Consider the following 56,763-nt stretch of genomic DNA (forward strand, 5'->3'; position numbering starts at 1 on the left):
ATTATCTAGCAATAGTTTATATATTTGTAATTTCCATATGACATGATCAATTTTAACAATGTTAAGAAACTGTAGGTTGGTAATGAATGCAATAATTGATTGCATATGAGAAGAACGGGTAATAACGATATTGATTGAATCTACGATATTAGAAATATCTTTCTTAATATGCTCAATTAATGGTTTTTGTTCTGATACTATGCTACAAACTTTGACTGTATTATCTTCAATAGATTTTGTTAACTGAAATATATCATCGGTACTTTCTTTGACTTCGCCAGACAATGATTTTATTTCCTTTGCTATCACGCTAAATCCGCGACCTTTGTTCCCTACATGAGCAGCTTCAATTGCTGAGTTTATTGCGATAAGATTAGTCTGGTTTGATAGTTTGTTTATTTCGGATACGCAACCTTTAATTTGGTCGATTGATTTTCTAAACTCAGTTAATGAATCGGTACTATGGTTAGCATTCGTCTCAATATGAACAATAAAGTTGACCAGTTTTTCCAGCGCTTGCTTTGCCTCGTCGTTTCTTTGATTGAGTTCGTCTATTGCATTTTGTTCGCGTTTGAGGTCGTTGCTGGAATTGAGCAGCGAGTCACGAACCATCTCTAGAGTTGAAACCCCGGTTAAAAGTTGCTGGCAAATAATCCTTTCGTAGGGCGTGCGTTGAGAGATACTCTCCGTGTTCGACTCCGTTGAATTTAAGGGGGTAATATCATGCTGTAAATTTGACTTAGTAGAGAATAACATCTGATTTATTTTTTTTAGCATAGTGAACATTCATATTGTTATATTGACGGAATATTTTATACTTTAGGTGTTCTTAAAATGGTGATCCAAGTCATATCAGTTAATATTTAATTTTTATTATAAAAATATGAGCGATTTTATAAAGAAAATGAAGGTTTATTATTGATGTTGATTCTCGGATACATATATGGAGAAAGGTAGGGGGCTGACGGCGATTAACTGTGTTGTTGAAAGGCTTAATGAGGGTGACCAACAAAAGCTATTTAAATTTATTATTGAAGTTATCTATACGGAACGTTAATTTTAAACTTTACATGTAAAAACGATGTTCACCGATTTTTTTATCAGTAAAATTTTCCGTTTGTTACACGGAAAAGAGCAACGGTGGACATGAATAGATTATTATGAGCGCTATTGATAGTAGCGGATTATAATTTCTAAGAATACAGCAGAAGTTAATTCATAATATGTTCGGTATATAATCAATTTAAACTGCGGTTATACTCTTTTTGCCTACTTCTTTATACACACTTTTTGGAATAAACGGCAGCCAGTCAGGTTGGGAGTCGAAGCCGCCGATCAGTTGCCATTGGGTGTTTACGGAAGCAGAGATTTCAATTAAGCGCATGACTATATGCTTACCGCAACGGATAAAGCAGGGAACTCCGCCACAGCTCAGGGTTCAGTCACGATTGATGCAATCGGTCCACACTTGACGTTGCAGATTTATTCGTCCAACGACATTTTTGTAGGAAATATTATCGGTAACGTTCGGCCGACTTTCTCTGGTCAGATGGATCCGGGTATTCGTATTACCGTTTCTATTGCGGGGGGAACATATGATGTCATAGCGGATGAAGGAGGCGACTGGAGCCGCACAGTACCTGTTTCGCCAAGGATGACTCTTGGGATTACGAGAATATCGCCGCGGATGTTGCCGGTATTACCCGTCTGAACCGCCAATATTTAGAGCCGCTGGAATGAACCAAGAGGTATGGACTTTGTGCGTCGCTAAGTTTGTAGGGTTTGTCTTTTGATTTAGCGCCTCGGATAGCCGTATTGGTTAACGGCATGAGTGTTCCTTACAATAAAGGGGTACATTATTGTTCGAACCGATTATACCCTGTTTAGTACCCCGATAACGTTAGGCTGTAGCGGGTTTGAAAGGTCTGTTATGGGATGTGGTTTTAATTTAACTTGTTGTTTTAAATTGAATAAATTTTTTTTGGGATGTATTGGGAAGGTGTCGTGGTGTCCCCGACTGGAATCGAACTTTTATCTTAATTACATGTTTTTAATGCTTATTTTTAATTTTAAGTTAATTGTTTATACATATCGCTATACGTTTATTTTCGGGCTTATAGCGATATGACTGATAATCAGTTTTCACATGACTAATTCTAATCGATAGAAACTTCACGAATTTCTTGATTTTTACTTACTGTCCTTCCCTGTCCTTTATTAGTGTTCATTGCCCTTCAAAATCAGTCCCAAAAAATCAGTCACACAAGATAAACTCATTGCCTGCTTTTTATACTAAAATCACTTGTTTTATTCCCGCAAAAAACTAGTAATCTAAGGGCGTCCGATAGACTCTTAAGCAAACCAATGGAGTATTCAGTAAATAGTTGTTAATTTTACAAAGTGTTACATTTATTTTTTTTCAATAAATTTCAGCTTAATTAACTGAAATTTATATTAACTCATATTAACTCGATACGAATAAATACTAACTGATACTAAGTAATACCAACTCAATGATGAAAAACATTGGATATTTTTATTAAAAGGTAAAAACACAAGAAATAGTTTTGTTGGGAGTGCCAAGTCATGAACTTTACAGAAAGCATATTGCGTGTAAGTCTATAGGCATCCGAGGGGATTTAGTTGTATTGCTCTCAGATTATAGTTATTTACGTTTCTTTACGAATGAGGCTGCTTATCCATATTTATCTATATTTATCAATATTCACTCTTGGCAGTACAAAAAATAACTACAAACCAGAGTGTGATTTGGCATAGTTCTCTAACCCTATATTTACATCGGCTAGGGGAAATGTAAGTCTAATAGTGTCTTCACACATTTATACAAGTCTATTAAAGGATAACTTTATGGAGCGGGATTCTATTGCCATAAATAATATGGCAAAAAGGTTAATACGGTTACCCGATGTGATGTCTATTACCGGGTTAAAACGTTCTACTATTTATTTCAAGATGAAAGAAGGGAACTTCCCTAACAATATCCCTATCGGAGAACGATCCGTTGCATGGGTAGAGGGGGAAGTAATTAATTGGATTGATGGAAATATTTCAAAGAGAGAAATGAGATGCTAAAAGAATTACCGTTAACTCCGCATGATGCCGAAATTAATGTGATATCAACGTATCAACCTATGTTGTTCACCCCTGAGCAGGGGGATGGTGGTTATGCGATTCGAGTAATAGAAATCTATCGGTTACATAACATGTTCCCATTGTTGGATAAATTCGAAGAATTAACGGGATATGCCGCACCTAGGCTTGTTTGCACGCCAGATGAAATAAATATGTTAGTCGAGCGAGGACGTAAGATTAACCAACAGGAAGAAGTTAATGTAAGAACTATTGAAAATGAATTAAACCTAGTCGGCCGTGAGCTGGGTAATGCTCAACGAGGAATAAGTAGTTTATCAAGTTACAATGGCAGTGTCCGTAGTTTAGTTGCTTCTGTTCAGGCAAAGTCTGAACTTACACAACGACGTTTAGCTGATGCCCAAGATAAACTAGCGGCTCGTAGAGGACTATTAGGGCTGTTACGTAGTCATGTTGAATTGATGCTGAGCCATAGTGTTAAAGGATTCAAAAATAAGATTATGGAGTTCTTACCATTAGATTCTTTTTCATCCAATACATACAAAGATGGTTGGAGTAGTACTGGATTAAAATCACATGTATATGCATGGAATGAGCTAAATAAATTAGAGTTAGCACTGAAAGAGATCATATCTAGGTGCACCGTACCTACGGATAAGTATTTAATTGCTCATGGCGGAGTTGAATTATCAAAATTAAAGAAAAAATATTATCAGCCTGAGTCAGAGGGAATGCGAGATTTTATGTCGGCTGATGATTTTTCTAAGTTAATGCTGAGTAAGGAATCATGGGCTAACAACAAGGTTAAAATTGCAAAGCAACATTTATAATAATTTATTAGAACTAACCCCTATATTAAATAAAGGTTAAAAATAATGGTCAGAGTTAATCCTCCTGCTATGGCGGGACAGTTTCATGCAAATTTTGTTGGTGGAATAAAATCACGATTTGATAGTGAGAAAAGTTTTTCAATATCGGAGTCAGCGGAGAATCAGTTGCGTATATCTATGCTGGAATCCGGTTGGATGATGAATAATATTACTTTATGGGATGTAGATGAAGAAGAAGGACAAAATATTGAAATTGGTGAATCTGCTTTACATACAGGACGAACTATTGAAGGACGTTTTAGCCGAGGATTAAAAATAGAGGGTTCTAACTATTCACTCGCAGATACGGATTCTTGTGCTTCGCTTTCGTATCAACGAATGAGTGCCATTGCTAATGTTGGGGGTATTGAACATTTTACCCAAACTGTTTCTGATTTCTTCGGCATGGCTATTTCATTGGATATGCTGAGAATTGGTTTTAATGGTCAACGTATTTCTTATCCGACAGATCCAATTGCTAATCCTAAAGGTGAAGATGTCAATATAGGTTGGCACGCAATAGCCAAAGGATTTAATAACGGTTCTCAAGTTATAACTGACGCCATGACATTGGGGGAGGGCGGGGATTTCCCCCATTTGGATGCGTTGGCTAATCATATTATTACTGAAAAGATACCCGAAAGTTTTAGGGAAGATCCCCGTTTAGTGGTGATGGTAGGTGCAGAGTTAGCCGCAGCGGAACGGATGCGCTTATTTAACTCCGCAGATCGTCCGGCTGATATTGCAGCAGCGCAGATGTTAACGAGTTCGGTGGCTGGTCGTTTTGCTTTTGTTCCGCCATTTATGCCGGGTAAACGCTTGGTGGTGACCACATTGAGTAATCTACATATTTATACCCAAAAGATGAGTAGACGCTTTAGGGCTGAATTTATTGATGAGCGCTGCGTGTATGAACACAGTTATTGGCGTAATGAAGGCTACGCGTTAGGTAATAATTCTCTGTATGCAGCAGTAGATGAAAATGCAATTAGCTTAGTGCAAAGGTCAGGTAGCTAATGACAAATTCACAATTAACTACCGGCTGGATATGTGTGGCCACGGAAGGTGAGACAATAGACGGGCGTCAGATTGAATCCCAATGGTTGGCGGATATGGCCAAAATCTACGATGTGCGCACCTACACGGCGCTGATTTGGGAAGAGCATTTACGTGATAGGGATAATTTAGGGGAAGTGCTGGCGCTGCGTAGCGACGTACAGAACGGTATTACCCATCTTTATGCCCGAATCCGCCCTACGGCCAAGCTGGTGAGTTTCAATGAGCAGGGGCAAAAGCTGTTTTGCTCCATCGAAGTGGAAGAAGATTTTCAGGACAAAGGTCATTTTTATTTAAGTGGTTTGGCGGTTACTGATAGCCCTGCCAGCATTGGCACTGACCGGTTACGTTTTAGTGCTAACCGTTCTTATTTTTCTAAGCGTGGTGTTAAAGCAAAAATAAGTAAGCCAAGGGAATTTAGTTTATCAGACGCCACTATTATGGCTGGTAAAGGCTGGGTTTCCGCAATAGCGCTGAGTTAATTCTTATATTACAGATAAGAAATACCCGGCTGCTGGGCCGGGTATGGTTCTCTACTATCGGAAAATAACAATGATAAATAATTCAATTAATGCTGATTTGACTATCTCACTCACCGTTATTTCCGTCAATAAAATAGGTTCGGATATATACGGTTATATTACTGACAAAAGTATTTATGCTTTAGGTTCTATGCCACGGCGTTTTAATTCCTGCCGGGCTAGCTCTTTAAACCAATTACCAAGGCTTACGCCATCTTTAGCCGCTTCCGCATTAAGTTGTTCACGCAGTTCTGGCGCGATACGAATTTGGAATGTTGGCGATAGACCTTCACCTTTCGGGCTTTTATCTCGTTTTATAGTTGACACGTACGTACATAACCTCATAAGCTGTCTTTCGTTAGGTACGTACGTTAACACGGCGTACCGACAAAATACAGCGGCCCGTCAAGGTGCTACCAACACCAAGCCGGGCCTGACCATCATGTTAGAGGAACTAACGCAATGGCTACGTCAAAGTGTACCTACATCTTTGCGGCGATCAACCGCACCCAACAGAAAATTAGCCCTGTCATGCTGCATATCACCGCAGAGAATGAGAAGACGGCCCGCCGCCGTTATGCCGCAGATTACATACTGCTTTTTGCCGGGCGTTTGCCTGTGCAGGAGGCATAGCATGACGACTAAATATAATTTAGCGCAGGGAAGTGTAGATAAAGTTCTACGGGCCATGCTGGTTTCAGAATTAATGAGAGAGTTATTGTACTCAAAAAATGAAACCCCACAGCCTCATGTTAATTCAGTCAATATAGCGGCTGTCTTTGATTGTATTTATGAAGATTTAGATTCTGTATTGGATAACGAATTTGACAGGGGAAAGAATGAAAGCCGTTAATTTATTCCCGTCACTGTTATTTCTTTTCATATTTACAATGGAGACGCCGCGATGAGCAGTCAATTTGTCTCTGAAACGCTGCAAGCGGCCCGTGGGCGTTGGCCGCATATTTTGCCAGCGTTGGGTATTACCGTGCCGGATAATGGTAAACACGGCGCTTGCCCGAAGTGTGGCGGTAGTGATCGTTTCCGCTTTGATGATCAAGGGGGCCGTGGCACATGGATTTGTAGCCAGTGCAGTCATGGTGATGGGCTGGATCTCATTCGTTTGGTTTCTGGCAACGGGGCATTTCAGGCGGCAACTGAGGTGGCCAAGGCGCTAGCCTTACCGAATGCACCGCAGGAAGCGATTAAGCCTGCCAGAAATGAAATCCCCGAAGAGCGAAAAAAGGCGATGGTGGCCAAGGCTTACCACGCTTTGCTAGCCCATTGCAGCAGCGGAGAAAACAGTTATCTGGCTGATAAGGGGCTGTCTGGCCATAGCCAATCCATTACGCAGGATGTTCATAAAACGGGAGGGATGGACTTCCCGGCAGGTTCTTTGCTGTTACCGCTAACTGATATCGACGGCAAGTTAACCGGTGGCCAGCTTATCAGCCCGTTAGGTGACAAGCGGTTATTGCCCAATACCGTACTTAAAGGGGCGTTTATTGCGGTTCACCCATTAGAGGCAGGGGATAACCCGGAGCTGGTTGTTATCACTGAGGGTTATGCCACAGCTTTAACGCTGGATATGTTAACTGATGGGCTGGTTGTGGCGGCAGTCGCGGCTAACAACCTGCCGAACGTGGCGCAACACCTGCGCCATAAATGGCCCGATGCGCGGTTGATTATCGCCGGGGATAATGATTTTGATGATGGTAAAGAGAACACCGGCAAGCAGTGGGCCGAGAAAGCCGCTAAAGCAGTAGATGGTTGGGTATCACTACCACCAACCCGTCATAAAGCAGATTGGGATGATTACCGCCGTGATAACGGGCTGGAACGGGCTAAAGAAGCCTTTCGGGAAGAAATGATCCTGTTTGGTAAAGGCAAAACCAAACTGCCGCAGGGGTTCCGCTTAACGCAGGAATATCTTTGGTATGACAAGTTGGTGAATAAGTCTGATGGTGATACCGAAATCCGCAATATCAAACTGTGCAGCCCGGTAAGAGTCACGGCGATTACCTGCGATTCTGACGGCGGCAACTATGGCCGCTTGCTGGAATGGGAAGACACCAACGGTATCAGCCGTAAGTGGGCCATGCCGATGGAGATGCTCAGTAGCAGCGGGGAAGAGCTGCGGCGCATTCTGTTGAGTAATGGCCTGTCTTATATCAGTACCACCGGGCAGGCGCGGGCGCATTTGATGGAATACCTTTCCCTGTGCAAGCCAGAGCGCAAGGTAACTTGTGTTAATAAAACCGGCTGGCATGGTTCGGTTTATGTGCTGCAAGACGAAGTGATCGGCGTTGGGGCTGAGTCGGTAATCTTACAAACCGCCAGCGTACAGGGGCGGGATTTCAGGACTGCCGGAACACTGGACGAATGGCGCGATCAGGTTTCCCGTTATTGCGTCGGTAATGGCCGGGTGGCGTTTTCGGTCAGTCTCTCTTTTGCCTCACCACTGTTAAAATTGGTCGGTGTGGGCGGCGGTGGTTATCACCTGAAAGGGGAATCAACGGACGGTAAAACCACCACGATGAAAGTGGCAGCTTCAGTTTGTGGTGGCACTGACTTCTGGCATACGTGGCGCTCCACCGGTAACGCGCTGGAGGGCACCGCCAGCCGCCGCAATGATGCCACCCTAATGTTAGACGAAATACGGGAAGTGGATGGCAGAGAGGCCGGGAATATCGCCTATATGCTGGCGAATGGCCAAGGGAAAGCGCGGGCGCGTACTGACGGCAGTTTGCGCGAGGCTAATCGCTGGTGTCTGTTGTTTCTGTCTACTGGTGAATTGTCGTTAGTCGAACATGCGGCCAACGCCGGAGAGCGTACTTATGCCGGGGTGGAAGTACGGATGGTACAGATCCCCAGTGATTCCGGTAAGCATGGTGTATTTGAAGAGCTGCACGGTTTTACCGGAGGTAAAGCCCTGTCGGAGCACTTGGAACAGGCGGTTGCTTCCTGCTATGGCGAGCCGTTCCGTGCTTGGTTGCGGCTGTTAACCGCAGACCTGACCGGCATGACCAGCAAGGCCAAGATACTGCTAAAAGAATACACCCGGCTGCTTACCCCGGAGAACGCCGGTAATCAGGTGGGCCGCGCAGTTACCCGTTTTGCACTGGTGGCAATGGCCGGAGAGTTAGCCACACAAGTGGGGATCACCGGCTGGCCAGAGGGCGAGGCGTTCCGGGCAGCACAAACCTGCCTTAATGCGTGGATGGGGGATCGTGGCCACACCGCCAATCAGGAAGACGCCGCCGCACTGGAACAGGTGAAAGAGTTCATTACCCGTAATCAGTTCAGCCGCTTTGCTGACTGGCATGACGAGCGCAGCCGCCCGGCTAACATGGTGGGCTTCCGGCGAGTGGATAAAGGCAATAACAAAGAAGATGCGGTGACAACTTTCTTTATTTTGGCCACCGGTTGGAAAGAAATCTGCAAGGGATTTGATGCCAAGAAAGTGGCTCAACTCTGCGTCAAGGCCGGTTATCTCGATGTGCCAGAGGATGCCCGGACACAGAAAAACATTCGCCTGCCAGAAATGGGGCTGAAACGGGTCTATCAGTTTAATAGCACGGTTTTAGGTTAATACACTTACGTGAGTCTTATTTAGAACTGGTAACACTGGTAACAGAGGTAACAACCATAAGCCGCAAGGGGTAGAGCTGTTACCAGTAGTAGAGGGCTATTGGTAACACTGGTAACAGAAATCAGCCTGTTACCACTGGTTACCAGTTGATAATGCCTAGTGGTAACTAATTTTATCTATATAAATCAATGGTGTTACCAGCGTTACCACTGATACCAGTTACAGACGTAAGAGACAATATAAAAACGAGTCAGTTCGAGGCTTATTTTCTGGCCGGCGGTTCTGGCTTTAAATAGAGGGGCCATATCAATATGCGAGTTTTTAAAGTTATTTGTCCAGATTGCGGTACACCCGCTCATATTCGTAAAACTAACCGCAAGCATAGCCATATAGCGGATCTCTATTGTGCCTGTACCAATGTTGAATGTGGCCATACCTTTGTGATGAATGCGACCTTTTCCCATACCCTTAGCCCCAGTGCGTTAACGCATAGCCGGTTAATTAAGGACTTGGTAGACCATATATCACCGCAGGAACGGCAAGAGGCTATCCGGCTATTGCAAGTGGCCCATAAAGATGAGGAACAACAGCAGGCAATCAGTGACGCAAAACCGCAAATTACGCGCAGGGTGAGCAAGGATTACGTGACCAACCGTTAGCCCGGTGTTACCACTCTGGCGCTCGATTTTCTTCCCGGCCCTGTACTGTGTTTTTCAGTTAGCCCAAAATGACCTTGCCCCGCGAAGCCACGCCCGGCAAGGGTTTCAACATTTCCCCCACGCTATTATCTCACCCAACTTTTCCCATCCTCGCCACGTAAAATAAAATACTTGTTTTAAATCATATGATTAAAACTTTAAGCGGTAAGGTTAGAAAAAGCGAAACTGAAATTTAGTGAAATTCTTTTCAATCTTTTCAGTTGGGATTATCAGCCAGAGCCCCAGCCACGGCGCGGGCTGGCGCTAGGGTTTGTAGGAATATAAAACTGAAATAAGTTTATAAAGCAAAGTGTGCAGGCGGGTGCGGTGTAGTGCCATTTCCGTCATATTTATATTTTTCCATGAAACGATAGAGAAATTCAGTCAATTAGTTTTATCAACTTGAATTGATTATTTGATCCGTGTCACAGCAGAAAATTTACTTGCAATGTGCATGATTTTTATACTTGAAATTGCTTTCAATAAGAATTCTTAATGAGTAATGTAACTTACTATTACTGAAAATAAATCGAGGTGATTATGTCGTTACAGCTCTTAAGACAAGCCATTCAGGCTCGTAAACCAATTTCATTTGAATATAATAAGCCTGGAAAGATTCCGGGTGAACGAATTGGTAATCCTCATGCTATTTTTATTATGAGAAAAAAAGACCAATCTGAGTCTACAAAAGTACATATAGTTCAAGTGGGCGGTGTCACAGATAGCGCACCTAATTTCCCAGAGTTTAGACTGTTTGATATTGCTGAAATTTCAAACATTAAAATTATTGATGCAGGTGCTCCATTTGCAATTGATGGTGGCTATAATCCTCATTGGGATGGATATAAGAATGTGATTGCGAAGGTATAATATGAGCATTGACCATTCATATTTGATTGGAAGAGATGATGTTAATGATTTGGTATTAAATATATCAGGTCTTGATGCAGACTCTAGGGATGTATCTACGTTAAGTGCAAATATTTTTGCTCATTGCACTAGCACTGGATCTCCAAAATTTACTTGCCAATTAAATATTGGTCATTTGCAAAGTCTTTATCAACACCTTTCACAATATAGTGTTATTCGTGATACTGAGTCTGTAAGTACTGGTCGTTTTATAGAGATCCAAAGCAATCATGAGGAAATAATGAGAGTTTTGGAGCATTCGGATAACACTTCTTTAGTATTAGCATTACAGCACATCGTAAGTAATAGACTTACAAATACTGATATTAATACGATTTTAGGGCGAAAAGATGCTCTTGATGAGTATGAGCGAATGTATGAAAATGCTAATTATTATAATGAAATAGAATGGCAGCGTTTTTTTGAAAGGAATGAGTGGATATTTGGGTATGGTTTAAATTATAAATATTTAAAAATCCTACAGAGAGAAGCACACATCTCTCATACAGATCTCAATGGGTCTAATGATGTTATAACGGATTTTTTATTATCAGACTCTAGATTTACTAAAATTGTTGAACTGAAAACACCTACAACAAACTTATTTGTCAATCGCCAGAATAGAGCTGATTCTTGGCGCTTATCAAGTGAGCTTACTGATGCTGTTAGTCAAATATTGGCACAAAAGGCAAATTGGGAAATAGAAAGCCAAAGAAGTAACTACACCTCTGATGGGGATTTGATAAGAGAAGAAACACATGATGCCGAATGTATATTAGTAATCGGATCTATATCTTCTATTAGTGGGGGTGACCGCGAAAAGTTAATAAAAAGAAAAACACTAGAGCTTTATCGGCGTAATTTAAAAAGTATTAACATTCTGTTTTATGATGAACTATTAGAACGCGCTCGATTTATTGTAAGAAGCGCCGAAATTATTGAAAATGCCATTGGTGAAATTTTAGAATAAACATCAGGCGGCATTCTTATTTCTGTACCATCAATATACAAATATGGTGCTAGTATAAATTATCACTATACCACTGCAACATATCCCTACGTCCTTCAAGATATTGTGCATGGTTATAAGTTCCACGGATGGAATTTTTATCAACATGGGCAAGCTGGGTTTCAATCCATGCACTGTTATAGCCTTTCTCATGCAAGATAGTGCTCATGGTGTGCCGGAAACCGTGACCGGTGGCCCTGCCGTGATAACCCAGCATCTTGATCACCTTATTGATACTCGCCTCACTCATCGGCTTACCGGCATCATTGCGGCCGGGGAACACTAACTTATAATTCCCTGTCAGCATCTTTAGCTTTTCAAGGATCGCCAAGGCTTGTGCAGAAAGTGGCACAAGGTGAGGGCGGCGCTTCTTCATCCGTTCTTTAGGAACCTCCCACAAGGCATTATCCAGATCAAATTCAGACCATTCAGCGGCCCGCAGTTCTATAGTTCTTACGCCCGTGAGCATTAACAACTGGGTGGCGTATTTGGTCAGTTTGCTGCCTTTATAGTTATCCAATGCCTGAATAAATTCGGGTAACTCACTTTCAGTCAGGAAAGGGTAATGGCCATTCTTGGGGCGGTTTAGTGCGCTGGCCAGATCCGGGGCTGGGTTATAAGTGGCCCGCCCGGTCACTACGGCATAGCGGAAGACTTCACCACAGCGCCGCCTGATTTTCCCGGTGAGTTCCAGTGCGCCACGTTTTTCGATACGTTGCAGAACGGCCAGCAGTTCCAACGGCGCGATCTGGTCAATTGGGCGCTTGCCGATATAAGGAAATACGTTGTTATCGAAGCCACGCATAACCGTATCCGCATATTCTGGTGTCCAAGTGGGTAATTTGGAGGTGTGCCATTCTTTGGCGATAGCCTCGAACGTGTTGGCGTGGGAATGCTGTAGGGCTATCTTTTCAGCTTTGCGGGCATCACTGGGGTTAATGCTGTTGGCCACTTGTGCTCTGGCCTCATCGCGTTTCTTACGAGCATCGGCTAATGAAATATCACCATACAGGCCAAAAGATATCATTTTAGGCTTCCCGGCAAAGCGGTAACGGAAGCGCCAACCCTTGGAGCCATTGGGTTCAATCAATAGGGATAGGCCATTGCCATCATTCAAGGTATAGGCTTTATCTTTGGCTTTAGCCCGGCGAATTTGAATATCTGTGAGTAGCATGTGTATAGCCCTAAAGATCGAACCTAGTGTTATACGCAATCCTATACACATATGTGTTTAGATTCCACTAAACATTATGGGGTCTCTTTAGACGCCAAATGTCTATTTATCGTTGTTTTAACAGGATTTTATGGACTTAGTGGGATGTGCTGAGAAGTGCTAATGGTGTCCCCGACTGGAATCGAACCAGTAACTAGCCCTTAGGAGGGGCTTGTTATATCCGTTTAACTACGGGGACATGCCATGATTTTTGCTGTTGATAAAAGCAGCTGGGCGTCATTATACCTATTTTCACTCTGAAAATAAGCAGTTAGCGGTTTGTTTGTTTAAATTGTCGCCAGTTATCGCTTAAAAATGCTTATCTCCCAATGCGCCAGAGAATGCTGGCTCCGATCGGCGGTTAGATTTACTTTTTGTACAAATCCGTTTTTTTCTGGGTATTTCCTTTAGATTTTTTGGGTTTTCTCGTCATATCGCTGCGTATTTGGGCATGGCTTATCAGAGCAAATATAAAGGAACCACCGATGATATTGCCGGCAAGCGTCGGGATAGCGAAGGGGTAAATAAATTCCTGCCATGAAAGATTGCCGCTAAATACCAGATAGAAGATCTCTGCTGAGCCGACGACGATATGAGTGAGATCGCATAAAGCCACCAGATAGGTCATTAAGAAAATCACCCAGATTTTAGCCGCGCCAGCAGAGGGTAGCATCCACACCATGGTGGCGATAATCCAACCGGAGAGAATGCCTTTAGTCAACATTTCTGCTGGCGTATTTTCCATAATATCCTGAGCAATGCTGATAAAAGCGGCGTGCGTCGCGTCATCAAACAAGGGAATATGGATAAATGATCCCGCGGCCAAGGCGGTTCCAATTAAGTTTCCCAGCAACACTAATCCCCAAAGGCGAAATAAAATACTGAAATTCTTAATGCTGGGTTTTTGCATAATTGGCAGTACCGCAGTGACGGTGTTTTCAGTAAACAACTGCTGGCGAGCCATAATGACAATAATAAAGCCGAAGGTATAACCGATATTCTCGATAAAAAAGCTAGCGGGCGCATCGGATAATCTGGCGTGAAAAATGCCTTTCGCCATTAAAGATGCTCCCATAGATAAGCCCGCAGCAATGGCCGATAGCAATAGAGCCAAGCCGTCGCGCTCCAGTTCTTTTTCGCCTTCGACGCGAATTTGCTCGTGTATTGCGGCCGCGCGTGAAGGGAGATTTTTCTCATTAACATCAATCTCTTTTCCCTGCTTTTTCTCATTGCTTTCTACCTGAATATCGCCATCGTTGTTTTTATGGTCATTCATGTTTTTCTCCTGAGGAAACCGGATTAAATTTTCAAAGTTGATAGACGGGAGGTCCTCGATTCCATTATTAAGGATAGTGGCTTTTTTACGGCGAATATTGAGATGGGAAAGAAGCGATTATTGAGAAAGGAACCGAAACAGTCAGCAAAAGTCAGCTTTGGCTGTTTTTTCTACAGAATATTGATCTTATGCCGAATATTAACTCTATAAGGTTAGGTTTCGGGATAGGCCCATGCTACGTAAGGGTTAGGCCTTATGCTATTATTCCGGTTCCCGGTTGTTGAAAATCTTGCGGTTAAAAGACGAATCCCATGTTGGAAGCGAAAAATCTGAGTTGCATACGCGACGAACGAACCTTATTTAAGGGACTGAGTTTCTGTATCAAAGCGGGGGATATCGTGCAGGTGGAAGGCCCCAACGGAGCAGGAAAAACCAGTCTGCTGCGGATTTTGGCCGGTCTGGCGCAGGCCGATGCTGGTGAAGTTCACTGGCAGGGAGCGAATATCCTGCGGGATCGCGCGGGTTATCATCAGGATTTATTATTTCTGGGCCATCAGCCCGGAATAAAATCGGTGCTCACGCCTTTCGAAAACCTGGCTTTTTATCAATCGGCTCAGGGTGATTTTGACGAAAATGCCATCTGGCAGGCGTTAGAAAATGTGGGGTTGGTCGGCTATGAAGATTTGCCGGTTGCCCAGCTTTCTGCCGGTCAGCAGCGCCGCGTAGCGCTGGCTCGCTTATGGTTGAGTCAAGCCCCGCTCTGGATTTTGGACGAGCCGCTGACGGCGATTGATAAACAGGGCGTAAGTGAGTTGATCGCTTTATTTGAGCAACAGGCTGCGGCAGGGGGAATGGTGTTGTTGACAACCCATCAGGAGCTTGGCGGCGTGCGTCAGGGGGTAAGAAAAATCAGCCTGATTGACTCGGGGAAAAACTGATGTTTGTCAGCGTATTACGTCGAGAATTAAAGATTGCGTTCAGAAAAGGTGCGGAGATTGTTAACCCACTGTGGTTTTTTCTTATCGTCATTACCCTGTTTCCATTGGGCGTTGGTCCAGAGCCGCAGTTGCTGGCGCGTATTGCGCCAGGCATAGTCTGGGTCGCTGCTTTGTTGGCTTCATTATTATCGCTGGAACGGCTGTTTCGGGATGATTTTCTCGATGGGTCGTTGGAGCAACTGCTTTTATTACCTTCGCCGCTGCCGCTCACGATGTTAGGCAAAGTGTGTGCTCACTGGGTCGTGACCGGATTGCCGTTGCTAATTCTCTCGCCGCTGGTGGGCATGCTGCTTTCGCTGGATGTGAATACCGGCATCGCCGTAGCGCTGACTTTGCTGCTGGGGACGCCGACGCTGAGTTTTATCGGGGCTATCGGCGTCGCGCTTACGGTGGGATTGCGCAGAGGCGGAGTATTATTAAGTTTGCTGGTTTTACCTTTATATATACCGGTTCTTATCTTCGCCACCGCAGCTATTGATGCCGCCTCAATGGGGATGGCGATTGATGGATATCTGGCGATTCTTGGCGCGATGCTGGCCGGTAGCGCTACGCTGGCTCCTTTTGCCACGGCGGCTGCGTTGAGAGTAAGCATTCATTAATCCTATTTAAATTTACAGATTTTGTCTGATGAATTGGGGCGATATCTGGCGACCATGCAGTGACGCATCAGCTTGAAATAACATATTTTTTATTGAATGTGGTAGCCAACGCCATTTAGAGCAGATTGCGCACCGCAACCCGTATCGGCTTAGTTAGCAGGATAATTACCAAGACGATTACTGTCATTTTTATAGTGAGCAATGACCAACATGTGGAAATGGTTTCATCAATTTGCCCAGCCTGAAAGGCTGTACAGAGTCTGCGGTCGCTTTATTCCGTGGTTCGGCGCAGCGGCCATCATTTGTCTGGCTATCGGTTGGGGGGGAGGCTTTGGCTTCGCACCGGCTGATTATCAGCAAGGTAACAGTTTTAGGATAATGTACCTGCATGTGCCCGCGGCGATTTGGTCGATGGGCATTTATATGTCTATGGCGATAGCCGCCTTTATCGGGCTGGTCTGGCAGATGAAAATGGCGGATTTGGCCGTGGCGGCGATGGCTCCTGTGGGGGCGGTATTTACCTTTATTGCGCTGGCTACCGGTTCTGCCTGGGGAAAACCTATGTGGGGAACCTGGTGGTTGTGGGACGCGCGCCTGACATCCGAGTTGGTACTGCTGTTTCTGTATATCGGCGTGATTGCGCTGTATCACGCATTTGACGATCGAAAACTGGCCGGTCGAGCCGCCGGTATTTTAGTATTGGTTGGCGTGGTGAATATACCTATCATCCATTTTTCCGTGGTGTGGTGGAATACCTTGCATCAAGGCTCTACCGATATGCAGCAAACCATTTATCCGACCATGCGTACTCCGCTGCGTTGGGCAATCTTCGGCTATCTCTTCTTTTTTGCCACTCTTACGTTAATGCGTTTACGTAATCTTATTTTACATCAGGAGCGTCATCGCCCTTGGGTGGCGGAATTGTTAGGTAAGGAGCGCTCGCTATGACACCGGCATTCAACTCTTGGGCGGATTTTTTCGCGATGGGTGGTTACGCCTTTTATGTCTGGCTGGCGGTGGCCGTGACCTTGCTGTCGTTGCTTGGTTTATGGGCGCATACCCTGTGGATGAAACAAGGGTTATTGAAGAGTATTCGCCGCCAACGTAGACGCGATCAGCGAATTCGTCAGGCGCAGCAGCGGGAGAGAAAATAATGAACCCACGTCGAAAAAGCCGTCTGTATCTGGCCTTAGTGGTATTAATCGGCATAGGTTTGACCACCACGCTGGTGCTTTATGCCTTGCGAGCCAATATTGACTTGTTTTATACCCCAGGCGAGATTTTACAGGGGAAGGGGCCTAAGCACGAAAAACCTGAGGTTGGGCAGCGTCTGCGTATTGGTGGAATGGTGATGCCCGGTTCAGTAAAACGCGACCCGCAGAGCCTACAGGTTACTTTTAAGGTGTATGACGCGCGCGGTGCGATCGACGTGACTTACACCGGTATTTTGCCGGATCTGTTCCGCGAGGGGCAGGGTGTGGTAGCTCAGGGCGTTTTTGCTGAAGGGAATCGGGTGGATGCTAAAGAAGTGCTGGCTAAGCATGATGAAAAATATACGCCACCGGAAGTTGCTGAAGCGATGAAAGAAAATCACGTTCGTCCGGCGGCGGCTTATACCAACGGTCAGAACGAGGGGAACGCTTCATGATGCCTGAAATCGGCAATTTCCTGTTATGTCTGGCGCTGGCGATATCGCTGCTGCTGAGCATTTACCCCCAGTGGGGAGCGGCGCGGCAGGACGCGCGAATGATGGCTGTAGCACGACCATTGACCTACGGCATGTTTGTGACCGTCGCGCTATCGTTTATGTGTCTGGTCTATGCCTTTGTAGTGAATGATTTTACCGTTTCCTATGTTGCGGCTAACTCCAATAGCCAGTTGCCGGTGTATTACCGAATCGCTGCTACCTGGGGGGCGCATGAAGGCTCGCTATTACTTTGGGTGTTGTTGTTAAGTTGTTGGTCGCTGGCGGTGGCATTATTCAGCCGTCAAATGCCGCAGGACGCCGTGGCGCGAGTTTTATCCGTATTAGGCATGATTACCGGCGGTTTCCTGCTGTTTATCATCATGACTTCTAACCCTTTCACCCGAACTTTGCCTAATTTCCCGATAGATGGCCAGGATTTGAATCCGTTGCTACAGGATGTCGGGCTGATTTTCCATCCGCCGTTGTTATATATGGGATACGTCGGATTTTCCGTGGCGTTCGCTTTTGCCATCGCATCGTTGATGGCGGGGCGTTTGGATACCGCATGGGCGCGATGGTCACGGCCCTGGACCCAGGCGGCCTGGGTATTCCTCACTCTGGGGATCGTGCTGGGTTCTGCGTGGGCTTATTACGAATTGGGCTGGGGCGGTTGGTGGTTCTGGGATCCGGTAGAAAATGCGTCATTTATGCCGTGGCTGGCCGGAACCGCGCTGATTCACTCTCTGGCGGTGACGGAAAAACGCGGTACTTTCAAAGCGTGGACGGTGCTGCTGGCGATCACGGCTTTCTCCCTGTGCTTAATGGGAACCTTCTTGGTGCGTTCCGGCGTATTGGTTTCGGTGCATTCTTTTGCCTCCGATCCGGCGCGAGGTATGTTTATTCTGGCCTATCTGGTGATTGTGATCGGCGGTTCCTTACTGTTGTACGCGGTGAAAGGGGCGCAGGTACGCAGCCGTACTCAGCATGAAGTGTTCTCTAGAGAGACATTTTTGTTAGGAAACAACGTATTGCTGATCGCAGCCATGCTAGTTGTACTACTGGGGACTTTGCTGCCGCTGGTACATAAACAACTGGGGTTGGGGAGTATTTCCATCGGCGAACCCTTCTTTAATACCATGTTTACTTGGCTGATGGCACCGTTGGCACTGTTGCTGGGGATAGGGCCGTTGGTACGCTGGCGTCGGGATGAACCGAGCAAATTGTGGCGTCGTTTGGGCGTTGCCTTGGTGGCAACCACGTTACTGTCAATTTTAGTGCCTTGGTTAATGCAGGACAGTATCGCCGGAATGACGGTAGTGGGTTTGATGATGGCTTTCTGGGTCATTATTCTGACGCTAATGGAATTGCATGAGCGAGCAACCCATCGCCACGGTTTCTGGCGCGGCCTGACTCACCTTTCCCGCAGTCATTGGGGCATGGTATTAGGGCATCTGGGCGTGGCGGTTACGGTAATTGGCATTGCCTTTAGTCAGAATTATAGTGTTGAGCGCGATGTCCGAATGAAATCGGGAGATGGTATTGATATCCACGATTATCACTTTGTTTTCCGCGATGTTCACGACATTAAAGGACCAAACTACACCGGCGGCGTAGGTATCATCGACGTCACCCGCAACGGCAAACCCGAAGCGACGCTGCACGCAGAGAAACGTTATTACAGCACAGCTCGCTCCATGATGACCGAAGCGGCTATCGACGGTGGCCTGACTCGTGATTTGTATGCGGCGTTGGGGGAAGAGCTAGAGGATGGTTCCTGGGCGGTGAGGTTATATTACAAGCCTTTCGTCCGCTGGATTTGGTACGGCGGAGTATTTATGGCGGTGGGCGGTATTTTGTGTATGTTGGACCCGCGCTATCGGATGAGTAAGAAATTAACGCGCGGTATCGCACCGGAGGTACAGTAATGAAGTCTAAGTTATTGTTTATTCCGCTGGTGTTGTTCCTGCTGCTGGTGGTGGCATTTTTAGTGCAACTGAGCCGCAATGCCGGAGGGGAAGATCCTACGATGCTAGAATCGGCGCTGATTGGTAAACCCGTTCCGACCTTTAAGCTGGAATCTCTGGGTCAGGCAGGAAAAACCTACGATCAGGCGGTACTGCACGATGGTAAACCTATGTTACTTAACGTGTGGGCTACCTGGTGCCCGACCTGCCGCGCCGAGCATGAATATCTGAATAAACTGGCGGCGCAGGGAATTCGCGTGGTCGGGCTGAATTATAAGGATGACCGTGCCAAAGCGGTGAACTGGTTGAATACACTAGGGAATCCTTACGCGCTGAGCTTATATGACGGTGATGGAATGCTGGGATTGGATTTAGGCGTTTACGGCGCTCCGGAAACCTTTCTGATCGACGGACAAGGTATCATTCGTTACCGCCATGCGGGGGATCTTAACGATCGCGTCTGGCAGCAGGAAATTCTACCGTTATATAAAAAGTATCAGGAGGGCGCATGAGGCTAATCAGTCTGGCCCTCGGTATGTTACTGAGCTGGGGCGCGTTCGCAGCCATTGATACTTATCAGTTCAGTTCGGTTCAACAGGAGCAGCAGTATCGGGAATTAACCGAGCAGCTGCGTTGCCCCAAATGCCAGAACAACAGTATTGCGGATTCTAATGCCATTATTGCCGCAGATATGCGCAATAAAGTGTATGAACTGATGCAACAGGGTAAAACCAAACCTGAAATTATCGATTATATGGTGGCGCGTTACGGCAATTTTGTCACTTATGAACCACCGGTGACTGCCGCTACGCTCATTTTGTGGGTGGGGCCAGCGCTGTTTGTGCTGATCGGCGGGGCGGTCGTCATTTTACGCGGGCGTCGCCGTAACCAGATGCTTGCTGAAGACGAGTTACCGGAGCAGGAACGGCAGCGTCTGGCTGCCATACTGGCGCAGAATGAAGCGGAAAACCGGAATGTGGCAAATACTGACGGGAAACAACCATAATGGCTTTTTGGCTAATAGTAATCATTGCGCTGGCCGGAGCGGGTGCCCTGTTAGTGGTTCCTGCAATGAAACAAAGCAATAATAACCGCAAAACTACGCGGGATGATCTGAATAAAGCTTTTTATCAGGATAGATTAAACGAACTGGCAGAAGACGAAGCGCAGGGCGTGGTCACCGAGCGACCGGAACTGATCAAAGAGCTACAGCAGAATCTACTGACAGATATTCCCGAGCAACCGGCGGAACAATCCAGCCCGATCAGTCGTTGGGCTTTGTTGCCCGGCGTGGTGATTTTGGTATTGGTTGCCATAGGATTTTATGTCAAAACCGGTGGTTTAACCCAGTTGCACGCGTGGCGGGAAGTACAGGCGCAAATGCCGGAGTTACGTGCCAGAGTTGCCAATGAACGAGCAGAGCCGCTGACGATGGAAGAAGTGGCGCGCTTGGGTTTAGGGCTGCGCACCGCTTTGCAGCAAGACGATAACAATGTTAACGACTGGATGATGCTGGGCCGAGTGGGTATGGCGCTGAATAATGCGACTACCGCGACGCAGGCGTTTGAAAAAGCCTATCAGCTCGCGCCGGATAATATGGACGTGAAACTAGGCTATGCCGAGGTGTTAACCCGTTCTAACGATCCCCAAGATAACCAGAAAGCCACGCAAATGCTGCGTAGCATGTTGGCGCAGGATCACGGTAACCCGCGAGTGTTGAGTCTATTAGCATTTAATGCCTTTGAGCAGGGAGATTTCAAACAAGCCATTGGCGCGTGGGAAGTTATGCTAAAATTGCTGCCTGCCGGCGATTCCCGTGCTGAAGTAATAAAACGCAGTATTCAGCAGGCAAAAGCACAGTCCGGTCAGGAAACAGCTAAACTGGAAGTGACGGTTTCTTTGTCTCCCGATGCGGCTAAAAAATTACCGCAGCAAGGGACTCTGATTATTTCGGTCACTGACGGAGTGAGTCCGGTGCCTGTGGCCGTTAAACAGCTGCCGCTGAGCCGATTCCCACTGACGTTATCGCTGGATGACAGTAATGCGATGATGCCGGAATCGTTGCTTTCTGCTTTGCATCAGGTAAAAGTTCGGGTGCGTTTATCGCTGGACGGTACGGCAAATCCTCAGCGCGGTGACTGGTTTGGTGAAAGCGTGGTACAGGAATTCAGCGGTAACGGGCAGATTAGCGTCCAGATAAATAGACAGATCCCCTAAGCGCAGGGGCTGAACGTAATTTCATGGAGAAACATATGAATTTTCGCCTGACAGGGCTGGCTTTCGCGAGCGTATTATTGGTGGGTTGCGCCAGTTCTTCACCGGATCAGATGGAACAAGGCCGCTCCGATCCGTTGGAAGGTTTTAACCGGGCGATGTTCAACTTTAACTATGAGGTTCTTGACCCTTATGTAGTTCGCCCCGTTGCCGTAGCCTGGCGTGATTATGTGCCGCAGCCTGCGCGTAACGGCGTGAGTAACTTTATGGGTAACCTGGAAGAACCGGCGAGCATGGTGAACAGCTTCCTGGTCGGTGACCCGTACAAAGCGATGAAGCACTTTAACCGTTTCTTCCTCAACACTTTATTGGGTATGGGCGGTCTGATTGACGTCGCGGGTATGGCTAACCCTAAACTGGCAAAAGAAGTACCGCATCGTTTCGGTAGCACCTTAGGCTACTACGATGTGCCTTACGGGCCTTATGTGGTGTTGCCGGGTTATGGCAGCTTTACCGTGCGTCAGGAAGGCGGCGACTGGGCTGATAACGTCTATCCGGTGCTGAGCTATCTGACATTCTGGATGTCTGCGGGCAAATGGATGATTGAAGGGATTGAAACTCGTGCGCAATTGTTGGATTCCGATGGTCTGTTGCGTAATTCCTCCGATCCGTACCTGATGGTGCGTGAAGCTTACTTCCAGCGTAACGATTTCCTCGCCAGCGGCGGTGTGTTGAAACCGGAAGCAAATCCAAATGCTCAGGCAATTCAGGGCGATCTGGAAAGCATCGACTCAGCCAACTAATCAGTTTGATATATCAAAACGGGTTGATATATAAAAGCGGATTGATATGTGACAGATAAAAAAAGCGCCTTCAGGCGCTTTTTTGTTGCCGCGAATTCGTCAACTTCCCGATTCAGGGCGCACAGTCGGATAATCCACCCTACGGCGCATTATCCGGCTGATTTGGGGTTAGAACGCGTAGTTAAAGTTCACGCCGTACAGCATTGCCGTACCTTTGGAGTTGAACTCGTAGTTCGTGCCGCCCAATGCTGGTGGCGTTTTCTCGTTGATGGTCACGTTCTGGCCGTGCATGTAGGAGATACCCACGTCAACAGATGCGTCTTTGTTGAACGCATAGGTAGTACCGGCACTGATCCAGAAACGGTCCTGATCGGGGATCGAAATGGAGCGGTTTTGAGCTGGAACCGGGCTATCATCGAACGCGATACCGGTACGGAAGGTCCAGTTATCGTCGTAGTAATAGGTTGTACCCAGCGCGATACGGTATGCGTCTCTAAAGCCTTCGTGCTTCTCGAACAGTACCTTACCGTTGTTACCTGTGGCTTTCAGCTCCTGGAATTGGCTCCAGCTGGTGTAGGCCAGGCTATAGTGAATCGCCCACTGCGGTGCCACTTTGTTATAACCGGACACTTCCCAGACTTCTGGCAGGTTCAGTGTCAGAGCACCAGGAACGATTGCACCGCCAGTTCCGCCAAAGGCTACTGGTAGCTGGTTGCTGTAATCGCCATCAAAGTCGATTTTCACTTTAGAACGATAAGTGAAGCTGTAGCGATTTTCTTTATCGATTTCATAAAGCACGCCGGCGTTCCAGCCGTAGCCCCACTCTTTACCTTCCATATTGGCAACTTCGGTACGCGCTGGCAGACCTAAACGGCCACCCGCTTCACCAATGTGACGCACAATTTTCGCATCGGCATAAACGGCGTTGAAGCCCAGACCGAAGCTGAAGTTTTGGTTCAGACGATACGCAGCCGCCAGGTTCAGGTTAGCGGTTTTCAGATCGGTTTTACCGCCTAGTGAGCCGGCGATATAGTCTTCATTAAATTCGGTGGCTAAACCGTAGTTGGAAGTACCGGATGCGCCGATAGCCCATTGTTCATTCAGCGGCATAATGAAGTGGATGTTAGGAATCCACTCAGATGGCGCGATATTTTTAGCGTCGGTGCTGCGGCCTGTCAGCGGAGATTGACCGCTGATATCTACGTTAGGGTCAACGTAGACAAAACCGCCGGAGAATGAAGGACGGTCAAACATCGTCATAGCTGCTGGGTTGCGGCTACCTACGGATGCGTTGTCGGCGACGGCGCCTTCACCAGAGAAAGAACGGCCCAATGCAGCCGCTGAATATTCATTCAGCTGAAAACCGGCCGCAGAAACGTTCGAAGAAATAATTGCCACTGCAGCTGCCAGAGCTGATCGGGTAAACAGGTTTTTCTGGTTCATGACCAAAACCTCATTTTAATGTGTTTATTATTTAAACTATGTTACATAGCGTAACAAGAGAGCGCGGGATTGTAGGGTCCGTTACCAATCTGACAAATCAGACCAGTGGCTGAAGTATAGGTCTGACCTGTAGGAATGTTGCAAGAATGTTTTTGAAATTGATTGAAATTGATTGCAAAAAATAGATCCACTTAACAAAAAACTTACATGCCCATATCAATAAATCTATGACTTATTATTTTTGCGATGCTTTAACTGAGATTTTCGTCACTAAATAGGCACATAAACAGTAAGTTCTAGTGATGCGGGGTTTGCAGGAGTAAAATAGCGGCAGATATCGATTTTTGAGCCAGATCACAAATGGCAATTTGCACCTATTTGAAATGTCCCTTGAGGAGAATTGAAGATGTCAGATGCAATTAAACGCTGTAATGCAGAAGAAACCGCAGCCTGCTGCTGCGTAGATGTCGGTACTGTGATGGATAACACCGATTGTACCGCGTCCTACAGCAAGGTATTCGCCAGCCAGAGCGAAGCCGAAGCAATGCTAAACACCTTGATCGAAAAAGCGCGTTCCGTCGAATCCGACCCTTGCCTGATTGAGCCAAGAATCGAGACGGTAGCAGAAGGTGTTCAACTCAGCGTTGATTTTACCTTTGCCTGTGAAGCAGAAATGCTGATTTTCCAGCTGGGTCTGCGTTAATCTGGCCGTATTTAGCGCGGAGCTTTCGCTCCGCGCTATTTAATCACTGAATCTATTTCCTTATTATTCTTTCTCCCGTCTATTCGTTTTCCTCTTTCCCTATCTCTCTTTTTTATTCTGAAAGTTGCTCCTGCTCGCATTTTTGGCCTCAATAGGTTTGCCAAATGTAAACGTTTGGTTAACAATAATCGGATCAGGTCAGACCTGTTAACCTAGCATCCTAATAAATGCCAATTTATCTCTCAGGAGCCTTTATGAGTAAGCCACTTCCGTTAGTGACGCGTCAGGGCGACCGCATTGCGATTGTTAACGGCCTGCGCACCCCGTTTGCTAAACAAGCTACCGCCTATCATGGGGTTCCCGCTGTTGATTTGGGTAAGATTGTTGTCAGCGAGCTGTTGGCAAAAAGTGGAATTGCACCTGAGTTGATCGATCAACTGGTATTTGGGCAGGTGGTTCAGATGCCGGAAGCGCCGAATATTGCTCGTGAAATCGTATTGGGCACCGGCATGAGCGTACACACTGACGCCTATAGCGTCTCCCGAGCCTGTGCCACCAGTTTTCAGGCGGTGGCGAACGTGGCCGAAAGTCTTATTGCGGGGTCGGTGGGGATAGCCATCGCCGGCGGCGCAGATTCTTCCTCCGTTTTACCTATTGGCGTCAGCAAAGCGCTGGCGCGTACGCTGGTTGACGTCAATAAAGCCCGAACTTTGTCACAGCGTCTAAAACTATTCAGTCGTTTGAAATTCCGTGATTTATTGCCGGTTGCACCTGCAGTGGCGGAGTATTCCACCGGTTTGCGTATGGGAGATACCGCCGAGCAAATGGCTAAAACCTACGGTATCAGCCGGGAAGATCAGGATGCGTTGGCGCTGCGTTCTCACCAGCTGGCGGCGGAAGCCTGGCAAAAAGGCTATTTACAGGATGAGGTGATGACCGCTTATATCCCACCATACCGTGCGGCTATCAGTGAAGATAATAATGTGCGCAAAGATTCCACCATGGCGCAATACGCTAAGCTGCGCCCGGCATTCGATCGCAAGCACGGCAGCGTAACGGCGGCAAACAGCACGCCGCTGACTGATGGTGCCGCAGCAGTTATTATGATGAGCGAAGGGCGAGCCAAAGAATTGGGGCTGCAACCTCTGGGCTATTTACGCAGTTTTGCTTTTTCCGCTATCGACGTCTGGCAGGACATGTTGTTAGGGCCGTCTTATGCCACGCCGTTGGCATTAGATCGCGCTGGTATCACGCTGGCGGATCTGACGTTAATCGATATGCACGAAGCCTTTGCCGCGCAAACGCTCGCTAACCTGAAAATGTTTGCCAGCGATAGTTTTGCTCAACAATATCTGGGGAGAAGTCAGGCGATAGGCGAGGTTGATATGGATAAATTCAACGTCTTGGGCGGTTCTATCGCCTATGGTCATCCTTTTGCGGCAACCGGAGCGCGGATGATCACGCAAACGTTGAATGAGCTGCGTCGTCGCGGTGGTGGATTGGGCTTAACGACCGCCTGTGCCGCCGGTGGTCTGGGTGCAGCCATGATTGTAGAGGTGGAATAATGGAAAATCGCGTAGAACAGGGCAGGGGAGACGCCACAATGCCTTCGACCGAGTCGGTGTTTCAGCTCAGTATTCGGCCGGATAACATCGGAGTCATCACCATCAATGTCCCCAATGAAAAGGTCAACACCTTAAAGGCTGAATTTGCAGAGCAAATTGCCCAAGTGCTGCAACAAGCGCAGTCTTCGCCGCAATTACAGGGGCTGGTGATTGTTTCGGGCAAACCGGATTCATTTATTGCCGGAGCCGATATCACCATGATCGCCGCCTGTCGCACCGCGCAGGATGCCAGGGTTCTGGCGCAAAAAGGCCAGGCAACGTTAGCGCAAATTGCCGCGTTCCCGATCCCCGTTGTGGCGGCTATCCACGGAGCCTGCTTGGGCGGCGGTCTGGAGCTGGCTCTGGCTTGTCATGGCCGCGTGTGCTCATTGGATGATAAAACCGTTTTGGGGCTGCCTGAGGTCCAATTAGGGCTATTGCCGGGTTCCGGTGGCACGCAACGATTACCTCGATTGATCGGCGCGAGCAAAGCGCTGGATATGATGCTGACTGGCCGCCAGATTCGCGCTAGGCAGGCGCTGAAAATGGGGCTGGTGGACGATGCCGTTCCGCAGGATATCTTGCTGGAAGTGGCCGTTAGCCGTGCCAAAGCTGGTTGGGTGGATAAGCCAAGTCTGCCGTGGCAGGAACGTTTGCTGAATGGGCCGCTAGGAAAATCTATATTATTCAATATCGTGCGGAAGAAAACGTTGGCGAAAACCCAAGGCCATTATCCGGCGGCAGAACACATTATTCATGTCGTTCGCCAGGGGCTGGATAACGGCGGCCCGAGCGGCTACGAAGCGGAAGCTCGGGCATTTGGCGAGCTGGCTATGTCTGCGGAATCAGCGGCGTTACGCAGCTTATTTTTCGCGACAACGTCATTGAAAAAAGAAAGTGGCTCAACGGCACAACCGCGCAAAATTAGTCGGGTTGGCGTGTTGGGCGGAGGTTTAATGGGCGGCGGTATCGCCAATGTCACTGCGACCCGAGCCGGTTTACCGGTGCGAATTAAAGATATTAATCCGCAAGGTATTAATCAGGCGCTGAAATATACCTGGGACGCATTGGGCAAACGGGTACGCAGTAAACGGCTGCGACCAACGGAACGGCAGCGCCAAATGATGCTGATTTCCGGCACTACCGATTACAGCGGCTTCGACAATGTGGATATCGTTGTTGAAGCGGTGTTTGAGGATCTGGCGCTGAAGCAGCAGATGGTGGCCGACATTGAGGCGCACGGAGCGCCTCATACTATTTTTGCCTCCAATACTTCATCTTTGCCTATCAGCCAGATAGCCGCCGAGGCTAAACGTCCAGAACAGGTTATCGGTTTGCATTACTTTAGCCCGGTGGACAAAATGCCGCTGGTGGAAGTGATTCCTCACGCTGGAACCAGCGAAGAAACTATTGCAACCACGGTGGCCTTCGCCCGCAAACAGGGGAAAACGGCAATTGTGGTCGGCGATCGCGCCGGATTCTATGTAAACCGCATTCTTGCTCCCTACATTAACGAAGGGGCGCGCTGCTTGCTGGACGGCGAGCCGATTGAGTCAATCGATAAGGCTTTGGTTGATTTTGGCTTCCCGGTTGGGCCGCTGAATTTACTGGATGAAGTCGGGATCGATGTGGGCACCAAAATCATGCCGATTCTAGTGGAACAGCTCGGCTCGCGCTTTGCCGCTCCGGCTTCTCTGGACGCAATTTTAAAAGATGGCCGTAAAGGGCGTAAAAATGGCCGTGGTTTCTATCTCTATCCGGCCAAAACTTCGGGCTTTAAGCTGAGGAAAAGCCCCGCTAAACAGGCCGATCCGAACGTTTATGGGCTATTAGGCGTCACGCCGAAAGCGCATATACAGCGCGAAGTTATTGCCCAGCGCTGCGTGATGATGATGCTGAACGAAGCGGTACGCTGCCTGGATGAAGGCATCATTCGTAATCCGCGTGATGGCGATATTGGCGCTGTTTTCGGCATCGGTTTTCCTCCTTTCTTAGGTGGGCCGTTCCGTTATCTGGATCGTCTGGGTCTGGATACTGCAGCCAGAACCATGAAGCTACTGGAACAGCAATACGGCGAGCGTTTTGCCCCCTGTGAGCGTCTGGTGGCGATGGCAGAGCAGAAGGCGGTGTTCTACCCGGAAACTGAGGTGCCAGCGGAAGAGTCTACTGCAGCAGAATGAGTGTAAATCCGAAGGCATTCTGCGTTCAGAATGCCTTTTGGTTAGAATGTGAGCGGGATCACCGCCTGTAACTCTGCTGTTTTTACCTGCTGTACAGGTGCCAGTGCTCGCGTTACCTTAGCCTTAATTTACTGGCTAAGATTTAATAAGCTTTTAAGTTAGTAGCTCTACATTGTGTAGAGAATAAATAATGGATTAAACTGTTGAGTAGGCTATTTATTAAACAGTAATGGTTGGCGGTGCGTTTTGTTGGTGTAAAAACAGCCGTTTTATTTACGTGGAGTTTCAGGCAAAATGCCCGGCCGCCATAGAGAGACGGCGCGTTATCGTGATGAAGTTGCTTTGTCTTAGGGCAAAGTTCTCGGCGGTACAGCACGCGTTGCGTTTCTGTATAGCGTTATTTTGTTAACAAAAGCGGTGCAATATGCAAGTTCTAATCATGCGTCATGGCGACGCGGCTCTTGACGCAGCCAGTGATGCACAGAGGCCTCTGACCCAATGTGGCAGTGAAGAATCACGGCAGATAGCCGCCTGGTTAAATAGCCAATCGGTGGATATTGAGCAGATACTGGTCAGCCCTTATCTGCGTGCGGAACAAACCCTTGGCGTGGTAAGAGAAGCGCTGACTCTGCCTGACGGGCAGGAAGTGATGCCGGAACTGACGCCGGGTGGGGATCCTGCGATGGTGGCCTGCTATTTGCAGGCTCTGGCCAAAGAAGGTTGCGCTTCAGTGCTGCTGATTTCGCATCTTCCGCTGGTGGGCTATTTGGTTGCCGAGCTGTGTCCGGGTCAATGTGCGCCGATGTTTGCGACTTCCGCGATGGCCTGTGTCGATTTAGACATGAACAGCGGAATGGGCAAGTTGGATTGGCAAGTGAGTCCCTCTCAGCTGATGGCCAAAGTCTGACGGCTTGTGAGGATGACCTGAAAACAGGTTAGCGGCTGCGGTGTGATACAAACTTCTGCCTTCTGCCTTCTGCCTTCTGCCTTCTGCCTTCTGACCCAAAAGGCCAAAAGCACGATTAACCGGCATCATTAATAAAGGCGTGAACAGTTTTGCTGTCGCGCCTTTATTTTTTTGGCTAATTCACTATTGGGTTAACTTATTCGGCTAATTCGATCAAAACCAGCAAGGCGGCGGTGCCACCCCATTCTTTCGGAGCCTGATGAAACGCCAATACGTCCGGATGCTGCGCTAACCACAGCGGTGTCTGTTGTTTCAGAACGTGCTTACCGTGTCCGTGCATAACGCAGGCGCAGTGTACGTGTTCGCGTTTACAGGCTGCCAGCAAGGCACCCAGCTCTTGTTTGGCCTGCTTTTGCGTGAGCCCATGCAGATCGAGAAACATTTCCGGTGAGTAATCGCCGCGTCGCAGCTTTTTTACTTCAAAATGATCGACTCCGGGGCGCACATAGCGTGTGGGGCCTTCGTTATCGATATGCGGTTGGAATTCATCAGAGAAGTAATAGCTGGCATCGACCTGCTCTTGTAGCAGGCGTACCGGCGTAATTTTATGCGCTTTCTGTGGTGCCTGACGATGCAGGATGGTGTCCTGTTTGAGTTTTTTGGCTCCCGCGATCGATTCCCTGAAAAGTTGCAGCTCCTCATTGCTCAAGTGAAATTTATTTTTCATTATTTATTCTTAGTACCTAATCAATTTTCTCAGTTTACCTGCTGGATGTTATCTGTCTAAATAAATGTCGACAAAGTTTTGCACCCTTTTGGCATATTTTCATCGCTTGCGTATCATTCACATGTGTATAGCTGCTGATTTGTCGCGGGCTTCATGGCAAACTAGGCGCATAAACCTTGATTTTACGCATACCTGTTGGAGAATAAATTGGACAAAATTTTCGTCGATGAAGCAGTGAAAGAACTGCACACCATTCAGGATATGTTGCGCTGGGCTGTCAGCCGTTTTAACGCGGCTAATATTTTTTACGGCCACGGCACGGATAATCCGTGGGACGAAGCCGTTCAACTGGTCTTTCCAACTATCTATCTTCCTATTGATATTCCTGAAGATATGCGCAACGCCCGTCTGACATACAGCGAGCGCCATCGTATTGTTGAGCGGGTTATCCGCCGGGTTAACGAGCGCATTCCGGTCGCTTATCTGACCAATAAAGCCTGGTTCTGCGGGCAGGAATATTACGTAGACGAGCGCGTTCTGGTGCCTCGTTCACCGATTGGTGAACTGATTGAAAACCGTTTTGAAGCGCTGATTTCACATCAGCCAAACCATATTCTGGATATGTGCACCGGTAGCGGCTGTATCGCTATCGCCTGCGCCTACGCTTTCCCGGAAGCGGAAGTGGATGCCGTTGATATTTCAGCGGATGTACTGGCGGTGACTGAGCACAATATTCAGCAGCACGGCGTTGAACATCAGGTTACGCCGATCCGTTCCGATCTTTTCCGCGATTTACCACCGATTAAATACGATTTGATTGTGACAAATCCGCCGTATGTAGATGAAGAAGATATGTCCGATTTGCCGCAGGAATTCCGTTTTGAACCGGAATTGGGCCTGGCGGCAGGCTTTGACGGATTGACGCTGGCGCGCCGGATTCTGGCCTGCGCCCCTGATTTTCTTCAGGATGATGGCGTTCTGATTTGCGAAGTGGGTAACAGCATGGTGCACTTGATGGATCAGTATCCTGACGTGCCCTTTACCTGGCTGGAGTTCCACAACGGCGGTGACGGTGTGTTTATGCTGACAAAACAGCAGCTCATTGATTGTCATCACCATTTCAGCATGTATCGTGACTAAGCAGTAGACACGTTTGTGCCTGCTGTAATACTTGCCGGCGAGATCGCTCTCTGACCGGCAGACGGATTTTGACTCATGGGTAAGGAGCCGTGATGGCTGGGAATAGTATTGGGCAGTTTTTCCGCGTCACCACTTTTGGTGAATCTCACGGCATCGCGTTGGGATGCATAATCGACGGTGTTCCGCCGGGTATTCCAATCACCGAGGCGGATATTCAGCTGGATCTCGACCGGCGTCGTCCGGGGACTTCTCGTTACACTACTCAGCGCCGGGAGCCGGATCAGGTTCGTATTCTGTCCGGGGTGTTTGAAGGGGTAACTACAGGGACCAGTATTGGCCTGATGATCGAAAATACCGATCAACGCTCGCAGGATTACAGTGCGATCAAAGACGTGTTCCGCCCTGGCCACGCCGACTATACCTATGAGCAAAAATACGGCGTGCGTGATTATCGTGGCGGCGGTCGTTCATCGGCGCGGGAAACCGCAATGCGCGTCGCCGCAGGTGCCATAGCGAAGAAATATCTGCATCAGAAATTCGGCGTGACGGTGCGCGGTTATCTTGCACAAATTGGTGATATCAGCTGCGATCTGCTGGATTGGGATTTGGTTGAACAAAACCCGTTCTTCTGTCCGGATGCCAGCAAGCTGGAGCCTTTGGATGCGCTAATGCGCGAATTGAAAAAGGCCGGTGATTCTATCGGCGCGAAAGTGACGGTCGTGGCGGAACATGTGCCGGTTGGTTTAGGCGAGCCGGTATTTGATCGTCTGGATGCCGATCTGGCTCACGCGCTGATGAGCATCAACGCGGTGAAAGGCGTGGAAATAGGCGACGGTTTTGCCGTAGTCACTAAGCGTGGCAGCGAAAACCGCGACGAAATCACTCCGGAAGGTTTTCAGAGCAACCACGCAGGCGGGATTCTCGGCGGTATCAGCAGTGGTCAGCCGGTGGTTGCCCACCTGGCGCTGAAACCGACTTCCAGCATTATGGTGCCGGGGCAGACTATCAACCGTCAGGGAGAAGCCGTGGAAATGGTGACTCGCGGTCGTCACGATCCGTGCGTCGGTATCCGTGCGGTTCCTATTGCCGAAGCCATGATGGCGATTGTTTTAATGGACCACCTGCTGCGTCAACGCGCGCAGTGTGGCGATGTTAACTCTGACGTTCCGCGCTGGTAACTCAATGAAGAAAATAGGGATGTTGGGGGCTGCGGCCTGGTTCGCGTCCTCTTCAGTCATGGCTTTGACGCCGTGGCAACAAATCGATCATCCGGTTAGCGGTACCTCGCAGGCCATTGGCGGTTTCGCTAATGGTTGCGTCATAGGCGCGCAGCCTTTGCCGCTGGAATCGGCAAATTATCAGGTAATGCGTCCCGATCAACGCCGTTATTTTGGTCATCCGGATTTGCTGAATTTTATCCAGCGATTCAGCGAGCAGGCCAAACGGCAACAGTTGGGTTTGGTGTTGATCGGCGATATGGCTATGCCTGCCGGTGGACGCTTTAGCAGTGGCCATGCCAGCCACCAGTCTGGTCTGGATGTGGATATCTGGCTACAGTTGCCAACCCAGCGCTGGACTTCGCAGCAGTTGCTGAAACCTCAGCCGATCGATTTGGTGTCCTCGGATGGCAAACAGGTAGTACCGCGTTTATGGCAGCCACAGGTTGCCAGCATGATAAAACTGGCAGCGAAAGACAGCGAAGTCACGCGGATTTTCGTCAATCCGGCGATTAAGCAGCAGTTATGTATCAGTGCCGGAAGTGATCGTGATTGGTTGCATAAAGTCCGGCCTTGGTTCGGCCATCGGGCGCATATGCACGTGCGTTTGCGTTGCCCGGCGGACAGTTTGGAATGCGAAGATCAGGATTCACCGCCAGCGGGTGATGGCTGTGGTGCCGAGCTGCAAAGCTGGTTCCAGCCTCATCAGCCAAGCGCCAAACCGGGTAAAACTACGCCGCCACCATTACCGCCATCCTGTCAGGCGTTGCTGGATAACCACTTCGCAGGGAGATAGTCATTGGATTGGTTCACTCTTGGCCCTGAGGTTCTCGGGGTCTTGTTTTTAGTGGCGCTGCTGGCGGGATTTATTGATTCCATCGCCGGCGGCGGCGGGCTATTAACCATTCCGGCGCTATTGGCGGTAGGCGTGCCTCCGACCCAAGCGTTGGCCACGAATAAACTCCAGTCTGTGGGCGGTTCTTTCTCGGCCAGCCTGTATTTTATTCGCCGTGGAGCGGTTAATCTCAAAGAGCAAAGGCTGACTATTGCCCTGACTTTGGCCGGTTCAATGCTAGGGGCGATTCTGGTTCAGCATATGCAGGCCGATATCTTGCGACAGATTCTCCCTCTGCTGGTCATCGGCATCGGGGTGTATTTCCTGCTGACGCCGAGATTGGGAGAGTTGGATCGACAACGTCGACTGTCAGCGCTGCCTTTCGCATTAATCGCCGGTGGTGGCATAGGTTTTTACGATGGTTTCTTTGGCCCCGGCGCCGGCTCCTTCTATGCGTTGGCGTTTGTCACTTTATGCGGTTTTAATCTGGCTAAGTCTACTGCTCACGCCAAGGTACTGAACTTCACCTCGAATTTAGGTGGTCTAACCTTCTTTATTCTCGGTGGAAAAGTGTTATGGGGCATCGGCTTGGTGATGCTGGTTGGGCAGGTGCTGGGCGCGCGTTTGGGCGCACATATGGTGCTAACTCGTGGTCAGAAACTTATCCGGCCGATGATCGTTGTTGTGTCTTTGGTGATGAGTTGCAAGCTACTCTATGATAATCACGGCTCAGAAATTCAGGCGTGGCTGGCATTGCAGGGCATCGGCTAATGCTCGCTTGTTACGCGGCTTAATGGGATAATCCCTCTTTTTCCATAAGGGCATTATTGCTCACTGTATTGCCTCTGATGCCAACTTGGCGGAGGCGTAATTTGCGGCTTACCGGGTATACACAGCGTAATCATGTCAGAAAGTTTATCGACTCAAAACCATACTCATCACTATCAAGAACTTATCGATATTTTCAATCGCTGTTTCAGCGAAGAATTCAACACGCGGCTGGTGAAAGGCGATGACGAGCCTATTTATCTGCCGGCTGATGATCAGGTGGATTACAATCGCATTGTGTTCGCCCACGGTTACTATGCCAGCGGTATGCATGAAATTTCTCATTGGTGCATTGCCGGCGAAGAACGGCGCAAGCGGGTAGATTTTGGTTACTGGTACTGCCCGGACGGGCGCGATGCGCTCACCCAAAGCCAGTTTGAGGCGGTAGAAATCAAACCGCAGGCGCTAGAATGGATGTTTTGCGTCGCTGCGGGTTTCCCTTTCAACGTGAGTTGCGACAATCTGGAAGGTGACTGCGAGCCCGATCGCCTTGCTTTTCAACGTAAAGTTCGTGAACAGGTGCTGCGGAATTTGGAACAGGGAATATCCCCACGACCTGCGGGCTTTATTCGGGCGTTGCAATCGTTTTACAATACGCCCCCGCTGGCGGCGGAACACTTCCCTTATCCGGAAGATTTCGACTGATTGCCAGACTGACCAGAAAGTTTATTGAGGAAGAGTAATGATCGCAGAATTTGAATCGCGCATTTTGGCGCAGATTGATGACATGGTAGAGCACGCCAGCGATGATGACCTGTTTGCGGGCGGCTACCTGCGCGGTCACCTAACATTAGCAGTGGCAGAATCGGAAGAGCACGGCGAGCATTCTGCCGAGCAGTTACACGCTCGCGTTCAGCACAGTCTGGATAAAGCCATCAAAGCTGGCGAATTATCGCCGCCGGATCAGGTTTTGGTGTTGGGTCTGTGGGATCGCCTATTAGCAAACGCGCAGATTTCTCACTAGTTTTATCGCTGCCGTGACGCTTTAAGGCATCATGGCAGCTGCCTTTCATTCAGGGCGCGGTGGATTTTGTACCGGTCTGCCTTTCAGCAGTTTTCTAATCCAAAAACGATTCGGGTTTAATGCGGACAGCGTTGAATTATTCAGCGGCAACGGCTCGCCGAACATTTGACCAGCCAGAATCTCTGCTATCAGCGGCGCACTGCATAATCCGCGCGACCCTAAAGCTCCAGCCATAAACAAATCCGGATATACCGGCGCGGCTTCGATCGGATCGCCGTTTTTGATCTGCTGTTGTAACCTCTGGTATTGAGTCAGCGTGGCCTGATAGTCCGGCACTGCACCCACCATCGGTAAATGGTCGCGAATGGCGCAGCGCACGCCACAGCGCGCCTGATTATCTGAAACATTCACCTGCTGTACCCAATCCACCTGCGGTAAACAACGCATCAGACGATCGCGATTTTCTTGTTGCTCAGAGGCACTGAAAAGGGTGGAGGTTTCACCGCGCTGATAACTGGCTCCGATACAATGCTGCTGATTATTCGGATTAACCGGTGTCATATAACCGTCGTAGCAGAGTACGTTTTTCAATTTGCTGAGGGTTGGCGTGGTGGGAATATGGGAAACCTGACCACGTACCGCCGTCAGCGGTAAGAAACGAGTTTGTTCCCACTGGGGTAAGCGATGGCCGGCCGCCAGAATCACCGTGTGATGACGGGTATCTGGCTGATTGGCAAAAGTCAGCTGCCAGCGATTTTCTACCCGCGTCAGCTCGGTGACTTCATGCTGATAGTGGCAGTTCATGCCTTGTTGTTGTGCCAGAGCCATCAGCGCCGTGGTCAGTTCTGAAGGGCAAAGCCAGCCGCCGTTTGGATAATGAATGCCGTCATGCCCACTGTTCACACCCGCTCGCTCAGTTAGCTGGGCATGGCTCATGGATTCAGCAAATTCTTTCGGCCATTGCGTGCCTAAAATCTTATCGATTTTGCTACGGCTTTTTTCATCGTAAGCCAGCTGGCTTACGCCGCACCACTGATGGTCGAAGGCCATGCCTTGTTCGATCAATGCATCGTACTGGCGGCGGGCAAAGGTAAAGGCGCTGGTGTAAAAATCCTCTAACGCATCGCCTTTTCCGTTCAGTAACGGATAAATCGCCCCCTGACGATTGCCGGAAGCTCCTTGCGCCGGTTTTTCATCGGCGCAGTACAGGCTGACGTTGGCTCCGCGTCGCAGCAAAGAAAGCGCGGTTAGGGCGCTGACAATGCCGCCGCCGATAATGGCGATATCCTGAATGTCGCTGGCGACCGGGCGGGCATACCAAGGCGCAGGATGTGGATTCATGTGATTTTCCGGCAAAACCCCGGTCAGCATTTCCCTTTTTTGCCCAAAACCTTTGACTTTAGCAACCTCAAAACCGGCCTGCAGCAAGCCTCTACGCACGAAGCCTGCGGCGGTAAAGGTCGCGAAAGTCCCCCTTGGGCGAGCGAGTCGCGCCATGGCGCTGAACAGCAATTCGTTCCACATATCCGGGTTTTTGGAAGGCGCGAAGCCGTCCAGGAACCAGGCATCAACCTGATTATCCATGCTGGCGTCTAACTGAGGCAGCAGCGTATTCACGTCCCCGAACCATAAATCCAGCGTAATACGACCCTGATCCAACAAAATACGGTGACAACCCGCCAGGGGCATTGGCCACTGGGCGCGTAGCTGTTCGGAAAAAGCAGCCAACTCAGGCCAGCGGCTGTGGGCGACGGCGAGATCTTTCAGGTTTAACGGATATTTTTCGAAGCTTATATAGTGCAGGTGCTGAAGCGATGCATCAGGTTGTTGCTGACGAAACTGCGCGAAACTTTGCCACAGTGTTAAAAAGTTTAGGCCAGTGCCAAAACCGGTTTCCGCGACCACGCAGCGAGTGGACGAATGCTCGATAAAACGCTGTGGAAAACCGTTTCCCTTGAGAAAAACAAAACGGGTTTCTTCCAGCCCATCCTGATTTGAAAAGTAGACGTCATCAAACTGTTCCGAAACAGGTGTACCCTGATCGTTCCAGCTGAGTGTGGCGGTTTGGATGGGGGTGTTATTCACGTAAGAAGACTCGTATCTCAAGGGGTAGAGGGATTTTAACGAGGTGTTACCTTGGGTGCAAATCGGAAGATAATCTGGTGATATTACGCTGATCGGACTTGTTCGGCGTACAACTGTACGCTAAAGTGCATTGCAAAATCCCGAAAGCTAAAAGTGGAAGAGGTATTAAATGAAGCGTGCAGTGATTACTGGCCTGGGTATCGTCTCCAGCATTGGTAACAATCAGCAGGAGGTCCTGGCATCTCTGCAGGAAGGTCGTTCTGGTATTACTTTCGCTCAGGAATTTAAAGACGCAGGTATGCGCAGCCATGTTTGGGGCGATGTAAAACTCCAGTCTGAGCCGAAAGATCTGATCGATCGCAAGGTGCTGCGTTTTATGAGCGACGCCTCGATCTACGCTTATTTGGCTATGCAGGAAGCAATTTCAGACTCTGGTCTGACCGAAGAGCAGGTTTCTAACTTCCGCAGCGGCTTGGTAGTCGGTTCTGGCGGTGGTTCGCCACGTAACCAGGTTGCTGGTTCCGATGCCATGCGTACTCCGCGCGGCCTGAAAGGCGTTGGCCCGTACATGGTGACCAAAGCTATGGCATCCGGCGTTTCCGCATGTCTGGCTACGCCGTTCAAAATCAAGGGCGTTAACTACTCTATCAGCTCCGCCTGTGCCACCTCTGCTCACTGTATCGGTCATGCGGTTGAACTGATTCAGCTCGGCAAGCAGGACGTAGTTTTTGCTGGCGGCGGCGAAGAGCTGTGCTGGGAAATGGCCTGTGAGTTTGATGCGATGGGCGCCCTGTCCACCAAGTACAACGAAACGCCAGAAAAAGCGTCTCGTACCTACGATAAAGACCGTGACGGTTTCGTTATCGCAGGCGGCGGCGGTATGGTCGTAGTTGAAGAACTCGAGCATGCATTAGCCCGTGGCGCACATATCTATGCTGAAATCGTCGGTTACGGCGCAACTTCAGATGGCGCAGACATGGTTGCTCCATCAGGCGAAGGCGCGGTGCGTTGTATGCAAATGGCGATGCAGGGCGTTGATACTCCTATTGATTATATGAACGTGCACGGTACTTCTACGCCAGTTGGCGATGTGAAAGAACTGGGCGCAATTCGTGAAGTCTTCGGTGACAATACACCGGCAATCTCTTCTACCAAAGCGATGACCGGTCACTCTCTGGGGGCTGCAGGCGTTCATGAGGCTATCTTTAGCTTGCTGATGGTTGAGCACGGTTTTATTGCGCCGAGCATCAACATCGAAAATCTGGACGAGAAAGCCGAAGGGATGAACATCATCACTGAGCCAACCAAACGTGAACTGACGACGGTTATGTCCAACAGCTTCGGTTTTGGTGGTACTAACGCCACTCTGGTGATGCGTAAATACCAGAAATAAGCCGTCCCGAGACTTATTACGCCATCATTTTTACAATGATTAAAATTGAATCCCGAACTGATTGCAGTTCGGGATTTTTTTTATCTCTTTATCTCTTTATCTCTTTGGTTATTTTCTTAATCCATATCTATAGTTATTGAGGCTTTAGATCGGGAATGTCTTTTCATTCTAATTATTTGCATTACGGATAATGGAATAAGCCGCCGCTGATGTTACAACGTGCCATCAAGACCTTGTACGTTGCTATCGGGCTTTTTTAGCGATAAGCGCCGTATTCACATTCCTGCCGTAGGCTTAACTGCAAGGATGTATCCGGTGAAAACCCCCGCTGATTTGCCGCTAATGAAACTCGATGCTCAACAAGGGAATTAAGATCTAATCAGTATTTCTTGGGTCAGGCTCTGGTTAAAATTGCGGCGCTTGAAGGGATTCATTTTATTTCGTTATCACAACGCGATTCGCGGTTTTTCGTCTTAAAGCGAGAAGCTTAGGTTTTATAGAGCTCAAACGAACGGGTGCATTACAATGAAATATCTGTTTTTATTGATATTTATACTTTGCGTGCTTTACATTCATTACCGCGGACGAGCTCGCTATCCTTTTTGGCGACAGCTTTCTGATCACTCCACCTTTGTGGCACCGCTCAATGTGTTTATGTACCTTTTTTCTAAAGTACCGAACACGCCATATTTAAAACCCGAAACCTTTCCCGAATTACAGCAGTTACAGGCCAACTGGCAAAAGATTCGCGAAGAAGGTGAATCCTTGATGGCGATACAGCAGATTAAGGCTTCGGATAAATATAATGATGCCGGTTTTAACTCGTTCTTTAAAACCGGCTGGAAACGTTTTTATTTAAAATGGTATGAGGATAATCATCCTTCGGCGATGAGTCTGTGTCCGTTTACGACGGAACTACTGCGTGGATTACCTTCGGTGAAAGCAGCCATGTTTGCGGAATTACCTGATGGCAGCCGTTTGCCTCGCCACCGCGATCCCTATGCTGGTTCTTTGCGCTATCACCTTGGTTTGATTACGCCCAACGACGACCGCTGTTTTATTGAAGTGGACGGCGAACCCTATAGCTGGCGGGATGGGGAAGGGGTATTGTTCGACGAAACCTATCTGCATTTTGCCGAGAATAAAAGCGGCAAGAACCGGCTGATTTTATTTTGTGATATAGAGCGGCCGATGCGTTATCGCTGGGCGCAGCGGGTTAATCATTGGTTTGGTCGGAATTTAATGAGTGCGGCAACCGCGCCAAACAGTGATGAAGATCGTACTGGTGGGGTGAATCGGTTATTTAAATATATTTACGCGATACGTAAAGTGGGTAAACGATTAAAAGCCTGGAATCGACGAGTTTACTATCTGATTAAATGGGTATTATTTGGTGGTATCGCAGGATTGATTTTCTTCTCTTTATAACTGATTTTCGTGATGATAGACCAATAAAGTAAAACTAAGCTGGGGCAATCAGTTGCCCCATCGCTATTATCTTTTGCTTTTAGGGATCTTCGCGGCCAGTTATTAGCTTAACGCATATTTAGCGGCGGTTTGAGCATGAATGGCGGTGGTATCAAATACCGGTACTGAGGCATCTTCAGCGTTTACCAGCAGAGTGATCTCAGTACAGCCCAAAATAATACCCTTGGCGCCTTGTTGTTCCAGTTTGGTAATAATCCGGCGGTATTCTGCTCTGGATGTTTCGTTGATTTCACCTAAACAAAGTTCCTGATAAATAATCCGATTGACGATTTCCCGATCCGCATCGTCAGGCACCACGACCTCGATATTATGCCTTTCGGTTAAGCGCCCACGGTAAAAATCCTGTTCCATCGTATAGCGGGTACCCAGTAACCCAATTTTTTTCAACCCCTGTTGCTTAATCTGCGCCGCAGTAGCGTCGGCAATGTGCAATAACGGCAAGCCGCTGGCCGCCTCAATCTCATCTGCCACTTTGTGCATGGTATTGGTACATACCACGATAGTTTCGGCACCGGCTTTTTTTAAAGCCACTGCAGCATTAGCCAGCAGGCGAGCCGCTGCCTGCCAATCGCCAGATGATTGCATTTGCTCAACTTCATGAAAATCTACGCTATAAAGCACGATTTTTGCCGAATGAAGACCACCTAGATGTTGCTTAACATATTGATTAATCATCCGGTAATAAGGAATAGTGGATTCCCAACTCATTCCCCCGATCAGACCAAGAGTTTTCATCTATTTTCCTGCCAGTAGTAAAAGTGAAGCCGTTGCCAGCCAGATCGAATTTATCTTTTGATAAAGTCGGGCGTAATAAAACCAGGTGGACAGATAGCGCGGAGCAATTCGTAAAACTGTGATTAGGCTCCACCTTTGCCGCAAGTGCCGAACTATGATGGTCGTTGTAATATTTATATATAAATAAATAGCATTATCAAAACTATATAAATTAAACCTCGGAGCCTGGGATGATAAAAGTGAAAACCGCCGCATCGTTAACTTTGCTTGCCCTGTTATTACCTGCTGCAGAAGTGGCCTTAGCGCAGGATCGGGGCAATAATGTTCGGTCTGAACAAAACGGTTATCAGTTGGAGCAGGTATTGGTAATGAGCCGCCACGGTATTCGTGCGCCGTTGGTTAACTATGGTGATATTTTGTCTAGCGCGACGCCATTTCAATGGCCGAAATGGGAAACGCCCGGAGGATTGTTAACGCCAAAAGGCGCGGAAGTTGAGGCTATTTTCGGCGGTTACTTCCGCGAGTGGCTGGTGCAAAATAAATTACTGACAGCGCAGGGTTGCCCAGGAGACGGCAAGGTATTTACCTACGCCAATAGTTTGCCACGTACTATAGATACGGCTCAGCATTTCCTATTTGGGGCTTTTCCCGGCTGTAATGTACCGGTGCATCACCAAAAAGACATTGGCAAAATGGATCCGGTATTTAATCCCATAATTACCTTGGATGTGACGCCCGAATTTAAAGCTCAGGCATTAGCATCAATTAATCAGCACGCTGGCCCCGGTGGTATAGCAGGACTCAATCAGCGTTTGCAGCCAAATTATCAAATACTGTCGCGGATATTGGATTTTAAAAACTCGCCGTCCTGTTTGCAGGATAAAAAATGTGATTGGAGCGAGCAACCCAACGTAATTTCACTGGTGCAAAACAAGGAACCGGGAATGACCGGGCCGTTGAAGTTGGGTACCGGCGCGTCTGACGCCTTTATGCTGCAATACTATGAGGGTTTCCCGCTAAAAGACGTGGCTTGGGGGCGAATTGCTTCGCCGGAAGAGTGGAAGCAATTGCAGGAAATAAAAAATCGATATCATGAAACCTTATTTGGTTCACCGGCAATAGCGGATAACGCCGCCGAGAAACTGGTTAATTTTATTCATGCTGCTTTAGATCCGGTGGGAGAGAAAACGCCAAATGAGCAACTGGCGCAGCAAGCTAAATTAGCGGTGCTAGTAGGGCATGATTCTAATATTGCCTCTTTGCTAGCCGCCATAAAAACCAAAGACTATCAATTACCTAATCAGTATGAGAAAACGCCGATCAGCGGAAAAGTAGTATTTGAACGCTGGAAAGACACAAAAAATAATAAAGATCTGATGAAGATTGAATATATCTATCTTTCAACCGAACAGATTCGCAATAAAACGCCGCTGAGTTTGCAAGCGCCGCCTGAGCGCGTCACGTTGGAAATTGAAGGCTGCCCAATTGATGCCCAAGGTTTTTGCTCTATGGACGATTTCCGACAGGCAATGAAGGAAAATACTCATATCTAAACGACTATTCGCGGCAGGAGAGTAACTCCTGCCGTATTTTACTGCTCCGGCTCTCTCGGTTAAGCTGAGGCTAATCTCCTCTCAATGGTCAACGCTTTCTATGACTGGATCAATTTCTCTGCGTACCGGCCTGAATACTTTATTTAAACCTTTTTTACGCGATCGTCTGCTGCATATTTTACTGCTGGTGGGGATTGGACTGAGTCTCTGGATGCCAGAGAAAATTCACGCTTTCCCTGATTATATCGATTGGACCACCATCATTACCTTGCTGGGACTTATGCTGTTGACCAAGGGCGTAGAGGTGAGCGGTTATTTTGATTTTATTGGCCGTAAGATAATTAATAAACTCCACACTGAACGGCATATGGCGCTGTTTTTGGTATTATCAGCGGCTTTGCTTTCCTCATTTCTCACCAATGATGTCGCTCTGTTTATCGTGGTGCCGCTGATTCTGACCTTAAAAAAAATGTCATCGCTGCCGGTTAGTCGGTTAATTATTTTTTCAGCCATTGCGGTCAATGCTGGTTCGTTGCTGACGCCGATTGGAAATCCACAAAATATCCTGCTGTGGAGTCAATCTGAGCTGTCATTTTTAACCTTTACGCAGCAAATGCTGCCTTTAGCTGCGGCAATGTTAATGACGTTATTTGGGCTGACTTGGCTGTTTTTCCCCGCTCGTCAAATCAGTAAGCGTCGTGATACTCCAGAATATCCGTATCAATCGGGTTTATTACTGAGTTGTCTGGTGCTGTATATTTTGTTTGTGGTTAGCGTCGATTTAGGCTGGGGTCTTTATGGGTTAATGGCGGTATCAATCGGGCTATTACTGCTGGCCAGACGGGTATTGTTTTATATCGACTGGAGCCTGATTTTTGTGTTTATGGCCATGTTTATCGATATTCGACTATTGACGGAATTACCGGCGCTGCAAAGCCTGTTTGGTGGTATCAGTACATTGCCACCATCGGGTATTTATCTGCTTGGAATCGGTTCTTCGCAGATCATAAGCAATGTGCCCGCGACGATCCTGTTATTAAATTACGTGCCTTCCAGTGCTTTGCTGGCTTATGCGGTCAATATTGGCGGCTTCGGATTAGCAATTGGTTCCATGGCAAATCTTATTGCCTTAAGAATGGCCAAAGAGCCTAGTATCTGGCTGAAGTTTCACGCATTTTCACTGCCGTTATTACTATGGGGAGCGCTGGTGGGCTGGGTGTTGCTGTAGCTGACTCAGGGGTAATCCTGAGCCAACCAATCATCAGATAAACAGTATAAATAATACGACGAAGGCGATAATCAAAGCGATAAAGGCCAACGAGGGCTTTTTCAGCAGTGGTTGCAACGGAGCAGGCAGTGCGGCGATAAACGGATTGTAAATCGGCTGAATCGGGCCTTGTTCGTCGCTGCGCTGTATCGTTATTGCGCGATCCAAGCGGTTGGAAAATAGCACGTTAATGACATCGTTAAGCTGAGCCTGAGTCAACGGCGTGGTTGGGCTGGCCTGAAAACGATGCTGAGCATAATCGGTTAACAGTTTCTGCTCAGTGCTATCTACCGGCTGTTTCAATGCGGCTTGCAGGCTTACTAGCGTTGGCGCGGCCTGCTGACTGAGGGCGACTTTGGTCTGTAAGAACTGGCTCATAAGCTGAAAATGACGAGCGGGAAGCGGATCGGTATGCTTAATACCAATCATCTCAAATAGCCCTTGCCAGATTTTAGCTGGCTGTTCACCGGTTGCAGCGCTGAGTTTGGTGACCAGCGATTGCAGGCTTTGGTGCTCGGCGGGTAATAGCGGGCGATCGGTTACGGCGGCAAGCTGCGGCTGCGGGATGGTCAGCGTACCGGATTGCAGTAGTACGAAGACTTGCTGTAATTGCTGATGGCTTAGCTGGCTGAGCACCGTATGGCCAAAGTTCTGCCGAATAAAGTCGCTGACTGCCTGACGGTTATTCCCTTGAGGTAGTAGTTCGGTCAACTGTTGGCGTAACTGGTGATTAGCGTGATTTTCCTGCGCCTGACCCAAACGGGTTTGCAGCAACTGTTCCGCCGGCTGAAAATGTCGTGCCAGCAGCTCTGCGGTATTAGTTAATGATAAATCGTGGCGTAGGGTAGCCCATATTTCCGCCGACTTTACCGGCGTGAGCGCCATAATTCGTACGATCAGCTTTTCCAGCGTAGTACGCTGAGCCGGAGTTAACGCCTGATCGTCACCGCTGTTCAACGGGCTGGTTTTGTTCGGCACAGCGGTTGTGGTGCGATCGCTGGCTATAGGGGCGCCGGAGCCGTTTAAAGGTTGCATTTCACCCGTCCTTCGCTAGGAATAAAATCATGGTTACCCGGCGATTGGCGCAGGCTGGGGCTATAATACCTGTAAATTTGTCCAATCAATACAGTCCGGCTTGGGTTTTATTAGATGAATGTTTATGTTGTGGGCATTGATAATCTTAATTATGTCGCTAAGATGAGTACACAACGAAAAATAGGGCTTAAATGGTTCATCAACAACGCATTGCAAAATGGTTCCTCTGTCTGGCTTGTCTGGTCGTACTAGTATGTATGACTCAGCGCATGGCTAGCATGCACGCGTTAGAACAAAATTTCGGCCTGACTTCCCTGAGCCAGACGGTTGACGACGAGCAAACGTCACAGGCACCTTGTGAGCTAAGTGCTAAATCTCTCTTGGCCGCGCCAACGGTGCTGTTTGAGCTGACGTATTTTGCTTTGGGATTATTGTTACTGTTATTGGTTCCAATCTCTCCGTGCGTGATGCGGTTTCCGCCGCGGCGCGCCATTTCACCCAGTCGATTAAGGGTGCACCTCCGATTTTGCATTTTCCGGGAATAGCGACTCCGCCAGTTGATTTGGTGTGATTAATCTATTTTTGGAGAAAAGTAATGCGCAATATTTTCAAGACAGCCTTGTTCTGTCTTTCGCTGCTATGGCTGCCCAGTCTGTGGGCTGCGGATAGCGGTTGGCTCATCAGTCCGCTCAATGACCATGCCAAGGTACGGCTGCGCGCTGAACCTACCGCCGAAGGCGATACGCGCCTATTGCTGTCGGTCGCGTTGGAAAAGGGTTGGAAAACCTATTGGCGTTCGCCGGGCGAAGGCGGTATTGCACCGTCGATACGTTGGGATCATGCGCCAGCCCAAGTGACATGGCACTGGCCAACGCCGCAACGCTTTGATGTATCAGGAATCTCTACGCAAGGCTATCAACAGCATGTCTCCTTGCCGATAGTGATTTCGGGTACGTCGGATTCAGTGCTATCGGGAACGCTGACCCTATCAACCTGTAGCAACGTCTGTATTTTGACGGATTATCCTTTCCGTTTGGATCTGAGTAAAACCGGCTCCAATCCGCGTTTTGACTACGATTTCGCGCAAGCCTTAGGGCAGGTGCCGATAACCAGCGGTCTGGTCGATGAGATTTCCGCCGGTTATGGTAACGGTGAAGTGCAGATTTTAGCTCAGCGCCGTGCGGGTTGGCAGCAGCCAGAACTGTTCTTTGACACTCTCGATGATGCTGATTTGGGCAAACCGGTGATTGCCATTTCTGGTGAGCAACTGGTGGTTCGGGTTCCGGCTAGCGATGGCTGGGGTGACAGCGCGCCGGATCTGCGTGGGAAAAATCTAACGCTGGTGATCAGCGACGGCGGCGTGGCGCAGGAAGCCACCGTTAAACTGGGGAATAGCGTTTCGCTGCCTAATACCGCCACCGCCTATTGGCAGTGGATTTTGATGGCGTTGGCCGGCGGGTTGATTCTGAACCTGATGCCTTGCGTACTCCCGGTACTGGCGATGAAGTTAGGCTCGGTTTTGCAGGTTGAAAACCAAAGCCGCGGTAGCGTGCGATTGCAGTTTATTTCCTCGTCGATGGGAATTCTTTTCTCGTTCTGGCTATTGGCGTTGCTGATGACCGCGCTACGTCTTGGCAACCACGCCCTCGGCTGGGGGATTCAGTTCCAAAGCCCGTGGTTTATCGGCTTTATGGTGCTGGTGACGGCGTTATTCAGCGCTAATCTGTTTGGTCTGTTTGAAGTGCGACTTTCTTCCTCGGCGACGACCCGCATTGCGACTCAGGGTGGCAACGGCTTGGGTGGGCATTTCTGGCAAGGCGCATTGGCGACACTGCTGGCGACGCCTTGCTCCGCGCCTTTCCTCGGCACGGCCGTGGCTTTTGCGCTCGCCGCTCCGCTTCCGGCACTTTGGGGCATTTTTACTGCGCTCGGGGTTGGAATGAGTCTGCCTTGGTTGTTGATCGCCGCCTGGCCGAAGTTGGCGTTGTGCCTGCCGCGCCCTGGCCGCTGGATGAACCATCTGCGGGGGATATTGGGACTGTTAATGCTGGCGTCCTGTTTGTGGTTAATCAGCCTGTTGAGCAGCCATATCGGCATCCTGTGGACCGGGATTATTGCCGGTATTTTCCTGTTGGCTTTGTTGCTGGCTATTGGGCGTCATTATGGTGTGCGTATTGCCGCTATTGTCAGTCTAATCAGCCTGTTAGTGATTGGCGTGGCGTTGCTGGTCGGCGCGTTAACCGCGGATCTGTGGCGTAAACCGCTGCACGATCGTGTGCCATGGCAACCGCTCAGTGAAACTGCGATTCAGCAGGCGCTGAAGGAAAACAAGCGGGTTTTCGTCGACGTGACCGCTGACTGGTGTGTGACCTGCAAAGTCAATAAAATCAACGTATTGATGCGCGATGACGTGCAAAAGGCTCTGATGGAGGATGACGTAGTCGCTCTACGCGGTGACTGGACGCGCCCTTCGCCAGAGATGACGGCGTTCTTACGTAAACGCGGCAGCGTTGCCGTGCCTTTCAATCAAATCTACGGCCCAAATAGCCCGCAGGGCGTGGTGCTGTCCCCTCTGCTAAGCCGTGAATCTCTGCTAGACGTTTTAGCCACCGCTAAAGGAAATAAATCATGAAAATCGTCACTCTGTTGGTACTTTCCCTGATAACTGCGCCGGTATTCGCGGCACCTTTTACTCCAGAGCAAGAGCTGCGTATTAAAGAATTGATCGGAGAAACTCTGATTTCTAATCCGGAAATTCTGGAAAAATCGGTTAATGCGTGGCAGCAAAAGGCTAACGATGAGCAAGGTAAGCAACTGAGCGCCTTGATTAAAGCCAATGAAAAAGATCTGTATCAGGACCCAGCTAGCCCGCGTTTGGGAGCGGAAAATCCGAAGTTAACGCTAGTTTCCTTTACCGATTACAACTGTCCGTATTGCAAAACCTTCGATCCACTGTTGGAAAAGATCGTTAAAACCTATCCTCAGGTGGCTTTAGTGATCAAGCCGTTGCCATTTAAAGGCGAAAGTTCAGTACGCAGCGCCCAGGTGGCTCTGACGCTGTGGCAACAGCATCCGGAGCAATTTTTACCGTTTCATCAGCGTTTGATGGCGAAAAAAGGTTTCCATGATGCAGCGAGCATCGCTGCTGCCGAGAAAAAAACCGGCGTAGTTGCGGTGGAACCCACGGAGCAGAGCCTGAACGTATTGCGGACTAACCTGCGTCTGGCCGATCAACTGGGTATTCAAGGGACTCCCGCCACGTTAATCGGCGACCAAATGGTGCCAGGGGCAATATCCTATGATCAACTAGAAGAAATTGTTAAAGCGCAACTGGCGCAGGCGGAAAAATGAGCCGACTGAAACGTTGGAGCCGTGAGCTGCTAATCCTGCTGGCGGTGGTGCTGGCGTTGACCGTTGCTATGGATTGGCTGCGCAGCCCGCAGGCGCCGCCGAGCTGGGCGGAGGAATCACTGGTCACTCTGGATGGGCAGCCGGTGTCTCTGAAAGCGCTGAGTGAGGAAAAACCGCTGTTGGTATATTTCTGGGCCAGCTGGTGTGGCGTATGTAAATTTACTACGCCTAGCGTGAACACCCTGGCTGCTCAAGGGGAAAATGTGATGACCGTAGCGCTGCGCTCCGGAGATAACCAGCAGGTAGAAAAGTGGCTGGCAAAGAAAGGTCAGCGTTTGCCGGTGGTAAACGATCCTTCGGGGCAACTCTCTGCCCAATGGCAGATAGGGGTTACTCCGACCATCGCAATTTTATATCGCGGAGAAATGGTCAGCAGCACCAGCGGCTGGACCAGTTTGTGGGGTATGAAACTGCGGTTGTGGTGGGCCAGTTTCTGATTAAATTAAGATAGTAAAAATCCGATAGTACATTGGACTGCATCTTATTCAGTTGGATATCCACTGAGTAAGGTGCAGTTTTTTATCCAATACTGGCGTAGCCTGAATAGACTTTGGTAACCGCCATTAATTAACAGCCCCCCATTCAGCCAATTTTGTATTCCATGCGGTATATTCTGGTGAGGGGAGTTTGAAGAAACCAATGGAATATCTTTCAGGCGTAGCCTGAAGCAATAGGGTACACACCAGATCCTGAAGCCAGGTCGTATTTTCCACATTTTCAAATTTCTGTATATCTTTAAGCTTATTTATTGATTCATATACATAAATCAATGAATCTCTTATGTTTTGATATTTCTCATTCTGAGCAGCGTGTTTGTTAGGGAAAATAAAACTTGCGACTTTCCACCAAAAACTTTTAGGGGAATTATGTATTTTTAAGTTGTTTACTGCATCTCTGATGATTGGTTGCAATCCTGTTTTACTGCTCAGTAATAGTGGTGGCTGGTTTTTTAATTCTAGCAATGCTACTGAATCAGCATCGAATTTGCTGAAGTGAGCGTTAGTATACTCGTCAATGGTTTTTTTTGTTTTTTTCTAGTGTTTGGTAATCACCTTCAAGCATATCTGCTTTAGAAAGGGCTAATGTATGGTTGATTGTGTTGGTGTTTTTTATATCTGATTGGTAATTGCCATTAAGCCTTATGTTTAATAAGGTTTTAAAAATTTTACTGATTTGAGAACATGTTAAGTATAATTTATAACTATTCTCAATATCACTTTTCAATTTTTCAATGTCAGCTTGAGTTGGCACAAATTCTTTAATAATTAACTGCGGTTCTTCAATGGTTGATATTGGTAACGGATGCTTACGTACTTCTATTTTAATATTTCCACCCAGAAGTCTATTAAACGCTTTAGCTATTCTGGTAATTTTGAATATTCTGTTCAGTGCGCCATTTTGGTTTAAGATATCATCTAATTTATTAGAGAGAGTTCCACTACCGTGACCTTTTAATATTTGTTGAATTAGTTCGGCTATTTTTTCCGGTTCTGTCGGTAAATGCCTTACTCTGACTATGTTTTTCCCTGAAATCTCAGGTAGCTCTATATATTTATGAATATCTTTATTTTCATTATTAATTTCGCTTAACAGATAACCGATATGTAATTCTTGATTTTTAGGGGTGTCAATATACTCTTGCAACCAGTTTCTAATGTCGTTTCCTATAGCACTGATGGTTGCATCATCAAGTTTTTCGTTTATTTTTATTCTTGTTGGCAACGCGTCATCTATTGATGAAGTTGATGGTTGTTCAATTCTGTGTTTTTTGGCCAATGCATGGTAGTTATGAATTGACTTACTCATATTCCCAAGCTTGTTTTTCTTTGATGTATTAAATACATTGATTGATTTTATAAATATACTGTCTTTGTTCTTGTTTTGATTCTTTTGGGTTTTACTTAACAAGGAAGGTGTAGATGTTTGATTGATTTTTTGGAGCTTTGAACCAAATCCACTACGCACTTCATCGGAGAGAGGCTTTAATACCAGTTGTGTACTATTCGTTAAGTTTGTCACTTTTGGCATAGTAATCATCTCATATTTATTAGTGGAGATGATATTATTGCTAAACATTATTAACAACGCTTTCAAGAAGTGATTATTTTATTAGATAATTAACTAGTATATTAGATGTCTATGTTCAGGGTTGAGAGTGAAAATAATAGTATTGCAGAGAATTTCATTTGCTGACATTTCGCTAATGCGGAACAGTTTTCATTTATTGGTATTGCGAATGAAAATATGCCGTCCCAGCCAGAACAAAAATCGCTCCAGGCTGGAAGGCATGCACCGGTTTTTCAATCAGCTAGCTTTTATTCGTTTGCTGATTGGTGGTTGATTCAACCTTGATTTCAATAATTGGCGCTGGGGTTTTACGTAGTGGAATCCGCAGACGTTGCGCCAGAATGACACCGGCCAGTGTAATTCCCCCGCCAATCAGGTGATAGCTGTGTAATTGTTCGTGCAGGAAGCTTACGGCAATAATGGCGGTGAATACCGGAGTCAGATTCATAAAAATCGATGCGGTATTGGCACCTAAACGCATCACGCCGTGAATCCACAGGTAAGGCGCGATAATTGACGCAGGGATACCAGCAAATAGCACCAACGGAATATTTTGCGCGGTAAGCTGCACATCGCTTGCCAGCAGGAAATTAGGGATTAACAACAGCACACCAAACACAATCTGCATGTACAGAGATTGCCAGTTAGGTAGCTGAATATTCCAGCGTTTGGTGAGTACGCCGTACAGAGCGTAAGAGGTAGAGGCCGCCAGCATCATCGCCTCACCTTGACCAATACCGTGCTGTAGCAACTGCGCCGGATCGCCAGCGCTCACCAGCCACACCAGTCCACCCAGCGATAAAATACTGCCTAAAGCGATGCCTACTGTGGGAGCAACCCGCAGTACGACAATACTGATTAATACGGTTAACAACGGAATAAGCGAGCTGAGAATCCCCATAAACAGGGCGCTAACGCTGTGTGCCGCATAATAAGCCAGGCTTTGATACAACACCATTCCCAGTAGGCCCAGAATGAACAGTTTCCACCAGTAAACCTTAATCGCCGGCCAGTTGCGAATCACGCCCATGAGTAAAAAAGGGGTAAGGGTGATAAACGCCAGTAACCAGCGATAGAAAGAGATTGCCGCTGGGTCGATAGCCGTGGCAGAGATTTTACTGACCACGGCATTGACCGACCAAATGATCACCGCGAACAGAGGGAAAAGCACATTCATGATAACTATTCTCATTTAAACTAACTTGTACGCTAGTCTACTCCTGTCTGATTTATTATATATACTGATAATCGGACAAGATTCAGCGCAATTAAGACATTTGCTCGGTAGCGAACGCCTTAGCCACAACAATCTGATTAACCATGGTGTCTCAATGATGGCTTCTTCCTTGCTACCCAAGGCGCTGGCTGCGCCACCTAAAACCCTGTTGCTCCGTTGTGAGGAACTCAATGCTGATACGGAGTTTTTGCCGCATTCTCATCAATATGGGCAGTTAATTTGCGTCAAATCTGGCGTCGTTGCCATGAGCGTCGGTGGGCAGCGCTTCCTTGCTCCGCCAGAGTTCAGCCTATGGATACCTAGCGGAATGGAGCACTCTAGCTATAATCGGCGGCCAACCCAATATCGGGCCATAGATATTGCGTTGGATTTATGCAAAGAGCTGCCGGATTCTCCCTGTCTGATTAACTTTAGCCCGATCATTAATGTCATTCTGGAAGATTGCTTTACGCGCGGGATGTCTGCGCCGCAGACGCCGCAGGATCACCGTTTGGTGCAGGTGTTGATCGACCAACTGAAAATATCACCGATACAACGCACTTATTTGCCCACCTCGCAGGATAAACTGCTGGCACCCATTCTATCCGCGTTGGAGCGCTGTCCGTCAGACAATACGTCGTTATCTCAATGGGCTAAACGGGTTTACAGCACCGAGCGCACGTTATCTCGCCGCTGCCAGAGGGAATTAGGCATGCCTTTTAGCGAGTGGCGGCAAAGACTGAGGTTTTTACATGCTATTTCTCTATTAGAACAAGGAAAAACCGTAAATAGCGTGGCGTTGGAAGTGGGATACAGCTCGGCGTCGGCCTTTATTGTTATGTTCCAGCAAATTTCAGGCACCACGCCGGAGCGTTATCGGCGCGGACAATAGATTTTCCGAAGAAAGCCTCAGTTATAACGTTGGGTTCGAGTTCATTCAGTGGCAAAATAGCGCCCATCTTTTTCATCGGTATGGCAGCGCGCTGTCGGAGAGCAAAGTGAAAATTCTGGTTGATGAAAATATGCCTTACGCCAAGGACCTGTTCCAGCGTTTAGGTGAAGTGCAGGCGGTGCCGGGGCGACCAATTCCCCTTGAGGCTTTGACCCACGCGGACGCGCTGATGGTGCGCTCTGTCACTAAAGTCAACGCGGAATTGTTAGAAGGCACTGGCATCGGTTTTGTTGGCACCGCTACCGCGGGCACGGATCATGTGGATGAGGTCTGGCTACGTCAGCAGGGGATCGGTTTTTCGGCGGCTCCCGGCTGTAATGCTCTCGCGGTGGTGGAATACGTTTTTTCTGCCCTGATGATGATGGCGGAGCGCGATGGATTCCATCTGCGTGATAAAACCGTCGGAATTATTGGTGTAGGTAATGTGGGGGCGCGGCTTAATGCGCGCTTGCAAGCCTTAGGCGTTCGGACGTTATTGTGCGATCCCCCGCGTGCGGATCGGGGGGATTCAGAAGAATTCTGGCCGTTGGAAAAACTGGTGCGGGAAGCGGATGTGCTGACTTTCCATACGCCGTTAAACAAAAGTGGCCCTTATCAAAGCCTGCACATGGCGGAGGCCGAGCTGCTGGCCGCACTGCCGGATAACCGTATTCTGATCAATGCCTGTCGTGGTGCTGTCGTCGATAACGCGGCGCTGCTGAAGGCGTTGGAAAAAGGTAAAAAACTCAGCGTGGTATTGGACGTGTGGGAACCTGAGCCAGAGCTATCGCTGCCACTATTGGCGCGGGTGGATATTGGCACGCCACATATCGCCGGTTATACGCTGGAAGGCAAGGCGCGCGGCACCACGCAGGTATTTGAAGCTTTCAGCCGGCATATTGGTCAGCCGCAATCGGTGGAATTGTCCTCATTGTTACCTCAGCCGGAATTTAGCCATATTCGGTTAAATGGCGGGTTGGATGAAGGCAAATTAAAGCGATTAATGCACTTGGTGTATGATGTGCGCCGCGATGATGCGCCGTTGCGACAGGTTGCCGGTATTAAAGGCGAATTTGATCGGCTGCGTAAGCATTATCAAGAACGTCGTGAATGGTCATCGTTGTGCGTACAGTGCGACGATGAGGCCAGCGCAGAATTACTGCAAAAACTGGGCTTCACGACTCAGCTTTTGTAGGCATTTCAGTTTGTCAGCGAGTTAAACGCTGCAAATGACCTGAATTTAGATTATCAAGGCGGTATTGACCGCCTCTTTGTATTTGAACGAATTATTGTGGAGAAAACCAACATGTCTGACGGCTGGAATATTGCTCTGTTAGGAGCGACGGGCGCAGTAGGTGAAGCTTTACTGGAGCTGTTACAAGAGCGCCAGTTCCCGGTTGGTGAATTGTATCCTCTGGCCAGCGAGCGTAGCGCCGGAGCCACGGTGCGTTTCAATGGCAAAAGCCTGCTGGTGGAAAATGTGGCAGAGTTTGACTGGTCGCAGGCCCAGTTGGCCTTCTTTGTGGCAGGCAGCGAAGCCTCTGCGCTGTATGCGGAGGACGCCGGTAACTCCGGTTGTCTGGTGATTGATAGCAGCGGCCTGTTCGCCATGGAACCCGACGTTCCGCTGGTGGTGCCAAGCGTCAATCCGCAGGTTCTGGCCGATTATCGTAACCGTAATATCGTAGCGGTAGCCGATAGCCTCACTAGCCAGTTACTGACGGCAATCAAACCGCTGACCGAGCAGGCCGGTTTGTCCCGTTTACACGTTACCAGCCTGATTTCGGCTTCTGCTCACGGCAAAGCCGCCGTGGATGATTTAGCCGGTCAAAGTGCCAAATTGCTGAACGGTATTCCGGCTGAAGCTGCTATCTTCCCGAAACAGCTGGCGTTTAACGTCTTGCCACTGCTGGCGGACGAAGAGGGCAGCGTGCGTGAAGAGCGCCGCTTGGTCGATCAGGTGCGCAAAGTGCTGCAAGACGAAGGCCTGCCGATTTCCGTCAGTTGCATTCAGTCGCCGGTTTTCTACGGTCATGCACAAGTGGTTCATTTGGAAGCCTTGCGTCCTATCGCTTCTGATGAAGCTCGCAGTGAACTGGAAAGCTGTGAAGATATTCAGTTGACGGAAGAAGATGATTTCCCAACGCAGGTTAGCGATGCTTCTGGCAGCAACTATCTGAGTATTGGTTGTGTGCGTAACGATTACGGTATTCCTGAGATTCTGCAATTCTGGTCCGTTGCCGACAATATTCGCTTCGGCGGCGCGCTGATGGCAATCGAAACCGCAGAGCGCCTGTTGCAGGAGCAACTGTACTAATGTCTGAGCTTGAATTATCCCCGCAGCCGGAGCAGGCGGCGGGTCTGAAGATCGCGCTGGGCATTGAATACAACGGCAGCCGCTACTTTGGCTGGCAGCGTCAGCAAGAAGTGGCCAGCGTGCAGGCCTGTCTGGAAGCGGCGTTGACCCGAGTGGCCAACGAGCCTATCACCGTGCAGTGCGCCGGTCGTACTGACGCAGGCGTGCATGCAACCGGTCAGGTAGTACATTTTGTCACCTCAGCGGTGCGAAAAGATGCGGCCTGGACCATGGGCGTCAATACCCATTTGCCACCGGATATCGCGGTGCGCTGGGTAAAAACCGTCAGTGAAGATTTCCACGCGCGTTTCAGCGCTACCGCGCGTCGCTATCGTTATGTGATTTATAACCATCGCTATCGTCCGGCTATTTTGGCGCAGGGCGTGACCCACTGCTATATGCCGTTGGATGCGGAAAAAATGGCGCGCGCGGCGCAGGCGCTGTTGGGGGAAAACGATTTTACCTCGTTCAGAGCGGTGCAATGCCAGTCCCGCACGCCGTGGCGAAATGTAAAACATGTAAAAGTTTCCCGACAGGGCGCTTATATCGTGGTAGATATCAAGGCCAACGCATTTGTTCATCATATGGTGCGAAATATCGTTGGCAGCTTGATTGAGGTTGGATGCGGTAATCAAGACGAAAACTGGATTGCGGAGCTATTGGCGCTGAAAGATCGAACCAAAGCGGCGGCAACGGCGAAGGCCGAAGGGTTATATTTAGTGGCGGTAGATTATCCGGAACATTTTGATTTACCTCAGGTACCTATGGGGCCGTTGTTTTTGGCTGACGATGAGTTCTTAGCTGTGAAAAGCTTTTAGCTAAGCATGGTTTTTAGCTGAGAATAACTTTTGGCTAAGAAAGACTTTGGGTTGAGAATAGTGTCCGGGCGACTAGTCAATATATTTAGAGCAACTCATCTACCTGATTCAGGTGGGCGGCGGTGCGCTCGCTAATTGAGAGTGTTTATGGAATTCATACGGTTCGTTATTGATTTTATTCTGCATATTGATGTCCATCTGGCAGAGTTGGTAGCGCAGTACGGTATTTGGGTTTATGGCATCCTGTTTCTGATTTTATTCTGTGAAACCGGTCTGGTTGTGACGCCGTTCCTACCAGGGGATTCCCTGCTGTTCGTCGCTGGCACGCTGGCTGCATTGCCAACCAACGATCTCAATGTACATACCATGGTGGTTTTAATGGTGATCGCCGCAATTATCGGTGATGCGGTTAACTACACTATTGGCCGCGTATTTGGTGAAAAGCTGTTCAGCAATCCTGATTCGAAAATATTCCGACGCGCCTATCTGGATAAAACTCACCAGTTTTATGAGAAACATGGCGGGAAAGCGATTATTTTGGCTCGATTTGTTCCTATCGTGCGCACATTTGCGCCGTTTGTCGCCGGTATGGGTAAAATGTCCTATCGTCACTTTGCGGCGTATAACGTGATAGGGGCGTTGGTATGGGTGTTATTATTCACCTATGCTGGTTATATTTTCGGAAACGTGCCTTTTGTGCAGAACAATCTGAAATTACTGATAGTAGTGATTATTGTTGTTTCCATTTTGCCGGGTGTTATTGAGGTTTGGCGGCATCGCCGCGCGGCTACCCGCCAGAAAAATAAGTAAAAATGTTGCAGTAACCAAGGGTTCGACCAGTTTTTTATCCACAGTGTCGGGCCAATATGGTTTAATGTGTAACATTAATGGTCTGTTCCTGCGGACACTCCGAGAACCTGTGCCTAATCACGCTTCGTTGGCGTGGTGTTTGGGCACTTTTTGTTGGCAGTGTTTTCAGGGAGATGGTTACAGCATGAACAGCGGACTGGCATCGGCCAGGTTCAAACAGAAAGGTCATCGATGAGCTGGATTGAACGAATTCTTAACAAAAGCAACATCACGCAAACCCGTAAAGCGAGTATACCTGAAGGGGTGTGGACAAAATGCGATAGCTGTGGGCAGGTTCTGTACCGCGCCGAGCTAGAGCGTAATCTGGAAGTTTGTCCTAAGTGTGATCACCACATGCGTATGTCGGCGCGTCAGCGTTTACATACATTGTTGGATGCAGGCAGTGAAGTTGAACTGGGCAGCGAACTGGAGCCGAAGGATATCCTGAAGTTTAAGGATTCCAAAAAGTATAAAGATCGCCTTTCTGCAGCGCAG

56 protein-coding genes, 1 tRNA gene and 3 pseudogenes (2 of these 60 running past the window's edge) are annotated in these 56,763 nt (G+C 48.3%); 45 read left to right on the top strand and 15 right to left on the bottom strand.

Annotation, left to right across the window (positions count from 1 at the left end):
* Positions 1–777: the 5' portion of a methyl-accepting chemotaxis protein gene (locus PL78_RS16260; protein ID WP_120805867.1), read on the bottom strand. Its footprint begins 273 nt before the window's first position; only the first 777 of its 1,050 coding nucleotides appear in the window; its start codon is at positions 775–777; its stop codon lies beyond the left edge, outside the window.
* A gap of 487 nt (positions 778–1,264) precedes the next feature.
* Positions 1,265–1,384: pseudogene (locus tag PL78_RS20360) on the bottom strand (SRPBCC family protein); the annotation flags it as partial.
* Positions 1,385–1,390: 6 nt separating this feature from the next.
* On the opposite strand from PL78_RS20360, the gene PL78_RS20485 reads away from it, so the two are divergent.
* Entirely contained in the window at positions 1,391–1,711 is a 321-nt protein-coding gene (locus tag PL78_RS20485) for an Ig-like domain-containing protein (RefSeq protein WP_064517085.1), read from the top strand.
* On the opposite strand, the pseudogene PL78_RS20995 reads toward PL78_RS20485, so the two are convergent.
* Positions 1,707–1,829: pseudogene (locus PL78_RS20995) on the bottom strand (integrase arm-type DNA-binding domain-containing protein); the annotation flags it as partial. The gene PL78_RS20485 and the pseudogene PL78_RS20995 overlap by 5 nt on opposite strands.
* Before the next feature lie 1,039 nt (positions 1,830–2,868).
* Here PL78_RS20995 and PL78_RS16270 point away from each other — a divergent pair.
* From PL78_RS16270 to PL78_RS16285, 4 genes are read left to right on the top strand one after another with little or no spacing between them, the layout of a single operon-like run.
* A complete protein-coding gene (locus PL78_RS16270) occupies positions 2,869–3,093 on the top strand; it encodes an AlpA family transcriptional regulator (RefSeq protein WP_005172029.1) in 225 nt (74 codons plus the stop codon).
* Positions 3,087–3,941 (top strand): hypothetical protein, encoded by an 855-nt coding sequence (locus PL78_RS16275; RefSeq protein ID WP_064517086.1) that lies wholly within the window; start codon positions 3,087–3,089, stop codon positions 3,939–3,941. Before PL78_RS16270 ends, PL78_RS16275 begins: the two co-directional genes overlap by 7 nt.
* Before the next feature lie 45 nt (positions 3,942–3,986).
* Positions 3,987–4,997 (top strand): P2 family phage major capsid protein, encoded by a 1,011-nt coding sequence (locus tag PL78_RS16280; protein ID WP_064517088.1) that lies wholly within the window; start codon positions 3,987–3,989, stop codon positions 4,995–4,997.
* Positions 4,997–5,518: a GPO family capsid scaffolding protein gene (locus tag PL78_RS16285; protein WP_049689496.1), complete on the top strand. Its 522-nt coding sequence runs from the start codon at positions 4,997–4,999 to the stop codon at positions 5,516–5,518. The genes PL78_RS16280 and PL78_RS16285 overlap by 1 nt, the downstream gene beginning before the upstream one ends.
* 174 nt (positions 5,519–5,692) lie before the next feature.
* Here PL78_RS16285 and PL78_RS16290 read toward each other — a convergent pair whose 3' ends face one another.
* Positions 5,693–5,884, bottom strand: a complete 192-nt coding sequence (locus tag PL78_RS16290; protein WP_005172017.1) for a toxin-antitoxin system HicB family antitoxin — start codon at positions 5,882–5,884, stop codon at positions 5,693–5,695.
* A 135-nt stretch (positions 5,885–6,019) separates the two neighbouring features.
* Between PL78_RS16290 and PL78_RS16295 the strand changes: the two genes are divergently transcribed.
* The 6 genes from PL78_RS16295 to PL78_RS16320 all read left to right on the top strand — a co-directional run bounded on the left by PL78_RS16295 (position 6,020) and on the right by PL78_RS16320 (position 11,723).
* A complete protein-coding gene (locus PL78_RS16295; RefSeq protein ID WP_004703797.1) occupies positions 6,020–6,190 on the top strand; it encodes a host cell division inhibitor Icd-like protein in 171 nt (56 codons plus the stop codon).
* A 1-nt stretch (position 6,191) separates the two neighbouring features.
* Positions 6,192–6,410, top strand: a complete 219-nt coding sequence (locus tag PL78_RS16300; protein ID WP_032912789.1) for a hypothetical protein — start codon at positions 6,192–6,194, stop codon at positions 6,408–6,410.
* Between the two features lie 51 nt (positions 6,411–6,461).
* Positions 6,462–9,146 (top strand): DUF927 domain-containing protein, encoded by a 2,685-nt coding sequence (locus PL78_RS16305; protein ID WP_064517090.1) that lies wholly within the window; start codon positions 6,462–6,464, stop codon positions 9,144–9,146.
* A 311-nt stretch (positions 9,147–9,457) separates the two neighbouring features.
* Positions 9,458–9,805, top strand: coding sequence for an Ogr/Delta-like zinc finger protein (locus PL78_RS19740; protein ID WP_071925605.1), 348 nt, complete (start codon positions 9,458–9,460; stop codon positions 9,803–9,805).
* Positions 9,806–10,384: 579 nt separating this feature from the next.
* Positions 10,385–10,714: a WYL domain-containing protein gene (locus PL78_RS16315; RefSeq protein WP_049634905.1), complete on the top strand. Its 330-nt coding sequence runs from the start codon at positions 10,385–10,387 to the stop codon at positions 10,712–10,714.
* Position 10,715: 1 nt separating this feature from the next.
* Positions 10,716–11,723, top strand: a complete 1,008-nt coding sequence (locus PL78_RS16320; RefSeq protein WP_064517092.1) for a Shedu anti-phage system protein SduA domain-containing protein — start codon at positions 10,716–10,718, stop codon at positions 11,721–11,723.
* Positions 11,724–11,772: 49 nt separating this feature from the next.
* Here PL78_RS16320 and PL78_RS16325 read toward each other — a convergent pair whose 3' ends face one another.
* The 3 genes from PL78_RS16325 to PL78_RS16335 form a co-directional block, all read right to left on the bottom strand.
* The gene (locus PL78_RS16325; protein ID WP_064517094.1) at positions 11,773–12,936 is read right to left on the bottom strand and encodes a tyrosine-type recombinase/integrase; all 1,164 of its coding nucleotides are present in this window, start codon (positions 12,934–12,936) and stop codon (positions 11,773–11,775) included.
* 163 nt (positions 12,937–13,099) lie between these two features.
* Positions 13,100–13,174, bottom strand: a tRNA-Arg gene (locus tag PL78_RS16330).
* Between the two features lie 168 nt (positions 13,175–13,342).
* On the bottom strand, positions 13,343–14,251 hold the full coding sequence (locus PL78_RS16335; protein ID WP_064517096.1) for a formate/nitrite transporter family protein: 909 nt from the start codon (positions 14,249–14,251) through the stop codon (positions 13,343–13,345).
* 311 nt (positions 14,252–14,562) lie between these two features.
* On the opposite strand from PL78_RS16335, the gene ccmA reads away from it, so the two are divergent.
* From ccmA to mlaA, 10 genes are all read left to right on the top strand, one after another.
* Positions 14,563–15,189 carry a cytochrome c biogenesis heme-transporting ATPase CcmA gene (gene ccmA / locus PL78_RS16340; protein ID WP_064517097.1) on the top strand — a complete coding sequence of 209 codons (627 nt, stop codon included), beginning with the start codon at positions 14,563–14,565 and terminating at the stop codon, positions 15,187–15,189.
* A complete protein-coding gene (gene ccmB / locus PL78_RS16345) occupies positions 15,189–15,848 on the top strand; it encodes a heme exporter protein CcmB (protein WP_064517099.1) in 660 nt (219 codons plus the stop codon). Before ccmA ends, ccmB begins: the two co-directional genes overlap by 1 nt.
* 210 nt (positions 15,849–16,058) lie before the next feature.
* On the top strand, positions 16,059–16,796 hold the full coding sequence (locus tag PL78_RS16350) for a heme ABC transporter permease (protein ID WP_064517101.1): 738 nt from the start codon (positions 16,059–16,061) through the stop codon (positions 16,794–16,796).
* Entirely contained in the window at positions 16,793–17,002 is a 210-nt protein-coding gene (ccmD, locus tag PL78_RS16355; protein WP_064517103.1) for a heme exporter protein CcmD, read from the top strand. Before PL78_RS16350 ends, ccmD begins: the two co-directional genes overlap by 4 nt.
* On the top strand, positions 17,002–17,496 hold the full coding sequence (ccmE, locus tag PL78_RS16360; protein ID WP_064517105.1) for a cytochrome c maturation protein CcmE: 495 nt from the start codon (positions 17,002–17,004) through the stop codon (positions 17,494–17,496). Before ccmD ends, ccmE begins: the two co-directional genes overlap by 1 nt.
* Positions 17,493–19,460 carry a heme lyase CcmF/NrfE family subunit gene (locus PL78_RS16365; protein ID WP_064517107.1) on the top strand — a complete coding sequence of 656 codons (1,968 nt, stop codon included), beginning with the start codon at positions 17,493–17,495 and terminating at the stop codon, positions 19,458–19,460. The genes ccmE and PL78_RS16365 overlap by 4 nt, the downstream gene beginning before the upstream one ends.
* Positions 19,460–20,011 (top strand): DsbE family thiol:disulfide interchange protein, encoded by a 552-nt coding sequence (locus PL78_RS16370; protein WP_064517109.1) that lies wholly within the window; start codon positions 19,460–19,462, stop codon positions 20,009–20,011. The genes PL78_RS16365 and PL78_RS16370 overlap by 1 nt, the downstream gene beginning before the upstream one ends.
* Positions 20,008–20,505, top strand: coding sequence for a cytochrome c-type biogenesis protein (locus PL78_RS16375; protein WP_064517111.1), 498 nt, complete (start codon positions 20,008–20,010; stop codon positions 20,503–20,505). Before PL78_RS16370 ends, PL78_RS16375 begins: the two co-directional genes overlap by 4 nt.
* Positions 20,505–21,716 (top strand): c-type cytochrome biogenesis protein CcmI, encoded by a 1,212-nt coding sequence (gene ccmI / locus PL78_RS16380; protein WP_064517113.1) that lies wholly within the window; start codon positions 20,505–20,507, stop codon positions 21,714–21,716. Before PL78_RS16375 ends, ccmI begins: the two co-directional genes overlap by 1 nt.
* Positions 21,717–21,751: 35 nt before the next feature.
* Positions 21,752–22,516 carry a phospholipid-binding lipoprotein MlaA gene (gene mlaA / locus PL78_RS16385; RefSeq protein ID WP_064517115.1) on the top strand — a complete coding sequence of 255 codons (765 nt, stop codon included), beginning with the start codon at positions 21,752–21,754 and terminating at the stop codon, positions 22,514–22,516.
* 168 nt (positions 22,517–22,684) lie between these two features.
* On the opposite strand, the gene fadL is transcribed toward mlaA, so the two are convergent.
* Positions 22,685–23,959, bottom strand: coding sequence for a long-chain fatty acid transporter FadL (fadL, locus tag PL78_RS16390; RefSeq protein ID WP_064517117.1), 1,275 nt, complete (start codon positions 23,957–23,959; stop codon positions 22,685–22,687).
* Between the two features lie 406 nt (positions 23,960–24,365).
* Between fadL and PL78_RS16395 the strand changes: the two genes are divergently transcribed.
* From PL78_RS16395 to sixA, 4 genes and pseudogenes are all read left to right on the top strand, one after another.
* Positions 24,366–24,662 (top strand): YfcZ/YiiS family protein, encoded by a 297-nt coding sequence (locus PL78_RS16395; RefSeq protein WP_072080590.1) that lies wholly within the window; start codon positions 24,366–24,368, stop codon positions 24,660–24,662.
* A gap of 254 nt (positions 24,663–24,916) precedes the next feature.
* Positions 24,917–26,227 (top strand): acetyl-CoA C-acyltransferase FadI, encoded by a 1,311-nt coding sequence (gene fadI / locus PL78_RS16400; RefSeq protein ID WP_064517119.1) that lies wholly within the window; start codon positions 24,917–24,919, stop codon positions 26,225–26,227.
* Positions 26,228–26,292: 65 nt separating this feature from the next.
* Positions 26,293–28,446: pseudogene (gene fadJ, locus PL78_RS16405) on the top strand (fatty acid oxidation complex subunit alpha FadJ); the annotation flags it as partial.
* Between the two features lie 424 nt (positions 28,447–28,870).
* Positions 28,871–29,353, top strand: coding sequence for a phosphohistidine phosphatase SixA (gene sixA, locus PL78_RS16410; protein ID WP_064517122.1), 483 nt, complete (start codon positions 28,871–28,873; stop codon positions 29,351–29,353).
* Between the two features lie 196 nt (positions 29,354–29,549).
* On the opposite strand, the gene smrB is transcribed toward sixA, so the two are convergent.
* Positions 29,550–30,080, bottom strand: coding sequence for an endonuclease SmrB (gene smrB, locus PL78_RS16415; protein WP_064517124.1), 531 nt, complete (start codon positions 30,078–30,080; stop codon positions 29,550–29,552).
* 207 nt (positions 30,081–30,287) lie between these two features.
* Here smrB and prmB point away from each other — a divergent pair, with 207 nt between their 5' ends.
* The 6 genes from prmB to PL78_RS16445 all read left to right on the top strand — a co-directional run bounded on the left by prmB (position 30,288) and on the right by PL78_RS16445 (position 35,064).
* Positions 30,288–31,220, top strand: coding sequence for a 50S ribosomal protein L3 N(5)-glutamine methyltransferase (prmB, locus tag PL78_RS16420; RefSeq protein ID WP_064517126.1), 933 nt, complete (start codon positions 30,288–30,290; stop codon positions 31,218–31,220).
* Between the two features lie 92 nt (positions 31,221–31,312).
* On the top strand, positions 31,313–32,398 hold the full coding sequence (gene aroC, locus PL78_RS16425; RefSeq protein WP_049596979.1) for a chorismate synthase: 1,086 nt from the start codon (positions 31,313–31,315) through the stop codon (positions 32,396–32,398).
* Positions 32,399–32,417: 19 nt separating this feature from the next.
* Positions 32,418–33,233 carry a penicillin-insensitive murein endopeptidase gene (gene mepA, locus PL78_RS16430; protein ID WP_120805873.1) on the top strand — a complete coding sequence of 272 codons (816 nt, stop codon included), beginning with the start codon at positions 32,418–32,420 and terminating at the stop codon, positions 33,231–33,233.
* A 3-nt stretch (positions 33,234–33,236) separates the two neighbouring features.
* Positions 33,237–34,043 (top strand): sulfite exporter TauE/SafE family protein, encoded by an 807-nt coding sequence (locus PL78_RS16435; RefSeq protein ID WP_064517129.1) that lies wholly within the window; start codon positions 33,237–33,239, stop codon positions 34,041–34,043.
* 132 nt (positions 34,044–34,175) lie between these two features.
* On the top strand, positions 34,176–34,745 hold the full coding sequence (locus PL78_RS16440; protein WP_064517132.1) for an elongation factor P hydroxylase: 570 nt from the start codon (positions 34,176–34,178) through the stop codon (positions 34,743–34,745).
* 37 nt (positions 34,746–34,782) lie between these two features.
* Entirely contained in the window at positions 34,783–35,064 is a 282-nt protein-coding gene (locus PL78_RS16445) for a YfcL family protein (protein WP_049596983.1), read from the top strand.
* A gap of 45 nt (positions 35,065–35,109) precedes the next feature.
* Here PL78_RS16445 and mnmC read toward each other — a convergent pair whose 3' ends face one another.
* On the bottom strand, positions 35,110–37,149 hold the full coding sequence (gene mnmC / locus PL78_RS16450; RefSeq protein WP_064517134.1) for a bifunctional tRNA (5-methylaminomethyl-2-thiouridine)(34)-methyltransferase MnmC2/FAD-dependent 5-carboxymethylaminomethyl-2-thiouridine(34) oxidoreductase MnmC1: 2,040 nt from the start codon (positions 37,147–37,149) through the stop codon (positions 35,110–35,112).
* A 169-nt stretch (positions 37,150–37,318) separates the two neighbouring features.
* On the opposite strand from mnmC, the gene fabB reads away from it, so the two are divergent.
* The gene (gene fabB / locus PL78_RS16455) at positions 37,319–38,542 is read left to right on the top strand and encodes a beta-ketoacyl-ACP synthase I (RefSeq protein ID WP_064517136.1); all 1,224 of its coding nucleotides are present in this window, start codon (positions 37,319–37,321) and stop codon (positions 38,540–38,542) included.
* 525 nt (positions 38,543–39,067) lie between these two features.
* Positions 39,068–39,970: a lipid A hydroxylase LpxO gene (lpxO, locus tag PL78_RS16460; RefSeq protein WP_064517138.1), complete on the top strand. Its 903-nt coding sequence runs from the start codon at positions 39,068–39,070 to the stop codon at positions 39,968–39,970.
* 102 nt (positions 39,971–40,072) lie between these two features.
* Here lpxO and PL78_RS16465 read toward each other — a convergent pair whose 3' ends face one another.
* Positions 40,073–40,765 (bottom strand): aspartate/glutamate racemase family protein, encoded by a 693-nt coding sequence (locus PL78_RS16465; protein WP_064517140.1) that lies wholly within the window; start codon positions 40,763–40,765, stop codon positions 40,073–40,075.
* Positions 40,766–40,995: 230 nt separating this feature from the next.
* Between PL78_RS16465 and agp the strand changes: the two genes are divergently transcribed.
* Positions 40,996–42,318, top strand: a complete 1,323-nt coding sequence (agp, locus tag PL78_RS16470; RefSeq protein WP_064517142.1) for a bifunctional glucose-1-phosphatase/inositol phosphatase — start codon at positions 40,996–40,998, stop codon at positions 42,316–42,318.
* A 100-nt stretch (positions 42,319–42,418) separates the two neighbouring features.
* A complete protein-coding gene (locus tag PL78_RS16475) occupies positions 42,419–43,546 on the top strand; it encodes an SLC13 family permease (protein ID WP_064517144.1) in 1,128 nt (375 codons plus the stop codon).
* A 33-nt stretch (positions 43,547–43,579) separates the two neighbouring features.
* Here the strand turns inward: PL78_RS16475 and flk are convergent, their stop codons facing one another.
* The gene (flk, locus tag PL78_RS16480; protein WP_064517146.1) at positions 43,580–44,620 is read right to left on the bottom strand and encodes a flagella biosynthesis regulator Flk; all 1,041 of its coding nucleotides are present in this window, start codon (positions 44,618–44,620) and stop codon (positions 43,580–43,582) included.
* 191 nt (positions 44,621–44,811) lie between these two features.
* On the opposite strand from flk, the gene PL78_RS20825 reads away from it, so the two are divergent.
* From PL78_RS20825 to PL78_RS16495, 4 genes are read left to right on the top strand one after another with little or no spacing between them, the layout of a single operon-like run.
* Entirely contained in the window at positions 44,812–45,165 is a 354-nt protein-coding gene (locus tag PL78_RS20825; protein WP_071925607.1) for a copper resistance protein, read from the top strand.
* Between the two features lie 50 nt (positions 45,166–45,215).
* The gene (locus tag PL78_RS16485; protein WP_064517148.1) at positions 45,216–47,252 is read left to right on the top strand and encodes a protein-disulfide reductase DsbD family protein; all 2,037 of its coding nucleotides are present in this window, start codon (positions 45,216–45,218) and stop codon (positions 47,250–47,252) included.
* Entirely contained in the window at positions 47,249–47,971 is a 723-nt protein-coding gene (locus tag PL78_RS16490) for a DsbA family protein (protein ID WP_064517150.1), read from the top strand. Before PL78_RS16485 ends, PL78_RS16490 begins: the two co-directional genes overlap by 4 nt.
* Positions 47,968–48,468, top strand: a complete 501-nt coding sequence (locus tag PL78_RS16495; protein ID WP_064517152.1) for a protein disulfide oxidoreductase — start codon at positions 47,968–47,970, stop codon at positions 48,466–48,468. The genes PL78_RS16490 and PL78_RS16495 overlap by 4 nt, the downstream gene beginning before the upstream one ends.
* 126 nt (positions 48,469–48,594) lie before the next feature.
* Here the strand turns inward: PL78_RS16495 and PL78_RS16500 are convergent, their stop codons facing one another.
* The 3 genes from PL78_RS16500 to PL78_RS16510 all read right to left on the bottom strand — a co-directional run bounded on the left by PL78_RS16500 (position 48,595) and on the right by PL78_RS16510 (position 51,275).
* Complete coding sequence (locus tag PL78_RS16500; RefSeq protein WP_145933974.1) at positions 48,595–48,993, bottom strand: hypothetical protein; 399 nt, start codon at positions 48,991–48,993, stop codon at positions 48,595–48,597.
* Between the two features lie 49 nt (positions 48,994–49,042).
* Positions 49,043–50,059 (bottom strand): hypothetical protein, encoded by a 1,017-nt coding sequence (locus PL78_RS16505; protein WP_145933976.1) that lies wholly within the window; start codon positions 50,057–50,059, stop codon positions 49,043–49,045.
* Between the two features lie 280 nt (positions 50,060–50,339).
* Positions 50,340–51,275, bottom strand: a complete 936-nt coding sequence (locus PL78_RS16510) for a DMT family transporter (RefSeq protein WP_064517157.1) — start codon at positions 51,273–51,275, stop codon at positions 50,340–50,342.
* A 157-nt stretch (positions 51,276–51,432) separates the two neighbouring features.
* On the opposite strand from PL78_RS16510, the gene PL78_RS16515 reads away from it, so the two are divergent.
* The 6 genes from PL78_RS16515 to accD form a co-directional block, all read left to right on the top strand.
* Positions 51,433–52,206: an AraC family transcriptional regulator gene (locus PL78_RS16515; RefSeq protein WP_128821785.1), complete on the top strand. Its 774-nt coding sequence runs from the start codon at positions 51,433–51,435 to the stop codon at positions 52,204–52,206.
* 106 nt (positions 52,207–52,312) lie between these two features.
* The gene (gene pdxB / locus PL78_RS16520) at positions 52,313–53,440 is read left to right on the top strand and encodes a 4-phosphoerythronate dehydrogenase PdxB (RefSeq protein WP_064517161.1); all 1,128 of its coding nucleotides are present in this window, start codon (positions 52,313–52,315) and stop codon (positions 53,438–53,440) included.
* A gap of 111 nt (positions 53,441–53,551) precedes the next feature.
* Complete coding sequence (locus tag PL78_RS16525; protein WP_064517163.1) at positions 53,552–54,562, top strand: aspartate-semialdehyde dehydrogenase; 1,011 nt, start codon at positions 53,552–53,554, stop codon at positions 54,560–54,562.
* Entirely contained in the window at positions 54,562–55,419 is an 858-nt protein-coding gene (gene truA / locus PL78_RS16530) for a tRNA pseudouridine(38-40) synthase TruA (protein WP_064517166.1), read from the top strand. The genes PL78_RS16525 and truA overlap by 1 nt, the downstream gene beginning before the upstream one ends.
* Before the next feature lie 147 nt (positions 55,420–55,566).
* Positions 55,567–56,229 carry a DedA family protein gene (locus tag PL78_RS16535; protein WP_064517168.1) on the top strand — a complete coding sequence of 221 codons (663 nt, stop codon included), beginning with the start codon at positions 55,567–55,569 and terminating at the stop codon, positions 56,227–56,229.
* A gap of 231 nt (positions 56,230–56,460) precedes the next feature.
* Positions 56,461–56,763, top strand: the 5' end (the start) of a protein-coding gene (accD, locus tag PL78_RS16540; protein ID WP_064517170.1) for an acetyl-CoA carboxylase, carboxyltransferase subunit beta. The gene runs 609 nt beyond the window's last position; the window shows 303 of its 912 coding nt (coding positions 1–303); its start codon is at positions 56,461–56,463; the stop codon falls past the right edge of the window.

Origin of the sequence: Yersinia entomophaga, assembly GCF_001656035.1 — a bacterium.
Lineage (GTDB): Bacteria > Pseudomonadota > Gammaproteobacteria > Enterobacterales > Enterobacteriaceae > Yersinia > Yersinia entomophaga.

What these genes read in the sequence shown, in the direction of transcription:
- PL78_RS20485 (WP_064517085.1), top strand. Translation starts at nt 1,391, where the DNA reads ATGCTTACCGCAACGGATAAAGCAGGGAACTCCGCCACAGCTCAGGGT.
- PL78_RS16270 (WP_005172029.1), top strand. Translation starts at nt 2,869, where the DNA reads ATGGAGCGGGATTCTATTGCCATAAATAATATGGCAAAAAGGTTAATA.
- PL78_RS16275 (WP_064517086.1), top strand. Translation starts at nt 3,087, where the DNA reads ATGCTAAAAGAATTACCGTTAACTCCGCATGATGCCGAAATTAATGTG.
- PL78_RS16280 (WP_064517088.1), top strand. Translation starts at nt 3,987, where the DNA reads ATGGTCAGAGTTAATCCTCCTGCTATGGCGGGACAGTTTCATGCAAAT.
- PL78_RS16285 (WP_049689496.1), top strand. Translation starts at nt 4,997, where the DNA reads ATGACAAATTCACAATTAACTACCGGCTGGATATGTGTGGCCACGGAA.
- PL78_RS16295 (WP_004703797.1), top strand. Translation starts at nt 6,020, where the DNA reads ATGGCTACGTCAAAGTGTACCTACATCTTTGCGGCGATCAACCGCACC.
- PL78_RS16300 (WP_032912789.1), top strand. Translation starts at nt 6,192, where the DNA reads ATGACGACTAAATATAATTTAGCGCAGGGAAGTGTAGATAAAGTTCTA.
- PL78_RS16305 (WP_064517090.1), top strand. Translation starts at nt 6,462, where the DNA reads ATGAGCAGTCAATTTGTCTCTGAAACGCTGCAAGCGGCCCGTGGGCGT.
- PL78_RS19740 (WP_071925605.1), top strand. Translation starts at nt 9,458, where the DNA reads ATGCGAGTTTTTAAAGTTATTTGTCCAGATTGCGGTACACCCGCTCAT.
- PL78_RS16315 (WP_049634905.1), top strand. Translation starts at nt 10,385, where the DNA reads ATGTCGTTACAGCTCTTAAGACAAGCCATTCAGGCTCGTAAACCAATT.
- PL78_RS16320 (WP_064517092.1), top strand. Translation starts at nt 10,716, where the DNA reads ATGAGCATTGACCATTCATATTTGATTGGAAGAGATGATGTTAATGAT.
- PL78_RS16325 (WP_064517094.1), bottom strand. Translation starts at nt 12,936, where the DNA reads ATGCTACTCACAGATATTCAAATTCGCCGGGCTAAAGCCAAAGATAAA.
- PL78_RS16335 (WP_064517096.1), bottom strand. Translation starts at nt 14,251, where the DNA reads ATGAATGACCATAAAAACAACGATGGCGATATTCAGGTAGAAAGCAAT.
- ccmA (WP_064517097.1), top strand. Translation starts at nt 14,563, where the DNA reads ATGTTGGAAGCGAAAAATCTGAGTTGCATACGCGACGAACGAACCTTA.
- ccmB (WP_064517099.1), top strand. Translation starts at nt 15,189, where the DNA reads ATGTTTGTCAGCGTATTACGTCGAGAATTAAAGATTGCGTTCAGAAAA.
- PL78_RS16350 (WP_064517101.1), top strand. Translation starts at nt 16,059, where the DNA reads ATGTGGAAATGGTTTCATCAATTTGCCCAGCCTGAAAGGCTGTACAGA.
- ccmD (WP_064517103.1), top strand. Translation starts at nt 16,793, where the DNA reads ATGACACCGGCATTCAACTCTTGGGCGGATTTTTTCGCGATGGGTGGT.
- ccmE (WP_064517105.1), top strand. Translation starts at nt 17,002, where the DNA reads ATGAACCCACGTCGAAAAAGCCGTCTGTATCTGGCCTTAGTGGTATTA.
- PL78_RS16365 (WP_064517107.1), top strand. Translation starts at nt 17,493, where the DNA reads ATGATGCCTGAAATCGGCAATTTCCTGTTATGTCTGGCGCTGGCGATA.
- PL78_RS16370 (WP_064517109.1), top strand. Translation starts at nt 19,460, where the DNA reads ATGAAGTCTAAGTTATTGTTTATTCCGCTGGTGTTGTTCCTGCTGCTG.
- PL78_RS16375 (WP_064517111.1), top strand. Translation starts at nt 20,008, where the DNA reads ATGAGGCTAATCAGTCTGGCCCTCGGTATGTTACTGAGCTGGGGCGCG.
- ccmI (WP_064517113.1), top strand. Translation starts at nt 20,505, where the DNA reads ATGGCTTTTTGGCTAATAGTAATCATTGCGCTGGCCGGAGCGGGTGCC.
- mlaA (WP_064517115.1), top strand. Translation starts at nt 21,752, where the DNA reads ATGAATTTTCGCCTGACAGGGCTGGCTTTCGCGAGCGTATTATTGGTG.
- fadL (WP_064517117.1), bottom strand. Translation starts at nt 23,959, where the DNA reads ATGAACCAGAAAAACCTGTTTACCCGATCAGCTCTGGCAGCTGCAGTG.
- PL78_RS16395 (WP_072080590.1), top strand. Translation starts at nt 24,366, where the DNA reads ATGTCAGATGCAATTAAACGCTGTAATGCAGAAGAAACCGCAGCCTGC.
- fadI (WP_064517119.1), top strand. Translation starts at nt 24,917, where the DNA reads ATGAGTAAGCCACTTCCGTTAGTGACGCGTCAGGGCGACCGCATTGCG.
- sixA (WP_064517122.1), top strand. Translation starts at nt 28,871, where the DNA reads ATGCAAGTTCTAATCATGCGTCATGGCGACGCGGCTCTTGACGCAGCC.
- smrB (WP_064517124.1), bottom strand. Translation starts at nt 30,080, where the DNA reads ATGAAAAATAAATTTCACTTGAGCAATGAGGAGCTGCAACTTTTCAGG.
- aroC (WP_049596979.1), top strand. Translation starts at nt 31,313, where the DNA reads ATGGCTGGGAATAGTATTGGGCAGTTTTTCCGCGTCACCACTTTTGGT.
- mepA (WP_120805873.1), top strand. Translation starts at nt 32,418, where the DNA reads ATGTTGGGGGCTGCGGCCTGGTTCGCGTCCTCTTCAGTCATGGCTTTG.
- PL78_RS16440 (WP_064517132.1), top strand. Translation starts at nt 34,176, where the DNA reads ATGTCAGAAAGTTTATCGACTCAAAACCATACTCATCACTATCAAGAA.
- PL78_RS16445 (WP_049596983.1), top strand. Translation starts at nt 34,783, where the DNA reads ATGATCGCAGAATTTGAATCGCGCATTTTGGCGCAGATTGATGACATG.
- fabB (WP_064517136.1), top strand. Translation starts at nt 37,319, where the DNA reads ATGAAGCGTGCAGTGATTACTGGCCTGGGTATCGTCTCCAGCATTGGT.
- lpxO (WP_064517138.1), top strand. Translation starts at nt 39,068, where the DNA reads ATGAAATATCTGTTTTTATTGATATTTATACTTTGCGTGCTTTACATT.
- PL78_RS16465 (WP_064517140.1), bottom strand. Translation starts at nt 40,765, where the DNA reads ATGAAAACTCTTGGTCTGATCGGGGGAATGAGTTGGGAATCCACTATT.
- agp (WP_064517142.1), top strand. Translation starts at nt 40,996, where the DNA reads ATGATAAAAGTGAAAACCGCCGCATCGTTAACTTTGCTTGCCCTGTTA.
- PL78_RS16475 (WP_064517144.1), top strand. Translation starts at nt 42,419, where the DNA reads ATGACTGGATCAATTTCTCTGCGTACCGGCCTGAATACTTTATTTAAA.
- flk (WP_064517146.1), bottom strand. Translation starts at nt 44,620, where the DNA reads ATGCAACCTTTAAACGGCTCCGGCGCCCCTATAGCCAGCGATCGCACC.
- PL78_RS20825 (WP_071925607.1), top strand. Translation starts at nt 44,812, where the DNA reads ATGGTTCATCAACAACGCATTGCAAAATGGTTCCTCTGTCTGGCTTGT.
- PL78_RS16485 (WP_064517148.1), top strand. Translation starts at nt 45,216, where the DNA reads ATGCGCAATATTTTCAAGACAGCCTTGTTCTGTCTTTCGCTGCTATGG.
- PL78_RS16490 (WP_064517150.1), top strand. Translation starts at nt 47,249, where the DNA reads ATGAAAATCGTCACTCTGTTGGTACTTTCCCTGATAACTGCGCCGGTA.
- PL78_RS16495 (WP_064517152.1), top strand. Translation starts at nt 47,968, where the DNA reads ATGAGCCGACTGAAACGTTGGAGCCGTGAGCTGCTAATCCTGCTGGCG.
- PL78_RS16505 (WP_145933976.1), bottom strand. Translation starts at nt 50,059, where the DNA reads ATGCCAAAAGTGACAAACTTAACGAATAGTACACAACTGGTATTAAAG.
- PL78_RS16510 (WP_064517157.1), bottom strand. Translation starts at nt 51,275, where the DNA reads ATGAATGTGCTTTTCCCTCTGTTCGCGGTGATCATTTGGTCGGTCAAT.
- PL78_RS16515 (WP_128821785.1), top strand. Translation starts at nt 51,433, where the DNA reads ATGGCTTCTTCCTTGCTACCCAAGGCGCTGGCTGCGCCACCTAAAACC.
- PL78_RS16525 (WP_064517163.1), top strand. Translation starts at nt 53,552, where the DNA reads ATGTCTGACGGCTGGAATATTGCTCTGTTAGGAGCGACGGGCGCAGTA.
- truA (WP_064517166.1), top strand. Translation starts at nt 54,562, where the DNA reads ATGTCTGAGCTTGAATTATCCCCGCAGCCGGAGCAGGCGGCGGGTCTG.
- PL78_RS16535 (WP_064517168.1), top strand. Translation starts at nt 55,567, where the DNA reads ATGGAATTCATACGGTTCGTTATTGATTTTATTCTGCATATTGATGTC.